The organism is Phaeobacter sp. CAU 1743 (assembly GCF_039839315.1).
Taxonomy (GTDB): Bacteria; Pseudomonadota; Alphaproteobacteria; order Rhodobacterales; family Rhodobacteraceae; genus Phycobacter; species Phycobacter gallaeciensis_A.
The window spans coordinates 1-57,671 of sequence record NZ_JBDOQR010000019.1; the positions used below are offsets into that span (position 1 = coordinate 1).

Sequence of the window (57,671 nt, forward strand, 5' to 3'; positions counted from 1 at the left end):
TACATGGCGCCATCGGCTATCGGCCGCCGCAAGAAGTGGAGGAAACTTTCTACGCAAGCATAAACGCTCTTGATCACGTCGCCTAAGTTTTGAACAAAAAACTCTCCGGCAAACCCGGGGCGGTTCAAGCTGAGGCTGAACAGCAGACCCGATGTCGATCCGACATGCTGCCACCAGTGAATAGTCTCGTGGATGTAGGTCGAGTAAGCCTGCACTACATCAGCTGGGGCGGCGCTTGTTTCAAATTCGTTCGACTCGATTCTCTCCATAAGTTCATGATTTCGCGGACTTAGGCGCAGCACGAACCGCATGGTTTCATACATACCATGCGCATTCAGACATGCTTTAAAGGTCGGTTCTGCTGCGTAGTCGTCGCTCGCCGATGCAAGGCGATCGTGATTGAGAACGAAACTGGTCGCAGACTTTTCGGTCATTCTTTCCTGCCAAAAGCTTGGGTCATTCGGACATCCATTTAGTAGCAGCCACATTGCAGACTTTGCCGCCGTAGACGAAGGCCACGCTGTATCGAGCTCGTGTGGCGGCCACATACATTTTCGCCGCGGATTTCGCGACATGACTGATGTCGCCCGACGCAAGCCATTTACGAGCCGGCCCGTGCGGGTAGATCAGGACCCGCTCAAAGGTCAGGCCCTTTGACTCGCCAAAATTCATAGCTTCGTGGGGATCACACTTGGTCGCCGCGGAGTACCGGAGCACCTGTGGCGCGAAACAGTTCACGTATTCACCAACATCTGCGCTACCTACGAGAAACACTCCATCGTGTCCCGTCACCGTATCATTGCGCGAAACCGTCTTCGGCTCGTTCGGGAAAAAGCCGTCGCCCAGGTCCGCTATGGTTTGGTTGCAGCGGTATGTGTGGGTTTCGTACTCGAGCTCAACGAGCCCCTGTTTCTTCCATAGCTCGAACTTATTGATGATGGCCGGACCCGCAAACGCTTTATTTTTCGAAGCGTTGTTCGTGGAAAAGGTTGCCTGCCTATGGTCACCAACAAAGGTGACCGAGACGCCCGCGTTTAGCAGCAACTCCAAAAGGTCGAGGTCGTACCCCGCCATGTCTTGTATTTCATCGATGATGATATGGCTGAAGCGTTGCTTAAGTCGTCGCATGATCGCGCCACCCGTTTGCCGGTCACATTGACAAACGAACTTTGCGATTTTGTCCGAATAAATCTGGGAGCCATCGAGGAAGTAATGACTGCGGGTCCGCGCTTCGGGAATGTAAGGAACAGACCTCCCTTCAACCCAATGAATGCCGTCAATCCTACTCGAATGCATGGCTGAACGATAGGGGCGGGCAAGCTCCCGAAGCAGAAATGTGTACCAAGAGATGACCTCTACATGGGACGGAATGGTGCGTACGCGTGAGTATGCCTTGAGGTGCATTTCTCGGACATTGTTGCGAGTATAGGTGATCAGGGCCGTTGCACCCCGCCCTTGCTCCCACGCCAACGCCTGATCGACGACTCGCGTGGTCTTTCCGCCTCCGGCGGCGGATATTACGATGCGATTAGCGGAGGGCACGGGCGATATAGTCCGGAGGCGACCACTCTACTTTCGTTTCGAAGAATTTCAGGCCGGTCTCAGCCTTGTTTTTGACCATGTGCTCGATAGCAGATGCTTCATCTACGAAGGCCTTGCCGAGGACGTCATTGATCTTTGCCAGGCCGTTCTTCTTCAAGAGCTGTGGCTCAAGCGTATGGGCCTGCTCGTCTTTATCGTATTGGATCTTGACGATATCGGAGTCTAGGTAGTCGGCATATTTTTTTTCGAGTGCCGCGACATCAGCATCGTTATCGGTCACGACATCGACAGTCTTTTTCAGGAGGACCGCAATTTCGAGGAAGCGCTTGAAGGCAAGCGAATTTACGGCAATCACATCAACCCCATCCTCTAATGGCATCTTGCCGTGCTTGATCTGGTAGGCTCGTTGGACAATCAACTCGTCTGACGGCCCCTCCACGAGAATTGACCGCTTTGCGAGGATGAGCCGTAGCGTGTCGTGCCCCGGCAGCTTCATAAAATAGTCCTGCGTAGTCTTATCCTGCAGGTCGGTCAGGCGCGCACCCTCGCCACGGAGGAACAGGAGGACGGACTCCACACCAAGCTTGTTAAGAACGAAGCTGCTATGCGTCGTGATGAATATCTGCCGCGAGCCGGCATTTGTCGCGATGTGGCCAATTAGCTCATTGAGACTGGCGTAGGAGAGGTGATTTTCAGCTTCTTCAATCAAGATGATGTGGGATTTTGCCGACGTCTCCATCGCAAGCTTGATCTTGACCGAATTCTGCTCGCCTTTCCCGACGAGTGGCAAGGGTTTGTCGTCCAGGTGAGGCATGATTCCTGCCTCCCAGTTCGCCCGAGCGGACGTGTCAAGCGAAACAGAGATAACCTTGTCGCTGATACTTCCCTTCTTCGACGCGAGCGTGTCGTTAATCGTTTTGACCTTAGGCTCTTCAAGAAAACGGTCCTTCATGAGCCGATAAGTCAGAGCAAGGTCCACCTTCTCCTTCGAGGTAAGGCTCTCCTTCACGATGTTGATGACGTAGCGGCTGGCTCCCGCATTGTTCTTAATCGTGCTGGCATCGATCAAGCTCGCGTGAAGAGGAATGGCGCGCGAGTTTAGAATGTCGTTCTCGGCGAAATCCCTCCACTTTATCCAGTAATACTCCATTGGGATCGTTCGAATTTCGGAAGGATCGGAGACGTACAGAGCAAAGTCCTCTGCATGCGCAGGATTGAGTTCAATTAGGAGTGATACGCCAGGAAGATCGATTCCAAGAGTGTTGTTATTGCCTTTGAGCTTTGTAAGAGCTGGATCGTCGGCGAGGTACACCTCGATGAGGATCGATGGCGGTTCTGGAGCTTGACCGTTATTTAGCGCTTCGATGTACTCAAGAACGTGATCGAGATTGAACAGATAGGGATGAAGCTCGATCTGTAGGGGTCGGCCATTGAGTTGACCAGTAAGCGCTAGGTGAATCGCTTCAAGGAGGGTGGATTTTCCACTCTCGTTGTTTCCAACAATGACGTTCAGTTCGTTATTGAAGGTGACATTTGCCTGCTTAAGGCAGCGGTAGTTTCTGATAACCGCACGTTGGATGAACAAGCTCGCACCTCCCATTATCGAGTACATTGCCATCAGGCACAACTTTTGCGAGGTCTACAAGGGAAGGTGCCGTTCAACAAAGTCTAGCCGGTCACAAATGAGCCCAGAGGGACGTTTGAATCGCTCCGAGTTTGTCGGAGACCATCAACTTAAGTAAGGATGATGGTTATGACGAAAAGCAAGATGTCAAATCGCTACTCGCCTGAGGTCCGCGCGCGTGCGGTCCGAATGGTGTTCGAGCATCAGGGCTCATACGAAACGCAGGCGGGCGCGATTGCGGCCATTGCACCCAAGATTGGCTGTATTCCTCAAACCCTGCGCGAATGGGTCAAGCAGGCTGAGAAAGACAGCGGCATGCGCGATGGCGTGACTACTGAGGAACGGAACCGGATCAAGGCCCTGGAACGTGAGGTTCGCGAGCTGCGCCAGGCGAACGAGATCCTGCGCAAGGCATCAGCTTATTTTGCGCAGGCGGAACTCGACCGCCCACTGAAGCGATGATCGCCTTCATAGAAGATCAACGCGTTGTTTACGGTGTCGAGTCGATCTGCAGAGTTCTGCCGATCGCGCCGTCAACATTTTACCACCGCCTCGCATGTCGGGCTGATCCTTCCAAGGCATCTGCCCGACAGCAGCGGGATGCGGAATTGCGACCAGAGATCAAAAGGGTCTGGGATGAAAACTATCAGGTCTACGGGGTCCGCAAGGCGTGGCATCAGCTCAAGCGTGAGGGCTTCGAACTGGCGCGCTGCACTGTGGAGCGCCTGATGAAACAGATCGGCATCCGTGGGGCTGTGCGCGGCAAGGTGGTCAAAACAACGGTTCCAGACACGTCGGGACCCTGTCCGCGCGATAAGGTGAACCGTCAGTTCCGGGCGCCTGCGCCGAACATGCTCTGGGTCAGTGATTTTACCTACGTGTCAACATGGCAGGGCTTTGTCTATGTAGCCTTCGTCATCGACACATTCGCTGATCGCATTGTCGGATGGCGGGTCTCGCGGTCTGCCAAGACAGACTTTGTTCTCGACGCCTTGGAACAAGCTCTGCATGAACGACGGCCGGTCCAGAAGGGCGGATTGATTCATCATTCGGATCGCGGCGGGCAATATTTATCCATTCGATACACCGAGCGTTTGGCCGAAGCTGGCATTGAGCCATCGGTCGGCAGTGTTGGTGACTCGTATGACAACGCCCTCGCTGAAACCATTAACGGCCTCTACAAAACGGAGCTGGTCCACCGCCAAGGGCCGTGGCGCAATATGCAGGATCTTGAAATGGCTACGCTCGGATGGGTCGACTGGTTTAACAACCGGCGCCTGCTTGGCCCCATCGGAAATATTCCGCCAGCCGAAGCCGAAGAGAACTTCTATGCACAGCGCGACGTGCTCGATATGGTCGCGTGAAATGAAGCTATAGGTCTCCGATGAAACCGGAGCGATTCACGTTCGGGACTATCCTGAATTTTGTGCGCTGACGTGGTAACTGCTCTCAGAGGAGACCCACGTATGAGCATCGACAAAGACCTACTGGACCGGCTGATGGAAGGCCGCTCGCCTGGCGATCTGTTTGGCAAGACCGGCATTCTGGCGGAACTGACCAAGGCGCTGGCGGAACGCGCGCTTAGCACGGAGATGGACGTCCATCTCGATGAAGAGCGCGCCGAGGAAGCGCCTGAGGGCCAGAACCAGACCCCCAATCGCCGCAATGGGCGCAGCCAGAAGACGGTGACCACCGACAGCGGCAAGGTTGTCCTGAACATTCCGCGCGACCGCAACGGCACCTTCGATCCGCTGTTGATCGCCAAATATCAGCGCCGCTTTCCCGAGTTCGACCGCAAGATCGTCAGCATGTATGCCCGGGGGATGACGACCCGCGAGATCCAGGGTCATATCGAGGAAATCTACGGCGTCGAGGCATCGCCGAGCTTGATTTCGGCGATCACTGACGCGGTCATGGAGGAGGTCACCGCATGGCAGAACCGCCCCTTGGAGCCCTGCTACCCGATCGTCTTCATGGACGCGATCCGGGTCAATATCCGCAGCGACGGGGCGGTCTCGAACAAGGCGGTCTTCGTGGCCTTGGCGGTTTTGCCGGACGGCACGCGGGACGTTCTAGGCCTGTGGTTCCAGGCCAATGAGGGCGCGAAGTTCTGGGCCAAGGTTCTCAGCGACCTGCGCAACCGGGGCGTCCAGGACATCCTCATCGCCGTCGTAGACGGGCTGAAGGGCTTCCCTCAGGCGATTGAGGCCGCCTTTCCCCAGACGCGGATTCAGACCTGTATAGTCCACCTCCTGCGCCATTCCATGAACTTCGCCAGTTACAAGGACCGCAAGGCCGTCGCCGCCGCTCTCAAGGCGATCTACACGGCGGTGGATGCTGACGCAGCCGAACTGGCCCTGGCAGAGTTCGAGGATAGCGATCTGGCCAAGCGGTATCCGGCGATCGCGCCCAGCTGGCGCCGGGCTTGGAACGAGGTCATCCCGTTCCTCGACTACCCGCCCGAGGTGCGCAGGCTGATCTACACCACGAATTCCATTGAGGCCTTGAACTCGAAAATCCGCCGCGCGGTCAGAACCCGGGGCCACTTCCCAAGCGACGACGCAGCGGCGAAATTGATCTATCTGGCGCTCAATGCTACATCCACCGAGTGGAAGCGCTCGGTGCGCGAATGGCACGCTGTCAGAAGCCAGCTCGCCATCATGTTCGAAGAACGCTTCCCAATGACGTAAGAAAACGCGTCAGGCACAAAATTCGGCACAGTCTCGGACGTTCGATCATTTGTACTCCGCGAGTATCGCCCTCGTCGTTTGAACAGCCCCCGTCAGCGCGGCCCTGTCTGGCTCCTTAAGCCCCAGCCCCACCGGATCAAATGACAACTGCACTGGCCCACCTCCACTAGCTCCCGCGCGAGCTGCTCGACCCCGCGCACGATCTGGCCGCGAAGCCGTGGAACTCTGCGTATTCGATGCGGGCATCTCCGCCGTTGCCGGTGAGGTCGCTACCCCAGAACCATTTGCGCCTGCGGCCGCCCGCACTTCCTGCAGCTCCTGCTTCAGCTTCTCGACCGTCTCGCGAGTCTCGGACATCTGTCGGTCCCACCGAAGGCCTTCCTCGTCCGGATATGGGAAGCTTCCCGATTGACCGGCGTGCAGAACCTTCAAAGCCGGGTCCTCGAAATACTTCACCCTTCTCGCGCGGATCGGCATCTGCGCATCGATCACGAGAATGACCTCGTCGAGATCCATGCGCCGGGCCTGATCTTCGGTCAGGAGCGGGGTGTCCTCGGTCCTCTCCGAGACGCTACGTCCTTCGAACGGATTACGTCCAACAGCGCGGGACCTGGTCACCACACGCTTGGTGGTCTTGCCGACAGCCTGGCTCAATTCCTCGATGGTCTTCTGCTCGGACGGGGTGAGGTAGAGCTTTACCCCGGCGCCGCCCTGCAGCGACCTGCGGGTGTTTTCACCATAGATCTCGTCCAGCGCGGGGATGGTCTGGGTTACGATGGCGAGGTTACCGCCGTAGGAACGCAGCGTCTTGATGCTCTCGGCGACGATTGGCATTTTCCCGAGCCGGTCAAACTCGTCGAGCATGATCATGACCGGCCAAGGCTCGTCATCGCCGGGTTCGTGTGCTTGCAGCGAGGCAATCAGGTCCGAAAAGAAGAGGCGGATCAGCGGGGCAAGCGGGCGGATCATCTCGGATTCGACCACAAGATAGATCGCATGTGGGCGGCGGCGGATATCCCGGAATGAGAAGTCAGAGGTCGCGGTGGCCGCGTCAATCGCGCGGTTGTCCCAAGTGTCGAGACCCGATGTCATCAGGAGGGAGAGGTAGGAAGTGAGGGTGTCGTTGTTGGTCGATGCCATACGCTCGAAGATCAGTTTGGCCGACTTGTTCTTCACCTCCTGTGAACGCTTCAGGTATTCCTTCTGCTTGTCGCCCCCCGAGGCTGTGATGCGATAGATCTCGCCGATGGTCGGCACGCCGCGCTCGAAGGCCAGAAGGCCGGCCGCAACGAAGAGGTCGATACCCCCGGCCAAAAGCCCGCTCAGCTTTTCATTGTCGGTCTGCAGGAAGAGCTTCGCGGTGAGTTTCAGCTCCATCTGCTGCCGGTCGGGGTTGGTCATGGCCGCGATGCGCGCAAGCGGGTTGTAGCGATGCGTCGGTCGGTCCCAGTCGGTCGGCGCGAAACGGAAAACCTTGTCGCCCATGCTGGCGCGGAAGCGCGAGGTCTCGCGGAAGTTCTCGCCTTTCACGTCGAGCACCACGGCCGAGCCCTTGTAGGTCAGCAGGTTCGGGATCACGAACCCCACGCCCTTGCCCCGGCCTGTAGGCGCCACGATCAGCGCGTGGGGGAAGGTTTTTGAGACTAGGAACGGGCGCTTGGATTTCGGGGAGCCGAGCTTGCCCAGAAGGAAGCCGCCGCCGGGCTTGGCAAAGAAACCGTTCCTCTTCATCTCACCGCGGGTCTGCCAATGCGTCGTCCCGAAGCGGGTCAATGCATCCCCCAGAAGCGTGACGCTCAGCATGAGCGATGCCAGGCCGAAGCCGCCAAGGATGAGGTTCACCCAGAGGAAGTCTTTCGGTGCAGACTGAGACAGACCCCGATATTCGCGGGCAAGCAGGGTGACGTCTAAACGCGTGGGAGAAAGCCCATAGCGGAACATGACAAAGCCGGTCGCCACGACATAGCCCATGGCGAGACCGACCAGCACGAGGCTCAACACTCCTAGGGCAATCTTGCCTTTATCCATGGGTGATCCCCTTCTCACCATGTGCCGCGGCGTGGCGCGCACGCTGCCCCTCGATCTGCTCTTCGGCCAGAGCATCGAGAACGCGCTCCATGGCTGGGCCATGCGCGGTGACCTCGCTGCTCTGGAGATAGGTCTTGGCGAGTTCCAGCTGGCGCAACGGATCCTCGGTGAATGTGTCCAGGACGTCCGCGTTACCGGCCCGCAGCGCGTCGATTGCGTCGGGGCTTAGTCGCTCGTTTATCTGCCGGACGATGTCCTGCTGCTCTGACTCAGAGAGCGGGCCCTCGACGTCGGCGTTTCGCACAAAGGCCATGACGGTTGGCGCTGTCTCTACCAGATACCGGCGCTCGGCGTAGTCTTGTCGCGCCTGGTCCTCGATCTCGAAACTGCGTTCGCTGATATAGGCACGCGACGCGCCGAGCGAACGAAGGTGATTGATTTCGCGCCTAACGGCCTGCCCGAACTCGTCATCCGGCATCTCCGTGCGATAGCGGGCGAGGGTGCGGAGCTCTTCGGTAATCGGACCGAGATGATCCGAAGGATCCCGCAAGGCGAGGTCCATGTCGCCAGCATGAAGCGTGCGGTCCTGCTCCGATACCGCATATTGCGACGGCATTCGACTGTCAGTCATCTGTTCCCAAGCCATCGAGGCCAATTCGGCATGCTGCGGAGATCTCTGCGCATAGGCGCCGAACGCGACGCGGGCCTCTTCAACCTCCACGGCGCCGGCCCGCCTTACAGACGGGTCGTCGGAGAACGGATGATCGAAATCCGTCCGGCGGAACTGCGCCACCAGCGCCCTGAACGCCTGCCGCTCCGATGGGGCAAAAATGTCGGACCCGTCCTTCACGAGATCACCCCCTGGTGCCGCCAACCGCTCACCGAGCACTTCCTCAGCGTCATCCACCTCGTCGACCTCGGTTGGCGCACGAAGGACGCGTACATCGGTCAGAACATCGCCCAACCGAACATGCGTGGCTTCCAGCCGGTCGAGCGCTTCTTCCCGGTCCGCAGATTTCTCCAGATCGAGGCCACCTTCTTTGGCAATCGCCTGAAGATCCTGTGCCAGCCACTGGCGTTCCAATGCGGCATTTCCCGCCCCTTCCCGGAGGCGCGCGGCCACAGCCTCGGCATCGATGCCTGTGCCTTGCAATGCCTCGGCCAGTTTTGGTGCCACCTCGCCATCGTCAAGACGCACGAGGTGATCTTCACTTAAGTTCGGCATTGCATAGATGCCGTCCCGGGACGGGGCATCGACCAGCGCGGCGGAGCGATCCCCAAGCGGGTTCAAATGCGCGACCGAGGCCAGAACGTCGGTTAGCTTGCGCTCGATCACCGGCCTCTCGGCCGCCGGCGCCCTGTCGATCGCCGCCTCGATCTGGCGAATGTTCTGAGAAAACTCGGTGATCAGCGTGTCGAACGCTGCTTCGTCTTGGGACATGTAGATGGCTCCGTCAGATTGAATCTGACCGCCACTGGCAAGGATGGTGCTGGCCCGCTCGAGCGCTTCGGCCACGTCGTCGAAATTCGAGCGTGACGCCTCCGCCGCGAGCCCGCGGTAGATCAACGCGTTGTGCCTGACGGTTTCCAGAGCGGCCGCCAGGTCAGCACCGGTTCTCTGGCGCTCGACTGGGGGACGGCCTTCGTCACGAGCCTTGTAGATTTCATCGATCTCGGCGCGGTAGGTCGTGACGCCGCGATCCAGACGGCGCGTCGCCTCGAGGCGGATCCCATGAACTTGGGCCGCCTCAACCATCGCCTCGCGAAAGGCGTCGTAGTTGAAGTGATGATCCTTCCCGAGAAAGAACATTTCGCCATCCTTGCTGCGGCGGTTCAGAACGATATGCGCATGTGGATGTGCGCGATCTTGGTGTATTGCAGCAATATAGTCGAATTGCGACCCCTCACCTTGAAAGAACCTCTCGCAAACAGCTTGGGTGATATCGCGCACTTCGTCGCCGCTCGTTCCAACCGGGAATGCCATCAGCAGATGCGACGTATGGCCAAGCTTGGGGCTGTAGCGCTCGTTCCACTGGTTCTCGAACCGCCTCGCCACGCGCTTGATCTCGGCTTCCGAGAGCTGCTTCTTCCCGTCATGGGTGCCGCGGCTGTCGAGGATATGGGTCGACTTCGTCGTGAGATATGTGAGCTGAGCCCGTAGCTGCGCCCCGGTGTGGCAGCCCCCTTTCGAAATGGCCTTGAAGATCGCTGGCGAATAGCCGCGCGCTGCCCGGACCATCTGCGCGCCCTTGGAAAGTCCCTGCCAGGATCCCGACACCTGGCTCCAGCCGCGGTCAAAGAGCGCGGGATCGATGCCCCGGACCCGGTCACTGCGCGCCATTCTCATCCCTCTCGGCGAGACCCGCCAAGGCAGAGCTGATTTCAAGGTCCAGCAGGCTGCGCCGCGCACGCGACATCTCCTGGACCTGGTCGGCCAGATCGAAGACCAGACCCGCAAGGGCGCGGACGTCGCGGTGACTTGAGGCCGGGTAGGACAGTCTCTCACCCCGCACCTTGGCCTCGTTCAGACGTCGCGCGATCTGGTTCACGTTGTTGCCGACCCGATTGAGCGCGGCGCCGAGGCTGCGCAACTCGTCGCACATCTCGTCGTCGGGCAGGAAGACACCTTCGGCCGCCAGCATCAGGCGGCGCATGGCATCCGAGCGGTGCGCGATCCCGCGCCGCGACAGCGCCGCGTCGAACCGGCGCAGGTCGTCGTCCGAGACCCGGATCCCCACAACCCGCGATCGGCTGCCGTTAGCTGTCTGACGCTCATCCCGGTGGTTCACCACGTTGTAGATCGTCTTCAGGCTGACATCGTAGCGCGCGGCCAATGACGCCGCGGAGACGCCGTTCCGGCGCTCCTGGGCGATGGTCGATCGCTCGATCTCTGACAGTCTGCGGCGGCGGGGCATTTTGAAGTTAACGTTCCTATTTCTTGCCAACTTCGTACAAGCCCGCCGACTCCCAACGCAAGTGGAGTCGGCTATAAGGGCTTGTACTCAATGTAGAAAATTGCCCTGCAGGGGCGATTTCCCGTCCTTTGTCAAATGGATCGCGCTTCGCGCTCATTGCACCACGCGATGCGGTCTCCGCACCGCGCATCGCGTCTTGCGCGCCCCGTCTCTTGCACCCCGCAAGACGGGTTTTGCCGCGTGCTGACCGTCTAGCGTCACCCGCAGAACGACATACGCGAGACTGCCTCCCGTCGTCTGGCGCACGCTATCCGTCACCTGCAGTCCGTCCGCAGCACATCGCCAAGCGCATCCCGACATTTGGAGGGTGTGTGGTGCCCCGCGACGAATGCTGAAGGCGCCACGGCAGGCGTCGCACGGTCATCGCACAACGCCACCCGCTGCATGCCAAACGCGGGTCGCATCCCGACTTCTGCTTGACCCCTCCGCCTCATGTGTTTAGCGACATTTTTGCATTATCGTTGCGATTCACTATTTTTGCGGAGGATCAGAATGCCGAACGAAAATCTTGTGGTGATCGCAGCGATGGCCCGGAAAGGGGGCAGTGGAAAAACGACGCTTTCACGCGCCTTGATCAGCGCCGCGATCGCTGCCGGACGCAGAGTGATGTTGATCGACACGGACAGCACGAGAGTACTCGGGGCCTGGCATACTCGGGCGCAAGCCGGTGGGCTGAGTTCGCCGCTTCTCTGCTCGGCCATCGTCGAAAGCGTGGCGGGTGTTGAGGATCAGATCGATCAGGTCTACATGGCAGGCACGGCAGACTTCATCTTCATCGATACCGCAGGGGTCGGTGCCGAATGGTCAGACGGCATCGCCGTGCTTGCGGACCACATTGTGACGCCCGTCATGCTGTCAACGTCTGATTTCGATGTCGGAGCGCAGACAGCTGATTGGTTTGAGAAACTGAAATCCCGTGTTGACGACCCCTCTAGCCTTCCGCGCCACCACGTCGTCCTCAACATGGTTGACCCGAAAACGACCCGTGCTGACGCCGCCCTGATTGAAGAAGCGCTCACCCGTTTTCCGGTGATTGAGACCGTCATGATGCGGCGGAACACTTACAAGGAGATGGATCAGAAGGGACTTCTCCACGCCTTGGCGCTGGAAAAGCAATCTGATCCAAACCCTCTGATGCGTCCACATGTACGTCATGTCGTCGAGGCTCTTGAGGAGGCGACGGACATCCTCAACAATATTCTTGCTGCGTGAGGACAGTCGATTGCGCAAGAAGATCCCGACCATCACCAGGCCCGACCCAGCCTACGCCGCCACCCTGCAACAGGGTGACCGCGAGATTCCCGGGAAGGAAAATGAGGCACAGGTCACAGCAACAAAGACAGGCACCCCAGCCACTGACGTTGACGCGGATCGGCACGAGTCAAAGCTTGTGCCGGGAGGTACCGTGGCGCCGCACCAAGTCACCTCGGAAAGCTCTGACCCGCATACCAGCCTGAGAGCTCCCGTATCCGCGCGCGCATTGAGCCCGACCCGGAAGATCGACATCAGGGTCAACGCACTCGAACGACAGGAAGCTGCGCTAGAAACTTGTGGTGTTGAGCCAGCACATGTGGTGCGTGCCGCCCTGCGCCGTGCAGTCAAAGGCTGGCAACTGTCGCCGGTCTTCGCGCCAGTCGCGGAGGAGCGGCGCACTCGAAACACGCAGTGGCAGGCCCGGACATCTCTGGCAGTAGATGCAGCCAGCCTGGGTGTCCTCCTCCGGGACCACGACCCCCTCGACGTCTTGAGTAAATGGGCTCTGATCCGCGGTCAGGTGGAACCACGCATATGGGGCGAGATCGACAGAATCTTGGAAGAAATTGCTGTTCGTGCCGCATCGCCGCATGAACCGTAAGATACCTATCTGAAAAGATAACTTGCATTTCGCCGGTGGATTTTCGCCCACCCGGAACGGTTTGCGTAATCCGGTTTGATCCGGCCACCCATTCCAAAAACATCCGGCCACCCCTACCGATTTTACCTGGCCACTGAATCCGGAACATCCGGCCACCTCTCTGACGTGTTGCTGTGAGGCGATCAGCAGCCCGCTACCTTGCGGTTCTTTTGGGATCGGAGGGAGCACGATGAAGAGATTGCCGATGCGGAAGATACGAGACGTAATACGACTTTCAGCCGAGGGCCTGTCGACCCGCCAGATGGCGGCGAGCCTGGCGATTGGCCGCACCACGCTGCAGGGTTATCTGGAGCGTGCCCAGGAGGCAGGCTTAAGCTGGCCGCTGCCGCCGGAGATGTCGGATGCGGACCTTGAGCGGCTCCTCTATCCGCGAACTGCCCGGGAGGCGGCGCGGCGCGCATTTCAGCCAGATTGGGCATACGTTCACCGAGAACTGCGGCGCAAAGGCGTGACGCTTCGCTTGCTGTGGGAGGAGTATCGCGCCGATAATCCTGAAGGCTATGGGTACAGTCGGTTTTGCGAGCTCTATACCCGCTGGGAAGGCAAGCTGACGCCGGTGATGCGCCAGCGCCATCCCGCAGGCGAGCGGTTGTTCGTCGACTATGCCGGTGCCACGATTGACGTGATCGACCCCGAGACCGGCGAGGTGCGCGCCGCTCAGCTGTTTGTCGCCACCCTCGGCGCTTCCAACTTCACCTACACCGAGGCGACCTGGTCCCAGGCGCTTCCGGATTGGATCTCCAGCCACGTACGGGCTTTTTCCTTCTTCGGCGGCGTGGCCGCCCAAGTGGTGCCCGACAATTTGAAGGCCGGCGTCACCAAGGCCTGCTTCTACGACCCGGAGGTCAACCGCACCTACGCGGATTTGGCCGCGCATTACGACACCGCCGTGGTTCCCGCGAGGCCGCGCAAGCCGAAGGACAAGGCGAAGGTCGAGAGCGCAGTCCTGCTGGTCGAGCGCTGGATCCTGGCGCGGCTGCGCAACCGGCAATTCTTCAGCCTCGAGGAAGTAAACGCTGCCATCCGCCCGTTGCTGGACAGGCTCAACAACAAGGTCTCCCGCCACCTTGGCGCCAGCCGTCGGCAGCTGTTCGAACAGCTGGACAGGCCAGCCCTGAAGCCGCTGCCGACCGAGCCCTACGTCTATGCCGAATGGAAGACGTGCCGCGCGGGGATCGATTACCACATTGCAATCGGCCGACATTACTATTCCGTGCCGCACCAACTGGTGAAGAAAGAGCTGTGGGTCCGCATCACCGCCCGCACCGTCGAGGCTTTCCACGGCGGACAACGCGTGGCTTCGCATGTCCGGACCTCCGGCAACGGACAGCATTCCACCCAGCGGGATCATATGCCCACCCATCACCGGTTCCGCGAAGACTGGACGCCGCAGCGCATCCATGCCCGGGCCGCCCGTGTGGGTCCCAATGTGGCGATCTTCGCCGAGGTGGTGATGCGCGGTCGCAAGCACCCCGAACAGGGCTACCGCACATGCCTGGGCGTGCTCCGGCTGGCCGACAAGTTCGGCCGGGACCGCCTTGACGCCGCCTGCAAGCGGGCGCTCGAGATCAACGCCTATTCCTATTCGTCGGTCCATTCGATCCTGAAGAATGGGCTGGAGCGCAAGCCCCGCACCCGTGCCACGGAGGAGCCTGCAATCACCCACCCCAACATCCGTGGCGCCGATTACTTCCACTGAGAAAAGGACAGATCATGCTCAACCATCCGACCCTCGACCACCTGAAAGCCCTGCGCCTCGACGGCATGGCCGAAGCCTTTGCCGAATTGCAGAGGCAGGACAGCGCCGCTGAATTGAGCCATGCCGAATGGCTGGGCCTGCTCATTGATCGAGAGGCCGCCAGTCGGGAAACCAAGCGCTTCGAGACCCGCATGCGGGTCGCCAGGTTGCGCCATGTGGGCGCCTGTCCAGAAGATGTCGATTACCGCGCCCGCCGTGGCCTCGACAAAGCCCTCTTCCAAAGCCTGCTCACAGGCAAATGGATCGCCGACAAGCGCAACCTGATCATCACCGGCCCCTGCGGGGTCGGCAAGACATGGCTGGGCTGCGCGCTGGCGCAGGCCGCCTGCCGCGATGGCACCACCGTGCTCTACAAACGCATGCCACGCCTCTTCGAGGAACTCGAAATGGCCCATGGCGATGGTCGCTTCCCCCGCCTGTTCCGCAGTCTCACGAAAACCCAGCTGCTGATCCTCGATGATTGGGGGCCGGACCGGCTGACCGCACCGCAGCGCCGCGACCTGATGGAGATCGTCGAAGACCGCTACGGTCGCGGCTCAACCATGATCACCAGCCAGCTGCCCATCAAGGCATGGCACGAGGTCATCGGAGAGCCGACCTTCGCGGACGCCATCCTCGACCGCATCGTTCACAATGCCTACCGCCTCGAACTCGAAGGACAATCCATGCGCAAGACCATCGCCAAAATGGATGACGAAATCCCCCAAACCTGATACCCGGAAACCTATGCCTCACGGCAACGCGTCAAAGGTGGCCGAATACTTCGGACCAGGTGGCCGAATGTTGTCGGAATGAGTGGCCGAGTTCCCCGGAATGCGCACTCGGCCTCGGACGGCCCGATGGACATGCCCAGCACCTCGCGGCGCCCGTCCGTGTTGACGCCGACGGCAATGGTCACGGCGACGGAGACGATACGACCGCCCTGTCGGACCTTGAGATAGGTGGCGTCGATCCAGAGGTAGGGCCATTCGCCCTCGATCGGGCGGGTGAGAAAAGTATCGACGCGTTCGTCGATTTCCTCGCACAGGCGGCTGACCTGGCTCTTCGAGATGCCGGTCCCGCCCATCGCCTGGACCAGATCGTCCATGGATCGGGTCGAGACGCCGTGGACATAGGCCTCCTGAATGACCGCCGTCAGGGCCTTCTCGGTGGCCCGGCGCGGCTCGAGAAAGGACGGGAAATAGCTGCCGCTGCGCAGCTTTGGGATGCGCAACTCCACGTTCCCGGCCCGCGTCTGCCAGTCCCGATCTCGGTAACCGTTCCGCTGCACAAGCCGTGCCGGATTCTTCTCGCCATAGTCGGCGCCTGTCTTCGCGCCAACCTCGAGTTCCATCAGCCGCTCGGCGGCAAAACCGATCATATCTCGAAGAAGATCGGCGTCTGCGCTCTTCTCCACAAGCTCTCGCAGGTCCATCATGGGTTTGGTCATCGGGGTCTTCCTTCGGTTCAGGTTGGTTCAGCAACCCGACCCTACCGAAAATTTTCCGATGACCACCGCGCCCTTGATGCCGTCCTACAGCGCCTCATGCGGAACGCGGACGCCATCAAGGGCGCGACCCAGAGTTACACCTCTCCAAGGGACGTGACCCATTCATCTGGCTATATGAACCTGCCAAGGACGACGCACTGCCACAAATGCGGTCCAAATCACCAGCGTCCGAGACCCTTTCCAAAGACCTACGAAAGCTTGGCTTCAAATTCGTGGGACCGACCACCGTATATGCATTCATGCAGGCCATGGGATTTATCAACGATCACGCAGAAGTCTGTTGGATGCGAAAGGACGTCGAAACAGCCCGAAACACCCTTCGCACACCGACATAGGCAACTGTCGGCCAATTAACGTGAAAAAAAATTCAGGGCCACTTAGCGTGGAAAGTCACAGACAGGTTTCGCGTCAGTCGACCGAGACTTCAGAGCCTTGAGAGTAGCGTGGCCAATTGAGCGGCGTCTTTGGGTTTCAGCTTTGCGCCGATCCTTTCCGACAGAACCCGTTCATAGATCGGCCACATCGCCCTCCTGACAGATTTACCCTTTTCAGAGATAGAAATGTTTTGACCTCGCCCATCTTCCAAGCAGTCCTGTCGGTCCACCAGCCCTGCTTTCACCATACGGTTCAGCAACCGCGATGTACCGTATTGGGGTAACAAAATCCGGTCTTTGAGTTCGAATGGCCGGAGTCCGTCTGGGCCTGCCTTCTCGAGTTCCAGAAGCGCGTCATACCATGCAAGTGGCGGGTATCCTGCCGATTTCAGAGACGTTTCGACAGCCTCAAGCAAAACGCGGCTTTTAGTCATGAGGGCTGTCCAGGCGGCCTCAGTAGCATGGTCAATCTCGTTCATACCCAGCACCTATCATGTACATGTAAGTGCATCAACCTTGACGCGGCATATGACGCGGCATATATAGATGCCAATGCATCGACATATGGGATCATATCATGTCACAATCGCACCTCACAGAATTTGGGATATTCCTGCTCCGTATAGCACTCGGGATCATGTTCCTGGCGCACAGCCTGTTTCTCAAGCTCTTCATTTTCACACTTCCCGGAACGGCGCAGTTCTTCATTTCGATCGGGCTGCCCGGCTGGTTTGCTTATATGGTCTTTGCAGTCGAGGCGATTGCCGGTGCCCTTTTGGTCCTCGGCGTACAGGCTCGGTGGGTCGCATCGGCGACCGTGCCCATCCTGGCCGGTGCGACCTGGGCTCACTCCGGAAACGGCTGGATGTTCGGATACGAGAACGGCGGGTGGGAATACCCGGCCTATCTGACGCTGCTTGCCATCGTGCAAGGGCTTCTGGGCGACGGCCGTTTCGCCCTCAGCCCTTCCTTCGCGCCCGGTAACGTGCAGATGGCGGGAGAGACAACATGAGCCTCCACCTCATTAGCCATGCGCTCTGCCCATATGTGCAGCGCGCGGCGATCTCGCTCACTGAGAAAGGTGTCACGTTCGAGAGAACTGACATCGATCTTTCGAACAAGCCCGACTGGTTTCTTGCCATATCTCCGCTGGGCAAGACGCCTGTCCTGGTTGTGGACGGGACGCCGATTTTCGAATCTGCGGTTATCCTCGAATATCTTGAGGATACACAACCCCACGCGCTCCATCCGCACGACGCTCTCGATCGCGCCCGCCACCGTGCCTGGATTGAATTTGGATCTGCTGTCTTGAACGACATTGCGGGGTTCTACTCGGCGCCGAACGAGAAAGCGTTGGAAGAAAAAGTGGCGGCGCTCCGCTCAAAGTTCCTTCGGCTGGACGCGGAGCTTGGGGAGGGACCATGGTTCGATGGCCACCGGTTCAGCCTCGTCGATGTCGTATTCGGCCCGGTCTTCCGCTATTTCGACGTTTTTGACACCATCGGAGAGTTTGGCGTCTTCACAGGGCTTGCCCGTGTAAGGGCCTGGCGACATGAACTGGAGCGTCGGGTTTCTGTGAAGAATGCCGTCAGTGAAGATTACCCGACCCTTCTGCGTGACTTCATCAGACGGCGCAATTCTTACCTGTCCCAGATCATGCAGACAGGAGGGCCGAAGAAGACAGTTACACAGGTGCGATCGGCTGACCGCTGATCACTTGATATCGTTTTGTCGGGCCGCAGTACAGAACCGGACGTTTGAGGTCGCTTGGCGAATGTCCGCTTTGTCCCGCACATCGGATAGTCGCCGACTTTCCCTTGAAGGCCCGCAGCAGCGTCAACCGGCACTTGCCGGCATTCCATGCCCGTCCGTGCGAAGCGCCGGGTTACCTGCTGCTCCCACAGCGCAACCTGGAACAAACCACCGATCGCGCTGATTAATGGCTTAGGGATCGAAGAATCCTCCTGAGCTCAATCCCCCGGAATACCCGCAGCCCTGTGGTCCGACAGAGGGCAGCACATCAATCGCGGGTCAATCTATCCCAGTTGGTGGACCTCTTTCAGGGGGCTACTCCAAAGGGCGGGGATGAGAAGCTCATCGCAACGATGAAAGGAACGCTTATATCGCTAGTGGGGCGAACGGGCGTGGCGGGGTGACGATCGGGTCAGAGCGAAAATTAATCTGCGAGCCGGGCTTCGAGGATATGCCGCTGGACCTTTCCGCTGGTCGATCTGGGAAAGTCCTCGAACGCGATGAAGCGAATTTCGCGCGGTCGCTTATAGCCAGCCAGGCTTTCGCGGCACAAGTTCAGCAGCGCCTCGGCATCCGGCCCGTCATCGTCACAGGCGACAAAGGCCACCGGGCTTTCCCCCCATTTCGCGTCGAAGGCCCTGACCACGGCAGCATCGATCACATCGGGATGGGAAAGAAGCACACGTTCGATTTCCGCCGGATAGACGTTTTCACCTCCGGTCTTGATCAGGTATTTCGCCCGATCCACAAAGTCGACGGTGCCGTCCGCATTGCGCCGGAACAGATCGCCCATGTGGAAAAAGCCGTTGCGAAAGTCACGGGCATTGGTGTCGTCGGCGTTCCAGTACCCGGAAAACAGCGTCGAACCCCGAAGCGCCATTTCGCCCGGCGTTCCATCGGGGACTTCGCGGTCGTCGGGATCGACCAGCCGCACCTCGCAAAAGGCGCTGATGCGCTTGGACAGCCGGTCCGGGGTCACACCCGGCGCGATCAGATCGGCGGTTCCCGGCGGCAGGCCGGTTTCGGTCGCCCCGAAGGAATTCAGATAGGGCGTGTCCAGAAGACCGGTCAGTTCCGCGATCTGATGCGGCGGCACCAGATCAGCCATTGCGCCGCAAACCTTGATCCCCTTCAGCGGCAAAGGGTTGGCGTGCCGTTCGTTAATAAAAGCCTCCAGTGCCCCGGGCATCATCACGAACCAGCCGATCCTGTGGCGTGACAGCGCCTCGTTGATGACGGCGGGCTGCAGCCCGTCCACCATCACCACGGTCCCGCCCCGCAGGATCGTTGCCAGCGCATGATCGGTGGAGGCCATGTGGAACATCGGCGCCCAGGCGATGAACCCGTCGCCGGGATCCAGCGCCAGCTGGGCCGCAAAAACCATGGATCGGGCGATATGCGCGCGGTGGCTGATATGCGCCCCCTTGGGCAGGCCCGTGGTCCCCGAGGTATAGAGGATCGTCAGACCGGCCTCGGGGTCGTCAACCATGGTTCCGGTGCGCGGGTCCGGCTCGACCCCGGCAATGGCCGTTTCCAGGTCTGGCCCGACGGTTAGACAGGGTGTCGACGCGACGGCGCGGTAAGCTTCTGAAAGTTCCGGTTCGACAACCGCGAGAACCGGCTCGACCAGATCGATGCAGTGCCGCAGTTCATCGGGGGCAAGCCGCCAGTTCAGACAGGCGACGATCGCGCCGATTCCCGCTGCTGCAAGTTCGACCTCCAGGTATTCTGAGCGGTTATGCGACAGGATCGCGATCCTGTCTCCGGGCGCCACGCCTCGTGCCAGAAAGACAGCCGCCAGACGATCGACCCGCTCCAGCAGTTCTGCATAGGTCAGTTTCCTGCTGCCGTCCTCGATGGCGAGGGCGCGGGCGCAGTCATGTGCGCGGGTTCGAAAGATCGAATACAGATCAGCGCGCCCCGCGCGGATGACGTCGGTCAGCATAGTTTCCCCCTTGCCCGAGCCTCGGTTCAGAGATCCTGCGCCAGGCGCACGCCCTCATCAATGGCGCGCAGCGCATCCAGTTCGGCGGCCTCCTTTGCCCCGCCGATCATCGTAACCGGGACGCCGCGCGCTACAACCTCTTTGGCCAGGGCTCGTTCCGGTTCCTGACCGGTGCACAGCACAATTGTATCGGCTGCGATGACCGTCGGGTTTCCGTCCGCGACGATGTGCAGCCCCGCATCGTCGATATGTTCATAGGTCACCCCGCCCATTGCCTCGACCCCATGTTTGCGCAGCGCGTTGCGCAGGATCCACCCTGTCGAAACACCAAGCCCCGCGCCCGGTTTAGCGGTCTTGCGCTGCAGCATGACGACCTTGCGGCGCGACGGCTTCGGTGCCAGAGGGTCGCCCGCCAGGGCACCCGAGGAGACAAATTCGGGGTCCACACCCCAGGTTTCGCAAAAGACGTCGGAATTCGCGGTCTCGGCGGGTTTGGTCACTAGGAACTCGGCCACATCATGACCGATGCCCCCCGCCCCCATCACCACGACACGGTCGCCCGCCTCGCGGTCACCGGACAGAATTTCGGCGTAGGTCGCGACGCTGGGATGGTCGATACCCGGCAGGTCGGGAATGCGCGGCGTGACCCCGGTGGCGATGACCACATGGTCAAATCCCTCAAGATCGCTCGCCTCTGCCCGCTGTCCCAGACGCTGCGTGACCCCGTGTTTCTGCATCTGACCGGCATAATACCGCAGGGTTTCGTCGAATTCGTCCTTGCCTGGTGCGGCGCGGGCCAGATTCAGCTGACCGCCCAATTTGTCCTGCGCTTCGAACAGGGTGACATCGTGGCCCAGCCGCGCCGCCTCGGCGGCTGTGGCCATGCCCGCGGCACCACCGCCAACGACGGCCACTTTCTTTGGCGTGTCGGTTGGCGTATCCCGGAATTCCGTTTCACGCCCGGCCCTTGGATTGACCAGACATCCGACCGGCCGGTCCGAAAAAATGAAATCCAGGCAGGCCTGGTTGCAGGCAATGCAGGTGTTGATCTCGTCTGCGCGGCCCTCGCGCGTCTTTTTCACGAAATGCGGATCGGCCAGAAACGGGCGCGCCATCGAGATCATGTCCGCATCGCCAGAGGCAAGTATGTCTTCTGCAAGCTGGGGTGTGTTGATCCGGTTCGAGGCGACTACCGGGATCGACACCGCCGCTTTGACGTTGGCTGCCGCCTTGCGCCAGGCACCGCGCGGCACCGGGTAGGCGATCGTCGGCACGCGGGCCTCATGCCAGCCGATGCCGGTGTTCAGGATATCCGCACCCGCAGCCTCGATCTTGCGGGCCAGTGCGGCAATTTCATCGGCGGGCGCGCCGCCCTCGACCAGATCGGCCGCCGAAATCCGGTAGATGACCAGAAAGTCGGGGCCGCAACGTTCGCGCACCGCGCGCACGATCTCGACCGGGAATCGGTGGCGGTTCGCGGCGCTGCCGCCCCAGTCGTCTTGGCGCTTGTTGGTGTGGGTGACGGTGAATTCGTTGATCAGGTATCCTTCGGACCCCATGATCTCGACGCCATCAAAGCCTGCGGCCTGCGCATTGGCGGCCGCCACGGCAAAATCCTCGATGGTACGGAGAATGTCGGCTTCGGTCATTTCACGCGGGATGAAACGGTTGATCGGAGCGCGGATCGGCGACGGGGCCACACACCCTTCGATCTTGGCATAGCGCCCGGCGTGGAGGAGTTGTGCGCAGATCAGGCTGCCTTCGGCCTGCACCGCCTCGCAGATCGGGCGCAGGTCAAGCGCTTCTTCCGGGTCATCGATTCTCGGACCTTCTGGATCGAATATGCCCTCGGCATTGGGCGAAAACCCGCCGGTGACCAGAATCGCCGCCTCCCCCCGCGCACGCTCGGCGTAAAATGCGATCTGTTTGGCTATGCCGTCGGGCTCGGTTTCCAACCGCGTGTGCATCGACCCCATGATGACACGATTTCGCAACGTATGCTGGCCTGCGCGGATGGGCGAGAGCATGGTTTCAAAGCTTCCATCTGGTCTATTTTTCACTTTGGTTCTCCTCCTCAAAACTGCACTTGATCTACATTCTAACATTTGTTAGATTTTTTTGGAAAGAAGATTTTCGCTCATGGGGAGGAGCACCGATGCAATTCCAGCCTACAGACGATCAGAAGGCGTTTCGCGAGACCGCAAAGCGCTTCGCAACTGAAAGGCTTGCGCCCACATATCAAGAACGCGCCAGCGGCCATACATTCGACCGTGCGCTGATCAAGGAGATGGGCGCACTGGGGCTGATCGGGGCCGATCTGCCCGAGGAATTCGGGGGACTCGGCGAAAGCTCTGTCACGTCAGGGCTGATCGTCGAAGAGATCGCCTATGCCGATTTCAACGCAAGTTACGTGCAGCTTCTGGGCTCTCTCATGGGCGGAATGGTTGCCAAACATGCCTCCAAGAACATCGCGTCGGAATGGGTGCCCAAGGTTGTTTCGGGTGATGCCGTCATTGGTCTGGGCCTGACAGAGCCGCGTGGCGGTTCGGATGCGGCGAACCTGATTCTGAGGGCCGAGAAATCCGGCAACGGCTGGCGGCTGAACGGTGAAAAGACATCCATGAGTTTTGCCAGTCAGGCGGATGCGGCGGTCGTCTTTGCCCGTACCGGCGATCCTGACGGCGGCTCACGCGGGGTCAGCGCCTTTTTCGTCGATCTGAACCAGGAAGGCATCAAGCGCACCCATTTTGACGACATCGGCACCAAGCCTGTCGGGCGCGGCTCGGTTTTCTTTGACGATGTTTTCGTGCCGGCTGAAAACATGATGGCGGAACAGGACCGTGCTTTTGGCACGATCATGGCGGGCTTCGACTATTCCCGCGCACTGATCGGGCTGGAGTGCCTGGGGGCCGCGCAAGCGTCGGTGGATGAAACCTGGGCCTACGTTCAGGAGCGCGAGGCATTCGGAGCCCCGATCGTGCAGTATCAGGGTGTCAGCTTTCCCTTGGCCGAGGCCGAGACCCAACTGACCATGATGCGCCAGCTTTGCTATTACACGCTGGACCTGCGCGACTGTGGCCTGCCCCACACCTCTCAGGCTGCCATGTGCAAATGGTACCTGCCCAAAACCGCCTGCGAGATCCTGCACCAGTGCCTGATCCTGCACGGACATTACGGCTACACCACCGACCTGCCCCACCACCAGCGTTACAACGACGTTCTCGGCCTTCAGATCGGCGACGGCACCGCGCAGATTCAGAAGCTGGTGATCGCCCGCGAGAAGGTCGGTCGCATGGCGCTGCAGTATGACAAGAAGGCGAAGGGAGCCTCGAAATGAGCGACCCCATCCTCGTCACTTCCGAGGGCAACACCGGCATCATCGAACTGGCCCGCCCCGAGAAATTCAATTGCCTATCACTTGAGGTGCATGAGCGTATTTCTGTCGCGCGTGCGGAATTCGAGGCGAACCCCGCTATTCGGGCGATCCTCATCCGGGCGCAGGGCAAGCACTTTTGCACCGGTGCCGATCTGGTGGAAGTGAAAGGTAAATTGAACGATCCCGCCGCGCTGGACCATTTCATCGCCTTTGGCATGAACAACCTGCGTGCGCTTGAAACCTCCTCCCTCCCTGTCGTGGTGGCAGTGCAGGGGTTGTGTCTGGCCGGCGGGATCGAACTGATGCTGGCATGCGATGTGTGTTTCGCGGCCGAAAGCGCCCAGTTTGGCGATCAGCACGCGCAATTCGGGCTGATTCCCGGTTGGGGTGGCTCGCAGCGGTTGACACGGTTGATGGGGCAGCGCAGGGCGCTCGACCTGATGTTCTCGGCCCGCTGGCTCAAGTCGGACGAGGCCAAAGAGGCCGGATTGGTCAACTACATCGTGCCGGATGCGGACCTGCACAAGTCTGCGCTGGAATACTGCGAGAAAATCGCCACCCGTTCACGTCCCGGCATCGCCGAGATGAAGCGGTTGGCGCGCGAAGGCGCGGACCTTGGTATCGACCAGCAGATGCGGCTTGAGCGCGATGCCGCCGTGCGCGCACTGCCCAGCGATGACGTGGCGGAGGGCCTCGATGCATTCGAGAACCGGCGCGCCCCCGAATTCAAGGCTTGAGGACGAAACATGGATTTCATTTTGAACGACGAACAACGCCAGATTTACGACTATGGCGGCCAGCTGGCGCAGAAGTTCGACAACGATTACTGGCTGAGACACGCACGCAAGCACGAGTTTCCGCACGAAATGTTCCGCCAGATCGCCGATGACGGCTTCCTCGGCATCATGGTGCCCGAGGAATATGGCGGCGCGGGCCTTGGTATGACCGAAATGGCCCTGTTCATGGAGGGCACCGCCAATCACGGCATTCCGCTTTTGATGATGGTGGTCGGGCCGACCATGTCGCTGGCCCATATCGCCAGCCACGGAAGCGAGTTCCACAAGAAAGAACTGCTGCCGGCTGCCTGCCGCGGTGATATCCAGTTCTGTTTCGCGATCACTGAACCGGGGGCCGGGTCGAACACGATGAAGGCCACTACGCTGGCCAAGCGTCGAGGCAACCGGTTCAGCCTGTCGGGCGAAAAGACCTTCATCACCGGGGCCGAAGTGGCCGACTACTGCCTCGTGGTGGCGCGGACCAAACCGCATACCGAGGTCAGCCGCAAGACCGACGGCTTTACCCTGTTCGCCGTGGATCTGAAGAAAAAAGGCGTCGACAAGCAGCGGGTGAAGATCTCGATCCCCCTGCCCGAGGAGCAGTGGACACTGTTCTTCGACGATGTGGATCTCGGCCCCGAGGATGTGGTCGGCGAGGTGGACGAAGGGTTCTCGATCCTGTTCGACAGCCTCAACCCCGAGCGTATCATCCTGGCCGCCTTGTGCTGCGGCATCGGCCGGTTCGCCCTGAACAAGGGCGTGGCCTATGCCTCCGAGCGCAATGTGTTCGGCCAACCCATCGGTGCGCACCAGGGCGTGCAGCACCCGATGGCCAAGGCGCACACAGCGGTCGAGATGGCCAGCCTGATGACCCGGCGCGCGGCATGGGAGTTCGACAACAAGCTGCCTGCCGGTGCGTCGTCGAACATGGCGAAATATGCCGCCGCCGAAGCCGGGATCGAAGCGGTCGACGCGGCGCTTCAGGCGCATGGTGGATCGGGCTTTACCGAAGATACGGGGCTTTATGAGATGTACCCGCTGGTCCGCCTGCTGCGCACAGCGCCGGTGAACCGCGAACTGTGCCTGAGCTTTATCGGCGAAAAGGTCATGGGGCTGCCACGATCCTATTGATCGCCACGGCTTGGAACGGAGAACGACATGCAATTTGGAATGCGCTTCCGGCGGGAAGATGCCGCCGACAAGGTAAATGATCGCTTCTGGCACGCGATCGAGGGCACGCCGCTCGACGAGGTGCGCCGTATTCAGGAAGAGCGGCTGCGCGATCAGATGGCCTATCTCAAGGCAAACTCGACTTTCTATCAGGAGAAGTTCGCGAAAGCCGGTGTGGAATTCGACGATATCCGCACCATCGAAGACCTCCAGAAACTGCCCTATACCTACAAGACCGAGATCCGCGAAAGCCTGGCCGCCGAACCGCCGTTCGGCAAACACCGGGCCGCGCCGATGGCCGATATCATCCAGATGCAGGCCTCGTCCGGCACCACCGGAAGCCCGTCTTACGTGGCGCTGACCGAAGCCGATACCGAGATGTGGCACGAGATGACGGCGCGCTGTTTCTTTGCCAATGGCGTGCGGTCCGGCGATATGGTGCTGCATGCGTTTTCGCTGGCCAAGGGTTTTGTCGGCGGCATTCCGGTGATGCAGGGGTTGCAGTACATGGGCGCAATCGACGTGCCTGTGGGGGCGGATGGTGGCGTGGAACGGCTGCTGCGCGCCTGCGCCGACACGCGCCCGCGTTGCATCGTCGGCGCGCCGAATTTCGTGCTGCACCTGGCTGACAAAGCGCCCGAAGTGCTCGGCTGCAAAGCCAGTGAACTGGGCGTCGAACAGATCATCGTCGGTGGCGAACCCGGCGGCGGCATTCCCGCCATCCGGGCCAAGATCGAAGCGGCCTGGGGCGCGAAATGCTGTGAGATGCTGGGCGGCACCGATCTGGGTGTGACCTATTGGGCTGAATGCGATGCCCAGTCGGGGATGCATATGGTCAACATGGACTACATCATTACCGAATTGCTCGACCCCGAAAGCGGAGAAATCATCCCTTGGGAAAAGGGTGCCGAGGGCGAGATGATCTATACCGCGCTCGGCCGTCGGGCGAGCCCGCTCGTGCGATTCCGGTCGGGCGATTACATCGAGGTTCTCGACACCGACTGCACCTGCGGGCGCACCGGGCCCAAGATCCGCTGCACCGGCCGGACCGACGACATGCTGATCGTGCGCGGGGCCAATGTCTTTCCCTCGGCCATCAACAGCGTGATCACCGAGATGGTGCCGGAGACCAACGGCGTCATGCGCATCGTGGCCGATTTCGAGGGTCACACCACGCAGGGCGCGCTGACGGTGATCGTCGAACGCGGTCCCGACCGCGACGCCGCGGATGACCAGGCGCTCAAGAAGAAAATCGAGCAGCGCCTGCGCGATGCCCTTGTCTTCAAGGCCGACGTTCACCTTGTCGCGCCCGACACCTTTGAGAAACCCGGTGCCGCCAAGGTCGCCTTCGTTCTGAGAGAATATCCGGACCTGCCATGACAAGAATGAAATCCCTTCTCGACACCGGGTCCGACGACTTCCGCGCCAACGACGTGTCTTACCGCGAAAAGGTCGATGAACTACATGCCCTCCGGCTCAAACAGCGCGTCGGCGGCCCCGAAAAGGCGCGCAAACGTCATGTGGACAAAGGCAAAATCCTGCCGCGCGAAAGAATTGAAAGGCTGATCGACCCGGGTACACCATTCCTGGAACTCGGCGAGCTGGCCGGGTTGAACAAATATGAAGGCGTGCCACCGGGCGCGGGCATCATCACGGGCATCGGTGTGATCGAAGGCCGTCAGTGCATGATCATCGCCAATGATGCCACCGTAAAGGGCGGCACCTATTTCGGCATGACTTCCCGCAAGCATGTGCGCGCCCAGAAGATCGCATGGAAGAACCGTCTGCCCGTCATCACCCTCGTGGATTCCGGCGGTGCCTTCCTGCCGGATCAGGAAAACATCTTTCCTGACGAAGGCCAGTTCGGGTCCATCTTTCACCAACAGATCGGCATGTCGGGCGATGGTGTGCCGCAAATCGCCGTGGTCATGGGGCCCTGCACCGCGGGTGGCGCATATATTCCCGCGCTCTGTGACGAAGTGGTGATCGTGCGCGGTCAGGGCTTTATGTATCTGGGCGGACCGGAATTGACCTTTGCCGCAACCGGCGAAAAGGTCGAAGCCGAAGAACTGGGTGGCGGCAAGATGCATTCGTCGGTGTCGGGCGTGACCGACCATCTGGCCGAGGATGACGCCCACGCCCTGGCCATCACCCGCGAGATCGTCAGCCATCTGGGCGAAAAGCCCCGGCCCCGCAAGACGCCCGCCGCGCCGCGCCCGCCGGCCTATCCGGTCGAGGAAATCTACGGCATTGTCAGCCGCGATCCCAGGGTGCCGACAGACAACCGCGAGATCGTCGCGCGGCTGGTGGACGGCAGCGATTTTCACGAATTCAAGCCGCTTTATGGCGACACGATCATGACCGGCTGGGGGCGCATCCACGGCCACGAGGTCGGGATCATCGCCAATACAGGCGTGCTTTTCGTCGAAGCCGCGCTGAAGGCGACGCATTTCATCAATCTCTGCGTCCAGCGTGATATTCCGCTGCTGTTCCTGGCCGATGTGAACGGCTTCATGGTGGGCCGCGAGGTCGAGCAGATGGGCATTGCCAAGGCCGGTGCTAAAATGATCACGGCCATGTCTTCGGCCCGGGTGCCGAAATTCACAATCATCACCGGTGGCTCTTACGGCGCGGGATACCTGGCGATGCTGGGCCGCCCGTTCCAGCCGGACGCAATGTTCGCCTGGCCGACGGGACGGTCGGCAATCATGGGGCCGGAACAGGCCGCCAGCGTGCTGGCTCAGGTCCGCGCGCAGATCAACGAACGCGAAGGCAAAAGCTGGACCCCCGAGGAGGAGGAAGCCTTCAAGGCACCGATCCGCAAGGAATACGAAGATTTTCAGGGGGCCTATAATTTTGCTTCCAACCTTTGGATCGACAGCGTGATCGAGCCCTGTGAGACCCGTGACGTCATGGCGCTGATGCTGGATGTAACATCGCGCAGACCCAAGGTCGAAACCAACTTCGGCGTGTTCAGGATGTGAGGAGCGAACCGTGAAAATCAAGACGCTTCTGATCGCCAACCGCGGCGAAATTGCCTGCCGGATCGCGCGCACTGCGCGGGCAAGCGGTATCATTCCCGTCGGCGTGCATTCGCAGGCCGACGTCAATGCCCTGCATGTCCGCGAGATTGGCAAATCTGTCTGTATCGGCGCCGGACCTGCATCCCAGAGCTATCTGAAAATCGACGCGGTGATTGCCGCTGCGCAATCAGTGGGCGCGGATGCGATCCATCCCGGTTATGGCTTTCTGGCCGAAAACCCCGATTTTGCTCGTTCGGTCGAAGCCGCCGGCATGATCTTCATGGGGCCGACGCCGGAAACGCTTGAACGTTTCGGCGACAAGGCCAGCGCCAAAGAGGCCGCCGTGGCGGCCAGCGTCCCGGTGATTTCGGGCGCCGAAGGTGCGCGGTCCGATCCCGAGCAGATTGCCGAGGAGGTGCGCCAAATGGGCCTGCCGGTGCTGCTCAAGGCGGTCGGCGGCGGTGGTGGGCGCGGACAACGGCTCGTCACTGACGAGACCACGCTGGTCGAGGACATCGAAGGCGCGCTGCGCGAAGCAAAATCCACCTTCGGCTCCGAAGGGCTGCTGTTGGAGCGTTTCCTGCCCGAGGCGCGCCATGTTGAAGTGCAGATCGCAGGTGACGGCAAGGGCCATGTGGTGCATCTGTTCGAACGCGATTGCACGCTTCAGCGCCGCCACCAGAAGGTCATCGAGGAAGCCCCGGCCTGGGGTCTGCCCCGAACGCTTCTGGACGACATCGCACGCGACGCGGTGCGCTTGGGCGAAACGCTGGACTATCGCGGGCTGGGCACGGTCGAATTTCTGGTCGCGGGTGGCGAGTATTTCTTCCTTGAGGTGAACCCGCGCATTCAGGTGGAACATCCCGTCACCGAAGCGATCACCGGGCTGGACCTTGTCGCGCTTCACCTGCGGATTGCCGAAGGCGCGGGCCTTGGACTGGTGCAGGACGATCTGACGATCAACGGCCACGCGGTCGAGGCGCGGCTTTACGCCGAAGATCCGGCGATGCAATTCGCCCCGTCGACGGGCACGCTCTCCACGCTCAGCCTGCCATCGGGCCTGCGCATCGACAGCGGCGTCGAAGAAGGCGATGCCGTCACGCCCTACTACGACCCGATGATCGCCAAGCTGATCGTGCACGCGCCCGACCGGGAAACCGCATTGGCACGTCTAGCCACGGCGCTTGATCATGTCGCGGTCGAAGGTGTCGAAACCAATCGCGCCTTTCTGACGGCGCTGGCGCGAAACCATGAATTCGAACGGATGCAGGTGCATACCCGCTGGATCGACGGCAGGCTGGATGAGCTGACACAGGCACCCGGCCTGACCCGCCCAGATCTGTGGAAGGCGACCGCTGCCATTCTCTTCGTGACCCAGTCGCGCAGCGACACAGACGCCAATCCCTGGACCAACCGTGATGCCTTTACCGGCTGGCGGCTTGGACTGGGCGGCGATGCGATTGAAGCGGGGCAGCGCGTGACGCTTACCGATTCTGACGAGGTATCCGAAGAACTGCGCGTCAGTCCTGTCAAACCGGGTGCCAAGTACACCATCCGTTCGGAGAAAGGCGAGGCGCTGATACTGTCGGCACGTGAACTGACCCCGGGCCGTTGGCGTGTCGGCGAAGGCGACACCGTCCATCTGATCGACGCGCGCCTGCACGCGGGCGTGATCGAACTGGATACGCCCGAAGGCCGCCTGGTCTTTCGGCCCGCCGCGCCCCTTGCCTTTGCCGGCGGCGATGCCGCGGCGGATCGCGCCGTGACCTCTCCGCTGACCGGCATGATTGTCGAAATCAAGGTCTCCGACGGTCAGAGCGTGGCCGAAGGCGACGTGGTCGCGGTCATGGAATCCATGAAACTCGAAATCTCGATCCGGGCGGCCGCGGCCGGGATCGCCAGCAATATATCCGTCTCGAATGGGGACATGGTCGATCGCGGCCAGGTCATCGCCGAGATCCTGCCATCCGAGGAGTGATGAAATGAGCGACTTTCCCAAATTCGTAGAATTTCGTGAAGAAGGCCCGCGTGAGGGTTTTCAGATCGAAAAGAAGATTTACCCGATCGAAGAGCGGATCGAACTGATCGACATGCTCAGCGAAACCGGCTTGAAACGCATTCAGGTCGGCAGCTTTGTCAGCCCGAAATACGTTCCTCAGATGGCGGACACCGGCGAGTTGTTCCAGCGTATCAAGCGCAAACCGGGCGTGAACTACACATCGCTGTGGCTGAACGACAAAGGGTTTCGCAAGGCCCTGACCGCGCATGAGGTCGATATCGACCCGCGTCTGCTGTTCTATCCTTCCGAAGCATTCGCCCAATCGAACAACAATTGTTCCTCGGTCGAGATGCGGGAAAAACAACGTGACTGGGTCCGTCTTTACAAGGAAGAGGGATATACCGTCGACGCGGCCTATGTGATGACCGCTTTCGGCTGCAACCTCGAGGGCCCCATCCCCCAAGAACGCATCTTGGACGATTTCCGCTTTATCCTTCAGCTATGCGAAGAAGAGAACATCCCCGTGCCGATCCTCGTGGTCGCCGACACCATGGGTTGGGGAAACCCCGAGGCGGTCAAACGGATGATCGGCGCCCTGCGCGAATTGGCGCCCGAGGCGCGCATCGGTATGCACATCCATGACACACGTGGGCTGGGGATCGCCAACGTTTATGCGGCCCTGTCGATGGGCGTGGACATGTTCGAAAGCTCCGTCGCCGGTCTTGGCGGCTGTCCTTTCGCGGGCCACGGCCACGCGCGCGCCGCAGGAAATGTCTGCACCGAGGATGCAGTGTTCCTGTGTCACGAGCTCGGCATCGAAACCGGCATTGATCTGGACAAGCTGATCGCAGCGGCGGTCAAAGCAGAAGAGATCATCGGTGTGCCGCTCATGGGCCGGGTCATGCACACCGGCGGGTTGGACAAATACCGCAAGTCACGCTGAGGGAGCAAGAAGATGACAAAAGCACTTGACGGAAAGGTCGTTCTGGTCACCGGGGCCGGCGGTGGGATCGGGCGTGATATCGCCTTGATGGCAGCTACCGAAGGCGCCGCCGTGGTGGTCAATGATCTGGGCGCATCCCTGAAAGGCACCGGTCAGACAGAAACTGCGGCGCAGAAAGTCGTCGAAGAGATCAGGGCCGCTGGGGGCGATGCCATTGCCGATGGCGGCTCTGTCACCGATCCCGATGCCGCGCGCGCGATGATCGAAGCCGGGGTCAAGGAATTCGGTCGCATCGACGCGGTGGTAAACAACGCCGGCATTCTGCGCGACGGTTACTTCCACAAGATGACCTATGAGGATTTCGACGCGGTGGTGAAGGTCCATCTTTATGGTGCCTTCAATACCAGCCGCGCGGCCGCCGACTATTTCCGCGAACAGGAAAGCGGCGCGCTCGTGCACATGACCTCGACCTCGGGGCTGATCGGCAATCTGGCGCAGGCGAATTATTCGGCGGCAAAGCTGGGCATCGCGGCCTTCTCGAAATCGGTAGCGCTCGACCTGAAACGCTGGAACGTGCGGTCAAACTGCATCGCGCCCTTCGCCTGGAGCCGGATGATATCGTCGATCAAGACCGACACGGAGGAACAGAAGGCGCGGGTCGAGAAGGTCAAGAAGATGACCCCCGCCAAGGTCGCGCCGATGGCCTGTTACCTGATGAGCGACCGCGCGGCGGATGTGTCGGGGCAAATCTTTGCAGTGCGGATGAACGAGATATTCCTGTTCAACCAGCCCCGCCCGCTCCGGTCCGTCCACTCCGGTGACGGCTGGACCGCCGATGAAATCGCCGAGCGCGCCATTCCCGCGCTCAAATCGCAATTCACACCGCTCGAAGTTTCGGCGGATGTCTTTTCGTGGGATCCGGTCTAATGGGAAAACGCAAAGAAAAAATCAGCTCCGACATTGCCTGGAGCACCCCCGACAAGATCTGCGTGCGCGGGCTCGACTTGCCGAACGAAATCCTCGGCCACATGAACCTGGGCGATCTGGCCTTTCTGCAATTGACGGGCCGCAAGGCCACGCTCGAGGAAAGCCGCGTCTTCAACGCCATCATCATCACCCTTGTCGAACATGGCATCACGCCATCGGCCCTGGCGGCGCGGATGACCTATATGGGGGCGCCGGAATCGCTTCAGGCGGCTGTGGCGGCTGGCTTGTGTGGGCTGGGCACCGTCTTTGTCGGTTCTATGGAAGGTGCCTCGAAAATGCTTTACGAGGCACTGCCACAGGACAAGTTGGGCACCGGTGTCGATCTGGATGCGCTGGCCGTCGAGACGGTGGAAAAATTCCGCGCCCGCAAGATGATCGTGCCGGGGCTCGGACATCCGGTGCACAAGCCGGTCGATCCGCGCACACCTCGCCTGTTCCAGATCGCTGCCGAGAACGGCAAGTCCGGTGAATACATCGAGTTGATCCAGAAAATTCAGGCCGTTGCCGAAGAAAAATCGGGTAAGATGCTGCCGATTAACGCCACCGGGGCGATCGGAGCAATCTGCTGTGAATTTGGCTTCCCCTGGAAGATCGTGCGGGGCTTTGGCGTCATGGCACGCGCCATCGGTCTGGTCGGTCATATCCTCGAAGAGAGCGAAAACCCGATTTCCTATGAGCTTTGGCAGCGTGCCGAGCAGGAAATTCTTGAAACGTCGGGTTCAGGAGCGAAGTAACCGATGCAGACGTCAGCCCCAGACACTCACACCGATCTGCGCGACGCCTTGCGCGCACTTTGCGCGCAGTTTCCGCCAGAATATCATCGCAAGTTCGGCGAGGATGAAACCTACCCCGAGGAATTCGTCGATGCGCTGACCCGCGAGGGCTGGCTCGCCGCGATGATCCCAGAAGAATACGGCGGCTCGGGTCTGGGCCTGACGGAAGCCTCGATCATCATGGAGGAGGTGAACCGCTGCGGCGGCAACGCGGGCCATTGCCACGGGCAGATGTACAATATGGGCACGCTGCTGCGGCATGGTTCGGAGGAGCAGAAACAGAAATATCTGCCCGGCATCGCCAGCGGCGAATTGCGCCTGCAATCCATGGCCGTGACCGAACCGACCACCGGCACCGACACCACCAAACTGAAGACCACGGCGGTGAAAAAGGGCGACCGGTATGAGATCAATGGCCAGAAGGTCTGGATCAGCCGTATCCAGCATTCCGACCTGATGATCCTGCTGGCACGCACCACGCCGCTGGCCGAGGTCAAGAAGAAATCGCAGGGCCTGTCGATCTTCATGGTCGATCTGAAAGAGGCGATCGGCAACGGCATGGAGGTCCGCCCCATCGCCAATATGCCCGGCCACGAAACCAATGAAGTGTTTTTCGACAACCTGGAAATCCCCGCCGAGAACCTGATCGGGACCGAGGGGCGCGGATTTTACCATATTCTTGACGGGCTGAACGCCGAACGTACCCTGATTGCGGCGGAATGTATCGGTGATGGATACTGGTTCGTCGACAAGGCCCGCACCTATGCCGGCGACCGCATGGTCTTTGACCGCCCCATCGGCCAGAACCAGGGCGTGCAATTCCCTATCGCCAGGTCCTATGTGAACATCGAGGCCGCCAATCTGATGCGCTTTGAAGCCTGCAGGCGGTTCGATGCTGGGCTGGATTGCGGAGCACAGGCGAATATGGCCAAGCTGCTGGCTTCGGAGGCCAGCTGGGAAGCGGCCAATGCCTGCATCCAGACCCATGGCGGCTTCGGTTTCGCACGGGAATACGATGTCGAGCGCAAGTTCCGCGAGGCGCGCCTCTATCAGGTCGCCCCGATCTCGACCAACCTGATCCTGTCATATGTCGGAGAACATATCCTCGGCATGCCAAGATCGTTCTGAAGGCCAGGATTATGGGTGAGATCGACCTTGACGCGCTGGCGCCCTGGCTGGGACGCACCGAGACTAAAGAAGACGTTCTGACGGAGGGGCTGATCGACAAATTCCGCGCCACGCTCGGTCCGCATCTTTGGGACGGATCAGGCGATGTCCCGCTGGGAATTCATTGGTGCATTTCCCTTGATACCGTGCCAGCGACCGCCCTGTCAGAAGACGGCCATGCCGCAAGGGGTGGATTCCTACCCCCTGTCCCGCTGCCCGCCCGGATGTGGGCCGGCGGCGATGTTAAACATATCGCGCCGCTGAAAATCGGCGAAACCATCACCCGGCGCTCTTCGATCAGGGATATTGTGGCCAAGCAGGGCCGTAGTGGACCATTGGTGTTTGTGACCGTCGAACATGAGTATCTGAGTGGCAACCGGCTTTGTATCCGGGAGCAGCAAACGATCGTTTATCGTGAGATTTCCACCCCCCGCACGGGCGAGAGCGCAGCTGACGCGGGTGACCCCACCACGCTTAGATCGACGCTGACACCGGATCCTGTTCTTCTGTTTCGCTATTCGGCGCTGACGTTCAATGCCCATCGCATTCACTATGATTACGTCTACGCCACCGAAACCGAAGCCTATTCCGGGCTTGTTGTGCATGGCCCATTGCAGGCCACGCTGCTTCTGAATCTGGCGGCGGATGCGTTGAAAACATCGCCCCACCGGTTTTCGTTCCGCGGCCTCGCGCCACTCACCCTGCCCTGCGAATTGCAACTGCACAATGAAGAGACCGGCACCTCCGGGACAGTCTGGTGTCAGGATCAAAACGGTCTTCGAAGCTTTTCCGCAGAGTACGCGGCTGTCTGATCGGTTTCCTTTGGTAGCGGATTCAGTTGTTGACCAATTTTTCTAACATCTGTTAGGCTGCGCGGAGAGACTTGGTAAAATAGACCAGGCAAACCTCTGAATTAAGAGGTGGGAGGAGGAACGATGCGAGGAAAACTCGTAACCAACGGAAAACCGTGCGGTCAGGCTATGCGTGCCTCCATGAGGTGTTGGGGAAAAGCACGGGTTGTAACATGACCACGAATAACGGGCACGTATCGTCACCGCTTGCGGTGCGTGGCGCAACTTTGAAATTTGGCGGTGTGACCGCGCTCGACGATGTGAGCATCTCCGTGGCCGACGATGAATTGCTTGCAATTATCGGTCCGAATGGTGCCGGAAAAACATCACTTCTGAACGTGACTGCGGGCTTCTACCGTCCGCAGAAGGGCCGTGTCGAATTGTCCGGGCAGGACGTGACCGGCCTGCGTGTTGACCAGATCGCCCGGCGCGGTCTGGCGCGGACGTTTCAGGGCACCCATCTTTTTGCCGGGCAGACGGTGGTGGAAAACATTATGATCGGCCGCCACATGCTGATGAAATCGAATGTAGTCCAGGCCTTTTTCCAGTTCGGTCCCGTGATGCGCGAGGAATCGGAACATCGTGAAGCCGCAGAGGAGATCATCGATTTTCTCGAGATCGAGGCAATCCGCAACCGGCCCGTGGGCACGTTGGGGTATGGGTTGCGCAAGCGTGTCGATCTGGGCCGTGCATTGGCGCAGGAACCGTCGATCCTGCTGATGGATGAACCGATGGCCGGCATGAACTCGGAGGAAAAAGAAGACCTGGCGCGCTTCATTCTCGATGTGCGCGAGGCGCGCAAGATTCCGGTAGTTCTGGTGGAGCACGACATGGGCGTCGTGATGGACCTTGCCGACCGGATCGTGGTGCTGGATTTCGGGCGGGTCATCGCCGAAGGCACCCCGGAAGAAATCCAGAAGGACCCGGCTGTCATAAAGGCATATCTGGGGTAGCGGCATGGTCAAACAACGGACAGCAATGGTCTTTTCGGACCCAGCAGTGACACATAGCGAAACCCTGCCGCAGGTTTTGCTCGCGCGAGCGACATCCACACCGACCAACCTCGCCGAACGGCACAAGCGCCTGGGCATCTGGCGTGAATTCACCTGGGCCGATGTTCTTGACAGGGTTCGCGCCCTGGCTCTCGGGTTGGAGAACCTGGGCTTGTCGGCTGGCGAATCCGTCATGATGATTGGCGAAAACGAACCCGAACATTTCTGGGCTGAATACGCCGTCCAGTCGTTAGGCGGCAAAGTCCTGTCTGTCTATCCGGATCAAAACGCTGAAGAGATTCTGTATCTGGCCGAAGACTCGCAAACGCGGGTTTTTCTGGCGCAGGATCAGGAGCAGGTCGATAAATGCATCGAGATTGCGGGCAAGTACTCGGGCGCCCTGGCGGTCGTTTACTGGGACGATTCCGGTCTGTGGGGCTATGATCATCCCCTGTTGCATTCGTTTGAAAGTGTGAGCGCGGCAGGGCGTCAGATCCACGCCAAGGAACCCGCCAGATTTGAAGAACACGTAAAACGTGGACGGGCGGACGATACCGCCTTGCTGTCCTATACTTCGGGGACCACGGGAAAACCCAAGGGCGTTGTCATCAGCCATCGCTACCTGTTCGACAATTGCTCGCGGGTGATGGGGGCAATCGAAATCGCGCCGGGCACCGAATACCTGACCTACATTTCGCCTGCCTGGGTCACGGAACAGATTTTCGGCCTGTCGATCGGTTTGATCGCGCCCATGGTCGTCAATTTTCCCGAAGGCCCTGAAGACGTACTGACCAACATTCGCGAACTGGCGGTTGATGCACTGGTGTTCAGTCCGCGCCAGTGGGAAAACCTCGCCTCCATCGTTCAGGCCCGGATGCTGGGCGCGGGCAAGTTCCGCAATGCGATGTACAATTGGGGCATGAAGGTTGGCCGCAACGTTTACGTCGAGCGGCTGGAAGGGCGTAGCCCCAGCCTTGCCGCACGCCTGCAGCTTCCCTTTGCCGAAGCTCTGGTGCTGCATCACCTGCGCGACAATCTTGGCCTTGGTAAGGCCAAAAACGCAATGAGCGGCGGCGCCCTGATGGCACCTGACGTCTTTCGTATGTTCCACGCGATGGGGGTTAAGCTGCGCAACGTGTATGGCGCGACCGAAATCGGCCTTCTGACCGCGCATGTCGGCGAAAGCTATCAGCTGGAAACCAGCGGCAGCTGGATGCAAAGCAACACGAACTACGGCGAACCGCTGGAATACAGGGTCTCGGACGAAGGGGAGCTTCAGGTGCGTGGCGGATCGGGCTTCGGCGGCTATCACGGCAAGCCCGAAAAGACCGCAGAGGTGCTGACCGAAGACGGTTGGTACAAGACCGGTGATGCGGTCTCGATGACCGACGACGGCGAGCTATTGTTCTTTGACCGTGTCAAGGACATGCGCCGCCTGGCAAACGGTCACAGCTATCCGCCGCAGTTCATCGAAACGCGGTTGCGGTATAGCCCCTTCATCAAGGACCTCATGACATTGGGCGACGAACGCCGGAATTTCGTCAGCGCGCTTATCAATATCGATATGGAAGTTCTCGGGCGTTGGGCGGAAGAGAACAAGATCAGCTTTTCGACCTACACCGATCTGTCGCAGAAACCCGAAGTTCTGGACCTTATCAAAGGCGAAGTGGCGCGCATCAATGCGCTCCTGCCCGAAGGCTCGCGCGTGGCACGTTTTGCGAATTTTCCCAAGGAACTCGACCCGGATGAAGGCGAGTTGACCCGCAGCCGAAAGCTTCGCCGGGCCTTTCTGGAGGAACGGTATGCCAAGCTCGTCGAGGCGATCTATGCTGGCGATGACGAGACAGATCTCGAAATCGCTGTGACCTATCAGGACGGTCGTCAAGGCGTTCTCAAGACCACGGTTCGCGTGTCGGATGTTGAAAACGCATCGAAGGCTGCCAAGCGGCAGTCCAAATCTTAAAGGAGGTCGGCGACAATGGTCTATTTCATCAATGACATCATTACCGGGGCTTTGATCGGCCTTCTGTATTCGCTGGTGGCCATGGGCTTTGTTGTGATTTATCGCGCCAGCAAGGTGTTCAACTTCGCGCAGGGCGAGCTTGTGATCATCGGCGGGTTCATCGTCTGGTTCACAACGATGCAAGCGGGGCTTAGCCTTTGGTTGTCGATACCCCTTTCGCTGGTTCTGGCCGGGCTGGTCGGGTACGCAATCGAACGGATTTTCCTGACAAAGCTGATCGGTGAATCGGTTTTCTCGATGGTCATGGTCACCGTCGGTCTTCTGATCCTGCTGCGCGGTCTGGTGCTGCTTGTGTTCGGTCCCGCCGTGCGGCCCTTCCCGATCATTTTCCCGCTGAAACCCTTGTTCCTCGGCGACATGTTGATCCCGATGAACCTCCTGATAGGCGGGATCATCACCATTGTCGCCGCCGTCGGCCTGTCGTGGTTCTTCAACCGGACCCGGTCCGGCCTGCGGATGACCGCCGTGGCGGAAGACCACGTCGTGGCCTCCTCGATGGGCATTTCGGTGAAAGGCTCGATTGCCTTTGCCTGGGTTCTCGGGGCAATCCTGTCCACAATTGGTGCGATGATCTTTCTCAGCGGCAAATCGCTGACCTTCCTGGCCTCGGATATCGGGTTCGCGGCCCTGCCGGTGGCGCTGTTTGCCGGGCTGGAATCCATCGGCGGGCTGATCCTTGCGGGCGTGATTATCGGCATCGTCCAGAGCCTGACAACCAACTATCTTGACCCGCTGATCGGAGGGTCACTGGGCAGCGTTGTCCCCTATATCATCATGCTTGCCATTCTGCTGATCCGACCGACCGGCCTGTTCGGCTGGCGCACAATTGAACGGGTGTAATCCATGGACCCTTCCGGCGTATTCCCGACAAGCTATCGCAGTGACAGACGTTTGATCCGAACGCGCTGGCAGTTTCTGGCCCTCGTCGTATTCATGGCTCTACTGCTGTTGGCGCCTTACCTGGTGAGCAGCCGTATCATCGCTATCCTGAATATGATGATGATCAGCGCCGTCATCGCCGTCGGGCTTCAGATCTGCACCGGCTATGCGGGCCAGATCAACCTGGGTCAGGCGGCTTTCATGGGGGTCGGGGCCTATACGGCCTCGATACTGGCCTCGAAGACCGGCCTTACGTTTCTGCTGACCATTCCTCTGGCCGGGCTCTCGGCTGCGCTGTTCGGCTTTCTCTTTGGCTTGACCGCGGCGCGGATCAAGGGGTTCTATCTGGCACTGACCACGATTGCAGCTCAGTTCCTGTTCCACTTTGCCGTATTGAACCTGCCGTCTACCTGGCTGGGTGGATCGAACGGTATCACCGTGCCCCCGGCCGAGCTTTTCGGGCTGCGATTTGTCAGCGAATCTTCGCAGTTCTATCTGAATTTCGCGGTCACCGCGATCATGGTGGCGGGCGCGTTCGGGATCGTTCGGTCACGCTTCGGCCGTGCCTTCGTGGCGGTCAGGGATGATGACGTGGCCGCGGGTATAATGGGGATCAATGTCGCGGCCACAAAGGCAAATGCCTTCCTGATCGGCGCTTTCTATGCGGGCGTCGGCGGGGCGCTTTGGGCCTATCTGATCCGCTTCGTGGGGGTAGACCAGTTCACCCTGTTTCACTCGATCTTCTTCGTCGCGATGATCATCGTCGGCGGGATGGGTTCAATCGTGGGGGCCCTGATCGGCGTCTTCATTATCCGCATCATCCAGGAAATTATCGCGACGGTCGGCCCCAATATCGCCGACTCGGTATCATTCCTTGGCGGTGACATCGTGTTCGCTGGCATGAATGTCGTTCTTGGCGGCGTGATCGCATTGTTTATGATCCTCGAACCCAAGGGGCTGATGCACCGCTGGAACATCCTGAAGTCGTCATACCGTATCTGGCCGTTTCCTTACTGAGAAATAGAGCGGCTCTAAACCTGGGAGGAAGAATATGACTTACCAATCGAATCGAGGTCTTCGCGGCTTTCTGGCTGCGGCTGCCTTGGCGGCCGCGGCGACCATGCCTTTGAAGGCGCAGGCCGAAGAGACCTATAATCTGGCCCTGCTGTCGGACTTTTCCGGCCCTTATGCTGACATCATGCCCATTCTGGCCGGCGGACGTGAGGCTGTGTTCACCTGGTGGAATGAAACCCGCGGCAAGGAACTTGGCGTCACGCTGAACTACAAAAACTACGAAACCCGCTATGACGCGGCACAGGTGGCAAGTCTCTGGCCCGGGATCAAATCGGAACTGGACCCGATTGCGGTTGTCGGCCTCGGCGGGCCCGACGTCGCGGCCCTTTCCGAACGCCTGCCGGAAGACAAAATCCCGATGTTCATGGCCACAGCGGCCTACGGTTTTGCCTGGCAACCGGATGCCTGGATTTTCAACCCACGCCCGACCTATTCGCACGAAAGTGTCGGCTTTCTGAACTGGATGCGTGAACAGCGCGGCGGAGACGAACCGCTCAAGGTTGCGATCCTCGCCTCAGAAGCATCGCCTGCCTATGTCGACATGGCAAAGGGCATTGAACTCTATGCCGAAGAGCACCCCGAGGAGATCGACCTCGTCGAGGTCATCTATACCGAAGTTCAACCCACCGATCTGACGGGGCAAATGCGCCGCGTTGTACGAGCCGGGGCCGAGGTGCTGGTAATCCAAACGAACACCTCTATCGTGGTTGCCGCGAAACGTGGGCTGCAGGCCAACGGGGCGAACATCCCGATCATGATGAGTTCGCATAACGGGCTTCCAGCCTCGGGTAGCGCGCTTGGCGGGCTTGAGCAAATGGAGGGGGACTTTGAAGCCTACGGCATGGTGATTGCGGCCGATGAGGACACTCCCGCGCGACAATTCTACGAGACATTGGTTGCCGATTACGGACTCGAAGCACCTTGGAACGTCGTGACCGCAATGGGCGTATCTCAGGGTCTCTATACCGTGACCGTGATCGATCACGCGATCGAGGCGAACGGCGCCGAGGGCCTGACCGGAGAGATGGTACGTGAGGCGCTTTTTGCCAAACCGATCACCACCGAAGAAACCCATGGGTTCCTGCCGACCTTGTCCTTTACGCCAGAAGCACCGTTCCCATTGGAAGGCCTCAAAGTGAATGTGGGCACCGTCAAAGATGGGAAAATCACCATCGCGGCAACGGGTGTCGACGTTCCGCAAGTTGAGAAATGGTGAATTAATCCGGGCGCCGCAGTCGCGGCGCCCGTTCTGATCCTTAGCCCCGGGCAATATGACCATGCTGGAACTCAACAACGTAGAGGTGACATATTCCGACGTCATCCTGGCGCTCAAAGGCGTGTCCATGACAGTCCGTGCGGGACAATGTGTTGCTCTGCTCGGTGGCAATGGCGCAGGAAAAAGCACGACGCTTAAAGCCATCTCGGGAACGCTCAAATCCGAGGATGGAACCGTTTCGGCGGGGTCCATCGTTCTGGACGGAACTCCCATTCAGAACATGGAAGCCTCGGAAGTCGTGAAGAACGGTCTCATCCATGTGATGGAAGGGCGGCGCGTTTTGCGGCATCTGACGTCAGAGCAAAACCTGATCGTCGGCGGGCACATGGTGCCCAACTCCGCCGAGCTGAAAAAGCGCCTGGACCATGTTTACACCTTGATGCCCCGGCTTGCGGACCTGCGCAACCGCACCTCTGGCTTCATGTCTGGTGGCGAACAACAACTGCTGCTGATCGGCCGGGCCATGATGGCCAGCCCCAAGATCATCGCGATCGACGAACCGTCGTTGGGATTGGCCCCGATGATGGTCCGGGATGTTTATGAAGTGCTCAAGCAGCTCAAGTCAGAAGGCACGACCTTCTTCCTGGTCGAACAAAACAGCGCCGCGGCGCTATCGATCGCCGACTATGCCTATGTGATGGAGAACGGCCGGATCGTGATGGACGGCCCTGCCGACAAGCTCGCTGACAACGAGGACATCAAGGAATTCTATCTCGGCGTAACCGCATCGGGCGAGCGCAAAAGCTATCGAGATATCAAACACTATCGCCGCCGGAAGAGATGGCTGGGATAGAAAGGAGCGAAGATGAGTAACCTGCTTTCCATCAAAGGTCGTACCGCATTTGTAACCGGAGCGGGGCAAGGCGTTGGTCGGCAAGTCGCGCTTTATCTGGCGGAACACGGAGCCGGTGCCATCGTTGTCAACGATTTTCACGCCGAACGGGCCGAAAGCGTTGCCGCGGAAGTGGAGGCAGCGGGTGCAAAGGCTCTGCCGCTCGCCTTCGACGTCTCGGATTTCGACGCGGTTGGCGCGGCGTTTGCCGAAACGCAGACCACATTTGGCGGCGTGGATATTCTGGTCAACAATGCGGGCAACGCCGGGCCGACATCGCGGCTCGACGATCTGGTCCCTTTTTGGGAATCCGATCCCGATGAATGGCGCCGCTGGATGGCCACCAATTTCGATGGGGTGCTGAACTGCACCCGTCACGCCATGCCGTTGATGGTTAACAGTGGCTATGGGCGCATTGTGACCGTCATTTCCGACGCCGGCCGTGTCGGTGAACCGCATCTGGCGGTTTATTCCGGGGCCAAGGCCGGTGCGGCCGGCTTCATGCGGGCAATTGCAAAGGCCGGCGGCCGGTTCGGGATCACCGCGAATTGCGTCGCCTTGGGGGGCACAAGAACTCCGGCTGTCGCCGACCTGATCCCGGATGCAGAGACCGAGAAGCGGGCATTGTCGCAATACGTGATCCGCCGTCTGGGCGAGCCGGAAGACCCCGCCGGAATGATCCTGTTCCTCTGCTCGGATGCTGCCAGCTGGATCACCGGACAGACCTATCCAGTGAATGGTGGGTATTCGTTTGCCTGCTAGAGTAGACATCGACCAACCGCCGCCTCTAGGTGGCGTCGTCCGAAAAAACGCTGTCATTATCTGCCCCGAGTTCAGGGGGCAGATTCGGTGTTGCGGTTTCGAAGCCATCAAATTTCAACGGCTGGACAATAAAAGTCTCGGCCTTGCCGCCGTCATGCGTAATCTTGCGCAGCAGCTGGCGCGCACGCACATGGGGGTCGTCCAACGTTTCGACCAGGGAATTGACCGGACCCCATGGCACCCCCGCCTTATCCAGAAGGTCGCCCCATTCGGCGCGCGTCTTGCCAACCAGAATCGCCGCGATTTCTTCGCGCAGCGCGGCCTTGCGGGCGACACGGTCGCGGCCTGTCAACGGCGCAAGATCCGCCCTGTCGATCACATCGCAGAACGGTTTCCAGAACCAGTCCTCATGCGCGATGGACAAGGTCAAGAGCTTGCCGTCTTTGCAGGTGAACACGCCATAGCCCGGCTCGGCGATAAATTCGCCCAGCGGTGTTCCATTGGCGGCGGGAACGAGGAATGCGGTCAACATCGAAACCACCGCATCCGACATGGACACGTCCACGTAACGCCCCTGCCCTGTGCGCTGGCTCGACACCACCGCCGACAGGATTGCGATCGCCGCGAACAACGCCGCGCCAACATCCGCAAGGGGGATCGGCGGCACAGGGCCGGGCTGCTTTGCATCGGCCTGATCGGCCAGCAAACCGCCAACCCCTTCATAGCTCAGGTCATGGCCAGCCCTGTCACGATAGGGGCCGTCCTGCCCGTAACCCGAAATCGATACATAAACCAGCCGCGAGTTGACACTACGCATGTCCTCGAAACCGGCACCCAAGGCCGCAAGCTTGCCAGGGCGGAACCCTTCGACGATGACATCCGATTCCTTGGCCAGTTCGCGAAACCGTGCCAGCCCCTCGGCCGATTTCAGATCCAACGCAACGCTGCGCTTGCCTCGGTTCAGTGCCCGGAACAAGGGCGGAAATTGCCGGGCCGGATCACCGATGCCCGGGCGTTCAATCATGATCACCTCGGCTCCCATGTCGGACAACAGCATTGTGGCATAGGGACCGGGAAACTGTTCGGCAAGGCTGAGGATTTTCAGGCCGGCCAGGGGTGCAGTGCTCATATCAATCTCCAGTTCTTTTGTTTTCCACGTGCGGGTCCGCCCGAGTGCAGCGTAAATCGCCGCAAAAGACAAGGCGAAAAACCAATAATATGTATAATTATCAGGAGCTTAGCATGAGTGAGGCAAAGCAGACGCTATTCGTTGAGCGGGTCGCAAAAACTGAATGGATTACCTTCCAGCGCACCGAACAGCTCAACGCAATGTCAACGCAGATGCTGCGCGAGATGGCGGCAGCACTGGAATCGGCGCTGGCCGACGATGGGGTGCGTACAATTGTCCTGACCGGCTCTGGCCGGGCATTCTGCGCCGGTGCCGATCTGAAAGAAGTTGCTGGCGCCAAACATGCACCAGGCGAGCCGGATCTTCTGGATCTTGTCGATCACACGTTTGGGCTTATGCGACATGGCCCGAAACCGGTGATCGCCGCAGTGAACGGGCTGGCGATGGCGGGCGGTTTGGAAATGGTGATGGCCTGCGATCTGGTCTTTGCCGCCGAAAGCGCGCAACTGGGCGACGCACATTCCAACTTTGGCGTCTTTCCCGGGGCCGGCGGTGCGGCGATCCTGCCGCGTAGGATTGGCCTGAACCGCGCGAAATACCTGCTGTTCTCGGGCGAGAACGTTTCGGCACGGGACATGATGGACTGGGGACTGGTGAACAAGGTCGTCGCGGACGAAGACCTGCGACAAGCGGTGCAGGCCTTTACCGACAGGCTGGCAGAAAAAAGCCCGGCGGTCTTACGCCGCATGAAGACGGTTTCCAATCGGTCGCTGGACGTGGACGAAACCGCCGCGCTTTCCGAAGAGATGCTGAACCTGCGCGCGCACATGCGATCCTGGGACATGCACGAGGGTCTGTCGGCGTTCAATGAAAAACGAAAACCGCAGTTTCGCGGATACTAGGTCAGGAGGACAAACGATGCAGGACATTTACATCGTTGGCATCGGGATGACGCCGTTCGGAAAGTTCCGGGACAAAACCATCAAGGACATGACCGGCGAGGCCGTCGCCGCCGCGCTTTCCGATGCCCGAGTGACGGCAGATCGTATCGACGGCGCATTCTTCTCGAACGCGGTGCAGGGCCACATGGAGGGCCAGCACATGATCCGCGGCGAAATCGCGCTGCGTGAAATGGGCATTCAGGGCATTCCGGTGGTGAATGTCGAAAACGCCTGCGCCAGCGCCTCGACCGGGTTCAAACTGGCAGTCGATTTCCTCAAGGCCGGCAATGGCGACTGCTGTCTCGCCGTGGGCGCCGAAAAGATGTATTCTGACGACCGTGCGTTGATGTTTTCGGCCTTCGACAGCGGCTGGGACGTCAGCAACAGCGAAGAGGTCGCGCAACGGCTGGCCGATCTGGGTGCAGGGGTCGAGGAACCCGAAGGATCGAAATCGCCCAAGCCCTACAGCGTGTTCATGGATGTCTACGCAGGCTTCGCCCGGCTGCACATGAAGACCTTTGGCACAACTCAGGAACAGTTCGCCGCCGTCGCCGCCAAGAACCATGCGCATTCCGTGCATAATCCACTGGCGCAATACCGAGAAGCCATGAGCGTCGATCGGGTATTGGCCGCGCCGCCGATCACCTATCCGCTGACCCTGCCGATGTGCGCCCCGATCTCGGACGGGGCCGCTGCGGCCGTTTTATGCACCGGCGAGGGGATAAAACGTCTGGGCCTAGATCCCGCGCGCGCGATCAAGGTCAAGGCCGCGATCCTGCGCTCGGGCACCGATCGTCCGCCGGAAGATTACAAGAACCACCTGACCCGGCTTGCCGCGCTTGAGGCCTATGAACAGGCCGGGATCGGCCCCGAGGATATATCGGTGGCCGAAGTGCATGACGCCACGGCCGTGGGCGAAGTGATCCAGATCGAGAACCTCGGATTTGTCGAATTCGGCGAGGGCGGTCCCGCCAGTCTGCGCGGCGAGACAAAGATCGGTGGACGCATTCCGGTGAACCCCTCGGGCGGGTTGGAATCCAAGGGCCACCCGGTCGGTGCCACAGGGATAGGGCAGGTTTTCGAACTGGTCACGCAACTACGCGGCGAAGCTGGCGCGCGTCAGGTCGAAGGGGCAAAGAACGCCATCGCCGAAAACGGCGGGGGGTTGCACGGGGTAGAAGAAGCGGCCGCCTGCGTCACCATTCTGGGCCGTTGAAACAAGGAGACGAACCATGGAAAACGTGATCGCCGCCGCTCAGGCAATCTATACAGATGAGCAACGCATGTTGCTGGAAAACTTCCGCAAGATGGCCGAGGCAGAGTTCGCGCCGCTGGCCGAGAAATACGAGAACCTCGGCCACCCCCCCGATGCGAAAACCCTGAAGTCCCTGTTCGCCAAGGTCGAGGAATTCGGGCTGATCAGCGGCCTGATCCCCGAAGAGGACGGCGGTGCCGGAATCGACCGCATGACCTATGGCATCCTATACGAGGAACTGGCCCGGATATGGGCCGATCTGGCAATCGCGGTGCTGATTCAGGGTCATGCCGTGTTCGCGGTCAACCTCTTGGGAAATGTGGCGCAGAAAGAGGCCTATCTGAAGCCGCTCCTGCGCAGCGAACGGATCTGTGCCACCTGTATTTCCGAACCAGAGGTCGGTTCGAACGTACGCGAGGTCAAGACACGTGCGGACCGCGAGGGCGATAAGATTTTCGTCACTGGCCAGAAGCTCTGGATTTCCAATGGGGCCCAGTCGGATTTCGCCATCGTTGTCTGCAATCTGGACGACGGTATTTCCATGGTCATCGTCGACCGCGATACCGGCAACTACGAGAGCCGCGAATTGCGCAAGCTGGGGCTTGTCGGTGCATCGACCTGCGAATTGTTTTTCGACCGTGCCGAAACCAGCGCTGACCATGTTCTGGGTAATGCAGGCGGCGGCCTGTTCCAGACATTGAAACTGTTTGAGAGCGCTCGCGTGTTTGTCGGCCTGACGAGCATTGGCATAGCGCAGGCGGCGTTGGAATGTGCCGTCAAATATGCGCAGGATCGCCAACAACATGGTAAGCCGATCGGCGGGCACCAGTTGATTCAAGGCTACCTGGCCGACATGGCCACGCACCTGGATGCCGCGCGCCTGTTGTGCCAGCGCGGGCTGCAACTTCTGGACCTGGGCGTGCGCTGTGACACCCAGACCTCGATGGCGAAATGGTATGCAACCGAAATGGCCGTCGAAATCGCCGGCAAAGCGGTGCAGATCCACGGCGGCAACGGCATCACCAAAGAGTTCCCCGTTGAACGGCACTTCCGCAATGCAAAGGTCATGCCGATTCCCGATGGCACCACCGAAATCCAAAAACTGGTCATCGGGCGCAACCTGACCGGGCTTAACGCGTTCTGAAAAGGGCCTTGGCCGCCCCACCGTCGGCGCTCGTCAGCGTCGAGGGTGGGCACGACCCGGAGTGATCGCGATACGGGCGAAGAGTCAGTAGGACTTGGGCATCCCCAATGCCTTCTCGGCCACGTAGGAGAGGATCAACTCCTCGCTGACCGGCGCGATGAAGTTCAGTACGCTTTCGCGAAAGTAACGCTCGACGTGGTATTCCTGCGCGAAGCCAAAGCCGCCGTGGGTGCGCACCGCGCGGAATGCCGCTTCGTAGGCCGCCGAGCCGGCGAGGTTGCGCGCGGTATTGGCCTCCAGCCCGCAGGGCTTGCCCTGATCGTAAAGCGTGGCGGCTTTGTAGGTCATCAGTTCCGCCGCCTGAAGGCGCATCCACACCGAGGCCAGCGGATGCTGGATCGCCTGGTTCTGGCCGATTGGACGGTCGAAGACGACGCGTTCGCGCGCATAGGCGGCCGCCTTTTCCAGTACGTACATCCCAAACCCGACCGCAGCCGCGGCGACAATGATCCGCTCGGCATTCAGCCCGTGGAGCAGGACCTTGAAACCCTCACCTTCCGCGCCGATGCGGTCCTCTTCGGGCACCTCCAGCCCATCAATGAAGATAGCGTTGGAGTCGACCGCCTTGCGGCCCATCTTGGCAATTTCATGCACGTCGATCTTGCTGCGGTCGAAATCGGTGTAGAACACTGACATGCCGTCGGTCGGTCGCTCGCAGTCCTCGATGGGCGTGGTCCGGGTCACCAGCAGGATGTGATCTGCGCGCTGTGCGGTCGAGGTCCAGACCTTGCGCCCGTTGACCACATACCCACCGTCTTCGCGTCGGCGCGCAAAGGTCGAGATATGCGTGGTATCAAGGCCGGCGTCCGGTTCGGTTACGCCGAAGCAGGAGCGGTGCTCTCCGCGGATCAGAGGCGGCAGCATTCGAGCCTTCTGTTCGTCGGTGCCGAAGCCGACCACCGGTTGCAGCCCAAAGATATTGATATGCACCGCGGAACTGGCCGCCGCGCCGTAACGCCCGATCTCCTGCATGACCAGCGATGCCTCTGTGATACCCAGGCCCGATCCGCCATACTGCTCTTCCATCGTGACGCCATAGAAACCGCCCTTTGCGATCTCGGCCGCAAAATCTTCGGGGAAGGTCCCGGTTCGTTCGCGTTCCAGCCAGTAGGCATCGTCGAAACGCGAGCAGATCCTGGCCACCGCGTCGCGGATGGCCCGTTGCTCTTCGGTGAGATCGAAATCCATGCGATCACTCCTTCTTCTGACGTGGGTGTGGTTCGCCCGAATGCTCGGGCGGGGCGGGTTCCGCCATATGCGGGCGCCAGGAGCCGGGATCTCCTGTGGCGAGATTGCCGAACTGGCGCTCGGCGGAAAAGACGTCGCTGCGGATCTGCACGAGGTGAGCCATGACCGGGCGGCCTTCGGGATCGAACAAGCGCGAGACCACATGGGCCACCGGCTCGCTGAGGGTGATGCCCAACAGGTGCGCGGTGGCGATGTCGGCCCGAACGATGGTGATGATCTGGTCGCCCGACAGATCCGTCATGCCGGTGTGGTCGCGCAGCAGTTGCGAATATAGCTGCGTTTCGTCAGCGCCCTCGGGCAGCATCTCGAAATAGCGTTGCGGCAGCCACAGATCGACCAGCGAATACGGCTGCTGCCCGGCGTGATGGCGCTTGCGCACATGAACCAGCGGCGTTTCCATCCCCGTCAGGTCGCGGCCAAGATCGGGAAGCTCCTTACAGGGCGCACGCGACAATATATCTATACGCACCTGTGCCCCGAGCGTCAGCGGATCGTAGGCGGGCGCACGTGGCTCGCTCTCCTCGGCCGCCGCAGTCACGAAGGTGCCCAGTCCGCGCGTGCTGTCGATCATGCCCTCATTGCGCAGAACCCCAAGAGCCTGGCGGACGGTTTCGCGCGCCAGGCCGTATTCGTCGCGCAGGGCCGGAAGGGTTGGCAACTGGCTGTGTATGGGCCAATCGCCGCAGCGAATCTTTTCGCGAAATAGGCTTGCGAGCTTGAGATACAAGGGGATGCCGTCACGCTGCCGAAGCAGTTCCCTGGCCGAGCCTTCCTCCGGGCGGGGACAGTGGCCGACGCCGGTGGTCCGGGTGCCGCTCAAGGCTGGTCGCCGGACCGAGGCACCGCTCCTGTCAGACCGTCGTTTACCGACGAGTCCTGCTCGGGTTGCACAACGACACCGGCCTTTATCAGTTGAGCAACCCTTTCCGGTGAGAAGCCGAACTCTTCCAGGATCGCCGTGCCCTGTGCGCCAAGGGCAGGTGCCGGAAGATCGGGGCCCATCTCGACGCCGCGCATCGTATAAGGGCTTCGGACCCGGCGCATCGGCCCCTGCTGGGGATGGTCATAATCTTCTATCAGGCCAACGGCGCGGACATGCGGATCGTCGGGCAGGTCCTCCATCGCCATCACTGGGGCATTGGGAATATCGAGGGCATCGAACAGCGCCTGCCACTCTGCGGTGGTCCGCTGCGGCAGGATATGCGTTACAACAAGTTCATAGAGTTCGGGAAAATGCCGCTGTGCGGTCGCCGCGTCGGTCATCATGGGGCCGTCGGCCACGTCGTCGCGACCCACAGCACGCAGAAACCGCTGCCATTGATCGAATTTGTAGATCCCGTGCGCGATGAAACCGTCGCTGGTTTGCGCTGGTTTGCGGAATGGACTCATGACCCGCGCATAGCCGAACCCGCCTTCCGGAGGCCGGAAGGCCGCCCCGTTGAAATGCTGGCTCAACATCACCGATATCATCGTTTCGAACATCGGCGTTTCGATGTAGCACCCTTCGCCGGTGGTGCGCTGCCGGAACAGGCCGGCCAGCATCGCCTGACCCAGCGCCAGCCCGGTGATCTTGTCGGCGGCCACCATCGGCACAAAGGCGGGGGCACCTGCGTTGCGCCCGTTGGCCTCGGCCAGACCCGACCGGGCCTGAATCAGGTCATCGAAGGCGGGCAAGTCGGCATAGGGCCCGTCCTGCCCGAACCCGATCGCGGCGCAGTAGACGATGCGCGGATTGACCTCCCGCACGGCGTCATATCCAAGACCCAGCCGCTCGATCGCAGGCACTCGCATATTGTGAACCACGATGTCCGCCTGACTCAGCATCTCCAGCAGCGCCGCACGCCCTTCGGGGGATTTGAGATCAAGCGCAATGCTGCGTTTGTTCCGGTTCACCGCCATCCACTGAGCGGTCATACCCGGCACGCGCGAGGCGCCGAGGCGCCGATAATAGTCGCCTTCCGGCGCTTCGACCTTGATCACATCAGCGCCGAAATCGCCCAGGAACTGGGTGGCGTAGGGGGCCAGGAGAATATGGCCCAGCTCTACCACGCGCACCCCGTCGAGCATTTGAAACATGATTCCCCCCCCCGGCACCGGATCGGCTGCACCGACCGCACGCTACAAAAGACTAAAAGACTGTATTGCTAGTTTTTTTGCACGGGGAGCGTTGACATGCAAGGGGGCCTTGCTAAGTTTGGCGCCACAATGAGGCTAAGGCGGCTCGTTTCCGGCGTGGAAATCGCCGATGGAAATGGCCCGAAATAGCGCCAAAAAAAAGGGGGGGGGTGGCCGCAATGGAACCGCCGAAGAAAAGGGGGGGCGCGCGCGGCCTGTTGGCCGTTTCGCGGGGGCTGGCCGTGCTAGAGACCGGGTTTGCGGCGCTGGCCTGTGTCGCACTGGCGGTGATCATGCTGATCGTGGTCGTGGATGTTGCGATGCGCTACGCGCTTTCGATGCCACTGGGCTGGTCCTACGACCTGATCGGTCTCTACCTTGTGGTCACGGTATTCTTCCTGATGCTGCCCGACACACTCCATCATCACGGGCACGTGGCAATCGATCTGTTCCAAAACATACTTCCGCGACGGGTTCGCCATCTGGGGCAGGCGGTGGGCTATGCTGCAGGGGCAGTTGTCATGGCGCTGATCGCGTTCGAGGCCTGGGGCCGCTTCCAGAGCGCCTATGCCGGGCAGGACCGGATCGCCGCGCTGGTCCCATGGCTGACCTGGCCGGCCTATCTGGTCGTCCTGATTGGCACCGCGCTGCTGACGCTGCGCCTGATCTACCGGGTGGTCGGGCACGCGTTTTCCATCTTCTCGCGCCACGATCTGGTTGAAATGCCGCCCCCGCCCGAGACCACCGCGCTCCAAGGGGAGGACGTCCTGTGACGGTGGCTCTGGTAATTGCGCTTCTGGCCGGGCTGCTTGTGATCGGGCTGCCGGTGGCCTTGGCAATGGCGATTTCGGGGTCTGTAGGGCTCTATCTGTTCGGCGGCATGGCGGTACTGGGCGGCATCCTGAAGACTGCACCCCTAAGTACCGCGAATTCCTACGAAATCATCACCATCCCGATGTTCATCCTGATGGCCGAATTCGTGATCATCTCGGGCGTGGCGCAAGATCTCTTTCGCGCTGCAACCATTTGGGTCGGCCGTCTCCGCGGCGGCCTGGCCATGGCTACCGCGGTAGCCGGGGCGGGCTTTGGCGCGATCTCGGGGTCGAGCACGGCAGCGGCGGCAACGCTGGCATCCACTTCGATCCCGGCGATGATCGACGAAGGCTACGACCCCAAGCTGGCCAGCGGCGTCGTGGCGATTTCGGGCACACTGGCGATGTTGATTCCGCCATCTGTGGCGCTGATTCTCTATGGGATCATTGCCGATGTCTCGGTCGGACAGCTGCTGGTGGCGGGGGTGATACCGGGGATTCTGGTCGCTCTGACCATCATGGCCACGGTCGCGGTTCTGGTGCGGATTGATCCCTCGGTCGCGCCTGCCGGCCAGCCTTACAGCTTTCGCGATAAATTTGCGTCGCTGTCGCGTGTCGGGCCAATGCTGCTGCTGTTCCTGGCCGTCACCGGCACGATCTACTCGGGCATTGCCACGCCGACCGAGGCATCGGGGATCGGCGCCTTCGGCGCGATGCTGCTGGCGCTGCACGAGCGCAAACTGGGATTCAGCCAAGCCTGGGGTTGCCTGAGACGGGCGGCGCAGACCACCTGCATGATCCTTTTCGTGATCCTCGGCGCGCATATCTTTGGCTATTTCTTCACCCTCACGCGGGTGACCAACGATTTGACCCAATGGATCGGCGGCCTTGGTATTTCGCCGATGGGGGTGATGGTGGTGATCCTGATCATCTACGTCTTTCTGGGTGCCTTCATGGACCAGATCGCCATCCTCATCCTGACGGTGCCGGTGCTTTTGCCGCTGGTCCTGTCGCTGGGCTTCGACCCGATCTGGTTCGGGGTGATCGTCGTGGTGACGGCCGAGGTCGGCATGGTCACTCCGCCGCTGGGCATGAATGTCTTTGTGGTGGCCCGATATACCCGGCGACCCTTGGGCGAAATCTTTCGCGGGACGTTTCCGCATGTTCTGGCGCATTTGCTGGTGATCGCGTTGCTCACTGCATTTCCCGTGCTGGTGCTGTGGCTGCCCTCGACAATGAACTGACGACGTCGGCCTGCGCAATAGCGCCAGTCCATAACCCTAAAAGACAGGAGGAGAATGAAATCATGACCAGAATATCCAAATTCCCATCGCCCTTACGGACAGCGGGCTGGGCCCTGAGCGTTGCCTTGCTACCGCTCGCCGTGCAGCCGGTTGCAGCGCAGGAGATCGAACTGCGCGCGGCCGACAGCCTGCCCACCGGCCATTACATTGCCCAGAGCCTGATCGAACCTTTCATGGAACGGGTGAGCGAGCGGACCGGGAAAACCGAGTTCGCGTACTTCCCGGCTCAGCAACTCGGCAAGGCCAAGGACCTGCTCTCGCTGACCCAGACCGGCGTGACCGATATCGGCTATGTCGGCCCCTCCTATGTCAGCGACAAGATGCCCCTTTCGGCGGTCGGGCAGTTGCCCGAGGCGTTTTCGACGTCGTGTGAGGGCACGATGGCCTATTGGGAGATCGCCAAGCCCGGCGGCGCGCTAGACCAGGCCGAATTCGCGCCGAACGGCGTGCGCCTGCTGATGGCGATGGTGCTGCCGCCCTACAACCTGCTGACGTCGAGCCGTGAGATCACCGGTTTGGACAGCATGGACGGCCTGAAGATCCGCAGCACTGGCGGCGCGCTTGACCTGACCGTCCAGAAAATCGGCGGCGTGCCGGTGCAGATGCCGGCGCCCGAAGTGCGCGAGGCGCTGTCGCGCGGGACGATCGACGCCGGGCTCTTCCCCTATCCCAGTGTCACCCCTTACGGAATGGAAACATTCCTTGACTGGGGTACGCAGGGGATGAACTTTGGTTCCTTTGTCGCGACCTACGTGATCAGGCAGGAAAAGTGGGACAGTCTGCCCGAAGACGTCCAGCAGGCGATCACCGAGATCGGCGAAGATTTGACTAGGGAAGGATGCGAAACTGCCGACCGCCAGAACCTTGAAGTCAAGCAGCAGATCGCCGAGGCGGGCGTGACCTTCGTTGACCTGCCCGCCGGAGATGTCGAAAAGCTGAACCAGATCCTGTCGACGGTTGGGTCCGAATGGGCCGAGCAACTCGATGCCCAAGGCAAGCCCGGAACCGAGATCCTGGAAGCCTTCCGGTCCGCGCTGAAAAGGAACTGATACCAGATCGTGGTCGGCCCGGCTCCTGTGTCGGGCCAGGCCACCAAAAACGCGCAGAAGTCAGCCGGTGGGTGCATCTGAATCCTGCCCTTCGACACTCAGCCTGGTCGTCCGTTATGCAGCTGAAGTCCGGGCGAGCCGTGCATACGTTCGGCCACATTGATCTGGCGTAGATGCGCCTCGCCGGTCCCGATCTCGGCGACGAGTTGATGCGCGAACGGCGCGGGCGAATTGGGTTTCGGCGATATGGCGCAGATGGGCGGCAGCGAGAGTGTCCGACCTTTTGTGTATGACTGATCCGGTCCATGCTTCATCGAAAGGACGCATGAATGACCATCTCGAAAGAAATCCTGGATGGATAACGTACAGGATCTTCCGCACATTTGATTCCGGCGATGGTTCCTTTCAGACTGGCTGACCCGGACGGTCAGAAGGATATACTTGGGACAACGATCATGCAGCGCCCGGCCCAACCGGAAGAAGTAGCCGGGGCGGTGCCGTTTCTGGCGTCCGACGAGGCATCCTATATGACCGGATCCGAAATGGTGGTCGATGGCGGCTATACCGCGCAGTAAAATGGGCGGAGCCGGAAGCTTGGGACAGGCGGGTCCGGTTGGCCGCGAACCGATCCTGGCCAGCCGGGCACCGGCTGCCCGCCTGGCCTGGTTCCGTCAGGCGTCGGCGCGCGGAAGGCGGATTTCGGACAGAACCTCCTCCGTGTGCTCGCCCAGCCGCGGTGGCAGCCGGCGCACCCGGCCGGGGCTGTCCGAGAACTGGACCGGTATCCGGAGCGTCACGACGGCGCCCTCTGTCGGGTGCTCGTGGCGCTCGAAATACCCGGTTTGAACCAGATAGGGATCAACCAGCAGATCCTCCAGGCTGTTGGCCGGTCCATTCGGCACGTCGGCCGCGTCGAACCGGCGGCGCCACTCGGCGGTTGTATTCCCCGCGATTGCCTCGGCGAGGAACCAATATAACTAGTCAATGTGATCGGTGCGCAACTCTGCTGTGGCAAATCGTGGATCGTCGCGCAGCTCGGGCCGGCCTATGGCGTCGAAGAGACGCAGCCACTGGTTGTCCATCGCCGCCATCACACAGATGTGCCCGTCCTGCGTTGGATAAGGTCGATGATGGGGCGAGAATACCCGGCTGTAACCCATGCCCAGATCGGGCCGGTCGAGCGTTGCGCCCCAGAGATGCTCGATCAGATTGAAGTTGACCATCGCATCCATCATCGGCACGTTTACCTGCTGCCCGTGGCCGGTGCGCTCGCGCCAGACGAAGGCCATCGCGATGGACGATGCCTGGATGTAACCGCATAGTTGTCGGCGATTACCGTGGGTAATAGCGCGGCTCATCGGTGGCCCGGGCCATCATCCCGGCTACGCCGCTGGCGCCCTGGATCACATCGTCGAAAGCAAGCCAGTCGCGGCGCTCACCATCCAGCCGGAAGCCAGAAGACGAGGCATGAATGATGCGGGAATTGACCGCGCGGATCGCCTCGTAGTCGACGCCCAGCCGTTCGGCGGCGCCGGGGCGTATCGAATGCACCAGCACGTCCGCGGAACGCACCAGATCAAGGAGCGCGGCCCGCGCGTCGGGTTTCTTCAGGTCGAGCACGACCGAGCGTTTGTTGCGGTTTGTATTGAGGAACAGTGCCCCCATCTTCGGGTTGCGCGACGGTCCCACCTGGCGTGTGTAGTTGCCGTCGGGTGACTCGATCTTGATGACGTCGGCCCCCATGTCGCCGAGGATCTGGATCGCCACCGGTCCAAGCACGTTGACCGAAAGATCAAGCACCCTGTAACCCGCAAGCGGTCCGTCCCCCTCGGCTGGCTGCTGCGGCTGACTGTCCATTTTCTTTTCCCTTTGCGGTATCGCACCCTTCGAGTCAGCAATGCGCGCCGTAGTCTGGCGGTCAGTCGACCCGCGACCCAAGGGCGCAGCGCCGCGAGCGAAGCTTGCGATCGCTGTATTGCTGTTCTGACGGCGTGCGTGGTCGTGGCGCTTCCGTGACGAACTTGTCCCATAGGGCCTCCTTCCATTCCTGCGAAAGGATCACACCATTAAACCGTGGGATCAAACACCTAAGCCGAAGAAATCGTGATGCCGGCGATCGTCGCCATGTCGGGAGCGATCGCCGTGACCGGACAGGATGCGCAAAAGGGGATCGCAGTTGCCCTTGAGCACATCAACGCCGATGGCGGCGTCGCCGGTCGGCCGCTGAAGATCCAACTTTACGACACACAGGGCAATCCCGGGGTGGTGCGCCAGGTGATGGAGCGGTTGACCCGCCTCGAGCGGGCTCCGGTCATCCTTGGCTGCGAGATCAGCGCAGGCACATCGGCTGCGGCGCAGTTCGCCGAGCAGGCGCGGGTTCCTCACCTGAACTCGCCGGCGGTGTCGGCCGAGCTCCTCGAGCGCGGTTACAAATGGTATTTCTCCGATCAGATCACAGCCGATACCGAGGCGGCCACGGTCGTGGAATTCTTCGAACACCTGATGACGCAAGGCGACGTCGTCCCGGCGTTGCTTTATGAAGACAGCCCGCGCGGCGCCGGAACCATCGAGCGGATCGAAGTTCTGCTGGAGGAGCGGGGCATCGAGATCGCCGCCAGCGCGCCGTATTCGCGCAGCGATCGCAACCTTCTGCCGCCGGTCAAGCGGGTGCAGACATCGAGTGCCAACATGGTGATCTGGGCCGGCTACACCGAAGATGTGGTGACCAAGCTCCAGGCAATGCAGCAGCATGACTTCAAGCCCTACATTGTCGGAATCAGTGGCGGTCCGGTTGATGTGCGCACCCCGCAACTGGTGGACAGGGGCTTCGTCGAGGACGTCAATCTCAGCACGGTGGACTACTTAAATCCCGACATGGACCGCGCCCAGCGTTTTGTGAAGGCTTACGAGTAACGGCACGGCATCGTGCCGTCAAGCTATGCGTCGATGTGCAACCGCGGTGTCTACACGCTGAAGGCCGTGCTGGAGAAGACGCTTGAGTCCGGCCAGAAACTGACGACCGAGAACCTTCGCGCCGCCATCCTTAAGATCGACATCCCCGGCGATCAGCTGATCTCGCCGTTCTCGCGGATCAAATTCGACGAACACGGCAGGAACGTCGGATCGCAGAACCTGATCGCGCAATGGAAGAACGGCGGCACGAAAAAGGTCACGATCTGGCCGCCAGAGGTGGCTGTGGAAGAGCCCAATCCTCTGAACTGATGCGAAAACTATAACCGGGGCCCAAGATGAAGCTGTCGATCGAGTCTCTCGTCTCCGGTTACGGTCTGCTCGACGCGCTCCACGGCGTCAGCATCGAGATCGGCCGAGGGCGAGGTCGTGGCTGTGATCGGACCGAACGGCGCGGGCAAATCCACCCTTCTGCGCACGATTTCGGGCCTTGTGGCCGCCCGTTCCAGAGCGATCCGCCACGATGGCAAGGAAATCGGCGGTTTTGCCGCCAGCGAGATTCCGCGCCTCGGCCTCGTCCATGTTCCTGAGGCGCGGCACGTCTTCGGGTCACTCACGGTCGAGCAAAATCTGATCGTGGGTGCGAGCGCCGCACTCGACGCGAAAGACCGAAAGGACGCCCTTTCCGATGCTGAGCCAGAAGGCCCG

50 protein-coding genes, 3 pseudogenes and 1 other annotated feature (1 of these 54 running past the window's edge) are annotated in these 57,671 nt (G+C 60.5%); of the genes and pseudogenes, 37 read left to right on the forward strand and 16 right to left on the reverse strand.

What is annotated here, in order from left to right:
- The 3 genes and pseudogenes from AAFO90_RS09450 to AAFO90_RS09460 all read right to left on the reverse strand — a co-directional run.
- Positions 1-434 (reverse strand): annotated as a pseudogene (locus AAFO90_RS09450) (hypothetical protein); the annotation flags it as partial.
- 22 nt (positions 435-456) lie between these two features.
- A complete protein-coding gene (locus tag AAFO90_RS09455; protein ID WP_347509258.1) occupies positions 457-1,542 on the reverse strand; it encodes a UvrD-helicase domain-containing protein in 1,086 nt (361 codons plus the stop codon).
- Positions 1,529-3,127: an AAA family ATPase gene (locus AAFO90_RS09460; RefSeq protein WP_347509259.1), complete on the reverse strand. Its 1,599-nt coding sequence runs from the start codon at positions 3,125-3,127 to the stop codon at positions 1,529-1,531. The genes AAFO90_RS09455 and AAFO90_RS09460 overlap by 14 nt, the downstream gene beginning before the upstream one ends.
- A gap of 168 nt (positions 3,128-3,295) precedes the next feature.
- Between AAFO90_RS09460 and AAFO90_RS09465 the strand changes: the two genes are divergently transcribed.
- Together AAFO90_RS09465 and AAFO90_RS09470 are read left to right on the forward strand one after the other, a co-directional pair.
- Positions 3,296-4,530, forward strand: a protein-coding gene (locus AAFO90_RS09465; RefSeq protein WP_347509260.1) for an IS3 family transposase whose coding sequence is annotated in 2 segments (ribosomal slippage) — positions 3,296-3,590 and positions 3,590-4,530 — 1,236 coding nt in all. Because the reading frame shifts where the segments join, the coding sequence is not laid out codon by codon here.
- Positions 3,583-3,699: a sequence feature (AL1L pseudoknot), on the forward strand. Its footprint overlaps the gene before it by 117 nt.
- Positions 4,531-4,632: 102 nt before the next feature.
- Positions 4,633-5,856 carry an IS256 family transposase gene (locus AAFO90_RS09470; protein WP_347509261.1) on the forward strand — a complete coding sequence of 408 codons (1,224 nt, stop codon included), beginning with the start codon at positions 4,633-4,635 and terminating at the stop codon, positions 5,854-5,856.
- 45 nt (positions 5,857-5,901) lie between these two features.
- On the opposite strand, the gene AAFO90_RS09475 is transcribed toward AAFO90_RS09470, so the two are convergent.
- Genes AAFO90_RS09475 through mobC form a run of 3 tightly spaced genes read right to left on the reverse strand, consistent with a single transcriptional unit; the run spans position 5,902 to position 10,799 of the window.
- Positions 5,902-7,884, reverse strand: a complete 1,983-nt coding sequence (locus AAFO90_RS09475; protein WP_347509262.1) for a type IV secretory system conjugative DNA transfer family protein — start codon at positions 7,882-7,884, stop codon at positions 5,902-5,904.
- A complete protein-coding gene (locus AAFO90_RS09480) occupies positions 7,877-10,225 on the reverse strand; it encodes a relaxase/mobilization nuclease domain-containing protein (protein WP_347509263.1) in 2,349 nt (782 codons plus the stop codon). Before AAFO90_RS09480 ends, AAFO90_RS09475 begins: the two co-directional genes overlap by 8 nt.
- Positions 10,212-10,799, reverse strand: a complete 588-nt coding sequence (mobC, locus tag AAFO90_RS09485) for a plasmid mobilization relaxosome protein MobC (RefSeq protein ID WP_347509264.1) — start codon at positions 10,797-10,799, stop codon at positions 10,212-10,214. The genes AAFO90_RS09480 and mobC overlap by 14 nt, the downstream gene beginning before the upstream one ends.
- Positions 10,800-11,351: 552 nt before the next feature.
- On the opposite strand from mobC, the gene AAFO90_RS09490 reads away from it, so the two are divergent.
- From AAFO90_RS09490 to istB, 4 genes are all read left to right on the forward strand, one after another.
- Positions 11,352-12,071 carry a division plane positioning ATPase MipZ gene (locus tag AAFO90_RS09490; protein WP_347509265.1) on the forward strand — a complete coding sequence of 240 codons (720 nt, stop codon included), beginning with the start codon at positions 11,352-11,354 and terminating at the stop codon, positions 12,069-12,071.
- A 10-nt stretch (positions 12,072-12,081) separates the two neighbouring features.
- A complete protein-coding gene (locus AAFO90_RS09495; RefSeq protein WP_347509266.1) occupies positions 12,082-12,714 on the forward strand; it encodes a hypothetical protein in 633 nt (210 codons plus the stop codon).
- A 229-nt stretch (positions 12,715-12,943) separates the two neighbouring features.
- Entirely contained in the window at positions 12,944-14,473 is a 1,530-nt protein-coding gene (istA, locus tag AAFO90_RS09500; protein ID WP_347509267.1) for an IS21 family transposase, read from the forward strand.
- Positions 14,474-14,487: 14 nt separating this feature from the next.
- On the forward strand, positions 14,488-15,246 hold the full coding sequence (gene istB, locus AAFO90_RS09505) for an IS21-like element helper ATPase IstB (RefSeq protein ID WP_347509268.1): 759 nt from the start codon (positions 14,488-14,490) through the stop codon (positions 15,244-15,246).
- A gap of 107 nt (positions 15,247-15,353) precedes the next feature.
- Here the strand turns inward: istB and AAFO90_RS09510 are convergent.
- Positions 15,354-15,962: pseudogene (locus tag AAFO90_RS09510) on the reverse strand (transposase); the annotation flags it as partial.
- A 197-nt stretch (positions 15,963-16,159) separates the two neighbouring features.
- Here AAFO90_RS09510 and AAFO90_RS09515 point away from each other — a divergent pair.
- Positions 16,160-16,357 carry a DNA-3-methyladenine glycosylase I gene (locus AAFO90_RS09515; protein ID WP_258095275.1) on the forward strand — a complete coding sequence of 66 codons (198 nt, stop codon included), beginning with the start codon at positions 16,160-16,162 and terminating at the stop codon, positions 16,355-16,357.
- A gap of 89 nt (positions 16,358-16,446) precedes the next feature.
- Here AAFO90_RS09515 and AAFO90_RS09520 read toward each other — a convergent pair whose 3' ends face one another.
- The gene (locus tag AAFO90_RS09520) at positions 16,447-16,875 is read right to left on the reverse strand and encodes a helix-turn-helix domain-containing protein (protein ID WP_036051603.1); all 429 of its coding nucleotides are present in this window, start codon (positions 16,873-16,875) and stop codon (positions 16,447-16,449) included.
- Positions 16,876-16,973: 98 nt separating this feature from the next.
- Between AAFO90_RS09520 and AAFO90_RS09525 the strand changes: the two genes are divergently transcribed.
- Together AAFO90_RS09525 and AAFO90_RS09530 are read left to right on the forward strand one after the other, a co-directional pair.
- Entirely contained in the window at positions 16,974-17,408 is a 435-nt protein-coding gene (locus tag AAFO90_RS09525; RefSeq protein WP_036051600.1) for a DoxX family protein, read from the forward strand.
- Positions 17,405-18,109, forward strand: a complete 705-nt coding sequence (locus tag AAFO90_RS09530; protein WP_027264407.1) for a glutathione S-transferase family protein — start codon at positions 17,405-17,407, stop codon at positions 18,107-18,109. The genes AAFO90_RS09525 and AAFO90_RS09530 overlap by 4 nt, the downstream gene beginning before the upstream one ends.
- 463 nt (positions 18,110-18,572) lie before the next feature.
- Here the strand turns inward: AAFO90_RS09530 and AAFO90_RS09535 are convergent, their stop codons facing one another.
- The gene (locus tag AAFO90_RS09535; RefSeq protein ID WP_027264406.1) at positions 18,573-20,093 is read right to left on the reverse strand and encodes an AMP-binding protein; all 1,521 of its coding nucleotides are present in this window, start codon (positions 20,091-20,093) and stop codon (positions 18,573-18,575) included.
- Between the two features lie 26 nt (positions 20,094-20,119).
- The gene (locus AAFO90_RS09540; protein ID WP_036051597.1) at positions 20,120-22,120 is read right to left on the reverse strand and encodes an NADPH-dependent 2,4-dienoyl-CoA reductase; all 2,001 of its coding nucleotides are present in this window, start codon (positions 22,118-22,120) and stop codon (positions 20,120-20,122) included.
- A 128-nt stretch (positions 22,121-22,248) separates the two neighbouring features.
- Here AAFO90_RS09540 and AAFO90_RS09545 point away from each other — a divergent pair, with 128 nt between their 5' ends.
- The 18 genes from AAFO90_RS09545 (at position 22,249) to AAFO90_RS09630 (ending at position 42,996) form a co-directional block, all read left to right on the forward strand.
- The gene (locus AAFO90_RS09545) at positions 22,249-23,430 is read left to right on the forward strand and encodes an acyl-CoA dehydrogenase family protein (protein WP_027264404.1); all 1,182 of its coding nucleotides are present in this window, start codon (positions 22,249-22,251) and stop codon (positions 23,428-23,430) included.
- A complete protein-coding gene (locus AAFO90_RS09550) occupies positions 23,427-24,206 on the forward strand; it encodes an enoyl-CoA hydratase/isomerase family protein (protein ID WP_027264403.1) in 780 nt (259 codons plus the stop codon). Before AAFO90_RS09545 ends, AAFO90_RS09550 begins: the two co-directional genes overlap by 4 nt.
- Positions 24,207-24,215: 9 nt before the next feature.
- A complete protein-coding gene (locus AAFO90_RS09555; protein ID WP_027264402.1) occupies positions 24,216-25,376 on the forward strand; it encodes an acyl-CoA dehydrogenase family protein in 1,161 nt (386 codons plus the stop codon).
- A gap of 27 nt (positions 25,377-25,403) precedes the next feature.
- Entirely contained in the window at positions 25,404-26,795 is a 1,392-nt protein-coding gene (locus AAFO90_RS09560) for an AMP-binding protein (RefSeq protein ID WP_027264401.1), read from the forward strand.
- A complete protein-coding gene (locus AAFO90_RS09565; protein WP_027264400.1) occupies positions 26,792-28,399 on the forward strand; it encodes a carboxyl transferase domain-containing protein in 1,608 nt (535 codons plus the stop codon). The genes AAFO90_RS09560 and AAFO90_RS09565 overlap by 4 nt, the downstream gene beginning before the upstream one ends.
- Positions 28,400-28,409: 10 nt before the next feature.
- Positions 28,410-30,416 carry a biotin carboxylase N-terminal domain-containing protein gene (locus tag AAFO90_RS09570; RefSeq protein WP_027264399.1) on the forward strand — a complete coding sequence of 669 codons (2,007 nt, stop codon included), beginning with the start codon at positions 28,410-28,412 and terminating at the stop codon, positions 30,414-30,416.
- Positions 30,417-30,420: 4 nt separating this feature from the next.
- The gene (locus AAFO90_RS09575; protein WP_347509270.1) at positions 30,421-31,380 is read left to right on the forward strand and encodes a hydroxymethylglutaryl-CoA lyase; all 960 of its coding nucleotides are present in this window, start codon (positions 30,421-30,423) and stop codon (positions 31,378-31,380) included.
- Positions 31,381-31,392: 12 nt separating this feature from the next.
- Positions 31,393-32,307, forward strand: coding sequence for an SDR family NAD(P)-dependent oxidoreductase (locus tag AAFO90_RS09580; RefSeq protein WP_027264397.1), 915 nt, complete (start codon positions 31,393-31,395; stop codon positions 32,305-32,307).
- Entirely contained in the window at positions 32,307-33,101 is a 795-nt protein-coding gene (locus tag AAFO90_RS09585) for a citryl-CoA lyase (RefSeq protein WP_027264396.1), read from the forward strand. Before AAFO90_RS09580 ends, AAFO90_RS09585 begins: the two co-directional genes overlap by 1 nt.
- 3 nt (positions 33,102-33,104) lie before the next feature.
- On the forward strand, positions 33,105-34,268 hold the full coding sequence (locus tag AAFO90_RS09590) for an acyl-CoA dehydrogenase family protein (RefSeq protein WP_027264395.1): 1,164 nt from the start codon (positions 33,105-33,107) through the stop codon (positions 34,266-34,268).
- A gap of 11 nt (positions 34,269-34,279) precedes the next feature.
- Positions 34,280-35,119, forward strand: coding sequence for a MaoC family dehydratase N-terminal domain-containing protein (locus tag AAFO90_RS09595; RefSeq protein ID WP_027264394.1), 840 nt, complete (start codon positions 34,280-34,282; stop codon positions 35,117-35,119).
- Between the two features lie 212 nt (positions 35,120-35,331).
- Complete coding sequence (locus tag AAFO90_RS09600) at positions 35,332-36,111, forward strand: ABC transporter ATP-binding protein (protein ID WP_028288584.1); 780 nt, start codon at positions 35,332-35,334, stop codon at positions 36,109-36,111.
- A 46-nt stretch (positions 36,112-36,157) separates the two neighbouring features.
- Entirely contained in the window at positions 36,158-38,113 is a 1,956-nt protein-coding gene (locus tag AAFO90_RS09605) for an AMP-binding protein (protein WP_245601550.1), read from the forward strand.
- A 15-nt stretch (positions 38,114-38,128) separates the two neighbouring features.
- Positions 38,129-39,013, forward strand: coding sequence for a branched-chain amino acid ABC transporter permease (locus tag AAFO90_RS09610; RefSeq protein WP_027264391.1), 885 nt, complete (start codon positions 38,129-38,131; stop codon positions 39,011-39,013).
- A gap of 51 nt (positions 39,014-39,064) precedes the next feature.
- Complete coding sequence (locus tag AAFO90_RS09615; RefSeq protein ID WP_245601549.1) at positions 39,065-40,069, forward strand: branched-chain amino acid ABC transporter permease; 1,005 nt, start codon at positions 39,065-39,067, stop codon at positions 40,067-40,069.
- Positions 40,070-40,103: 34 nt separating this feature from the next.
- Complete coding sequence (locus AAFO90_RS09620) at positions 40,104-41,342, forward strand: ABC transporter substrate-binding protein (protein ID WP_027264389.1); 1,239 nt, start codon at positions 40,104-40,106, stop codon at positions 41,340-41,342.
- 61 nt (positions 41,343-41,403) lie between these two features.
- Positions 41,404-42,195 carry an ABC transporter ATP-binding protein gene (locus AAFO90_RS09625; protein WP_027264388.1) on the forward strand — a complete coding sequence of 264 codons (792 nt, stop codon included), beginning with the start codon at positions 41,404-41,406 and terminating at the stop codon, positions 42,193-42,195.
- Positions 42,196-42,207: 12 nt separating this feature from the next.
- A complete protein-coding gene (locus AAFO90_RS09630) occupies positions 42,208-42,996 on the forward strand; it encodes an SDR family NAD(P)-dependent oxidoreductase (protein ID WP_027264387.1) in 789 nt (262 codons plus the stop codon).
- Positions 42,997-43,021: 25 nt separating this feature from the next.
- On the opposite strand, the gene AAFO90_RS09635 is transcribed toward AAFO90_RS09630, so the two are convergent.
- Positions 43,022-44,125 carry a CoA transferase gene (locus AAFO90_RS09635; RefSeq protein ID WP_036051655.1) on the reverse strand — a complete coding sequence of 368 codons (1,104 nt, stop codon included), beginning with the start codon at positions 44,123-44,125 and terminating at the stop codon, positions 43,022-43,024.
- Positions 44,126-44,238: 113 nt separating this feature from the next.
- On the opposite strand from AAFO90_RS09635, the gene AAFO90_RS09640 reads away from it, so the two are divergent.
- The 3 genes from AAFO90_RS09640 to AAFO90_RS09650 are packed head-to-tail and all read left to right on the forward strand — an operon-like array spanning position 44,239 to position 47,465.
- The gene (locus AAFO90_RS09640; protein ID WP_027264385.1) at positions 44,239-45,027 is read left to right on the forward strand and encodes an enoyl-CoA hydratase/isomerase family protein; all 789 of its coding nucleotides are present in this window, start codon (positions 44,239-44,241) and stop codon (positions 45,025-45,027) included.
- 16 nt (positions 45,028-45,043) lie between these two features.
- Positions 45,044-46,282 (forward strand): thiolase family protein, encoded by a 1,239-nt coding sequence (locus AAFO90_RS09645; protein WP_027264384.1) that lies wholly within the window; start codon positions 45,044-45,046, stop codon positions 46,280-46,282.
- Positions 46,283-46,298: 16 nt separating this feature from the next.
- On the forward strand, positions 46,299-47,465 hold the full coding sequence (locus tag AAFO90_RS09650) for an acyl-CoA dehydrogenase family protein (protein ID WP_036051588.1): 1,167 nt from the start codon (positions 46,299-46,301) through the stop codon (positions 47,463-47,465).
- Positions 47,466-47,549: 84 nt separating this feature from the next.
- Here the strand turns inward: AAFO90_RS09650 and AAFO90_RS09655 are convergent, their stop codons facing one another.
- Genes AAFO90_RS09655 through AAFO90_RS09665 form a run of 3 tightly spaced genes read right to left on the reverse strand, consistent with a single transcriptional unit; the run spans position 47,550 to position 50,849 of the window.
- Entirely contained in the window at positions 47,550-48,713 is a 1,164-nt protein-coding gene (locus AAFO90_RS09655) for an acyl-CoA dehydrogenase family protein (protein ID WP_027264382.1), read from the reverse strand.
- 4 nt (positions 48,714-48,717) lie between these two features.
- Positions 48,718-49,593 carry a GntR family transcriptional regulator gene (locus AAFO90_RS09660; protein ID WP_027264381.1) on the reverse strand — a complete coding sequence of 292 codons (876 nt, stop codon included), beginning with the start codon at positions 49,591-49,593 and terminating at the stop codon, positions 48,718-48,720.
- Positions 49,590-50,849, reverse strand: coding sequence for a CoA transferase (locus tag AAFO90_RS09665; RefSeq protein ID WP_071974357.1), 1,260 nt, complete (start codon positions 50,847-50,849; stop codon positions 49,590-49,592). Before AAFO90_RS09665 ends, AAFO90_RS09660 begins: the two co-directional genes overlap by 4 nt.
- A 218-nt stretch (positions 50,850-51,067) precedes the next feature.
- Between AAFO90_RS09665 and AAFO90_RS09670 the strand changes: the two genes are divergently transcribed.
- From AAFO90_RS09670 to AAFO90_RS09685, 4 genes are all read left to right on the forward strand, one after another.
- Positions 51,068-51,661 (forward strand): TRAP transporter small permease, encoded by a 594-nt coding sequence (locus tag AAFO90_RS09670; RefSeq protein WP_083545805.1) that lies wholly within the window; start codon positions 51,068-51,070, stop codon positions 51,659-51,661.
- A 2-nt stretch (positions 51,662-51,663) separates the two neighbouring features.
- Positions 51,664-52,944, forward strand: a complete 1,281-nt coding sequence (locus AAFO90_RS09675; protein WP_223228101.1) for a TRAP transporter large permease subunit — start codon at positions 51,664-51,666, stop codon at positions 52,942-52,944.
- Between the two features lie 125 nt (positions 52,945-53,069).
- The gene (gene dctP / locus AAFO90_RS09680; protein ID WP_347509271.1) at positions 53,070-54,053 is read left to right on the forward strand and encodes a TRAP transporter substrate-binding protein DctP; all 984 of its coding nucleotides are present in this window, start codon (positions 53,070-53,072) and stop codon (positions 54,051-54,053) included.
- Between the two features lie 395 nt (positions 54,054-54,448).
- Positions 54,449-54,628, forward strand: coding sequence for an SDR family oxidoreductase (locus tag AAFO90_RS09685; protein ID WP_027264377.1), 180 nt, complete (start codon positions 54,449-54,451; stop codon positions 54,626-54,628).
- A gap of 96 nt (positions 54,629-54,724) precedes the next feature.
- Here AAFO90_RS09685 and AAFO90_RS09690 read toward each other — a convergent pair.
- Together AAFO90_RS09690 and AAFO90_RS09695 are read right to left on the reverse strand one after the other, a co-directional pair.
- A pseudogene (locus AAFO90_RS09690) lies at positions 54,725-55,411 on the reverse strand (CoA transferase).
- Entirely contained in the window at positions 55,386-55,910 is a 525-nt protein-coding gene (locus AAFO90_RS09695) for a CoA transferase (RefSeq protein ID WP_250637868.1), read from the reverse strand. Before AAFO90_RS09695 ends, AAFO90_RS09690 begins: the two are co-directional and overlap by 26 nt.
- A 249-nt stretch (positions 55,911-56,159) precedes the next feature.
- Between AAFO90_RS09695 and AAFO90_RS09700 the strand changes: the two genes are divergently transcribed.
- The 3 genes from AAFO90_RS09700 to AAFO90_RS09710 form a co-directional block, all read left to right on the forward strand.
- Positions 56,160-56,966 carry an ABC transporter substrate-binding protein gene (locus AAFO90_RS09700; protein ID WP_071974356.1) on the forward strand — a complete coding sequence of 269 codons (807 nt, stop codon included), beginning with the start codon at positions 56,160-56,162 and terminating at the stop codon, positions 56,964-56,966.
- 12 nt (positions 56,967-56,978) lie between these two features.
- The gene (locus AAFO90_RS09705) at positions 56,979-57,275 is read left to right on the forward strand and encodes a hypothetical protein (protein WP_133119767.1); all 297 of its coding nucleotides are present in this window, start codon (positions 56,979-56,981) and stop codon (positions 57,273-57,275) included.
- A 117-nt stretch (positions 57,276-57,392) separates the two neighbouring features.
- Positions 57,393-57,671 carry the 5' portion of an ATP-binding cassette domain-containing protein gene (locus tag AAFO90_RS09710; protein WP_198952313.1) on the forward strand. Its footprint extends 78 nt past the window's final position, so 279 of the gene's 357 nt are visible here — the first part of the coding sequence; it begins with the start codon at positions 57,393-57,395; the stop codon falls past the right edge of the window.

Excerpts from the sequence above, each read along its gene's own strand:
- AAFO90_RS09700 (WP_071974356.1), top strand. The coding sequence starts at position 56,160 with ATGCCGGCGATCGTCGCCATGTCGGGAGCGATCGCCGTGACCGGACAG.
- AAFO90_RS09610 (WP_027264391.1), top strand. The coding sequence starts at position 38,129 with ATGGTCTATTTCATCAATGACATCATTACCGGGGCTTTGATCGGCCTT.
- AAFO90_RS09490 (WP_347509265.1), top strand. The coding sequence starts at position 11,352 with ATGCCGAACGAAAATCTTGTGGTGATCGCAGCGATGGCCCGGAAAGGG.
- AAFO90_RS09470 (WP_347509261.1), top strand. The coding sequence starts at position 4,633 with ATGAGCATCGACAAAGACCTACTGGACCGGCTGATGGAAGGCCGCTCG.
- AAFO90_RS09590 (WP_027264395.1), top strand. The coding sequence starts at position 33,105 with ATGCAGACGTCAGCCCCAGACACTCACACCGATCTGCGCGACGCCTTG.
- istB (WP_347509268.1), top strand. The coding sequence starts at position 14,488 with ATGCTCAACCATCCGACCCTCGACCACCTGAAAGCCCTGCGCCTCGAC.
- AAFO90_RS09625 (WP_027264388.1), top strand. The coding sequence starts at position 41,404 with ATGCTGGAACTCAACAACGTAGAGGTGACATATTCCGACGTCATCCTG.
- AAFO90_RS09635 (WP_036051655.1), bottom strand. The coding sequence starts at position 44,125 with ATGAGCACTGCACCCCTGGCCGGCCTGAAAATCCTCAGCCTTGCCGAA.
- AAFO90_RS09530 (WP_027264407.1), top strand. The coding sequence starts at position 17,405 with ATGAGCCTCCACCTCATTAGCCATGCGCTCTGCCCATATGTGCAGCGC.
- AAFO90_RS09665 (WP_071974357.1), bottom strand. The coding sequence starts at position 50,849 with ATGTTTCAAATGCTCGACGGGGTGCGCGTGGTAGAGCTGGGCCATATT.
- AAFO90_RS09620 (WP_027264389.1), top strand. The coding sequence starts at position 40,104 with ATGACTTACCAATCGAATCGAGGTCTTCGCGGCTTTCTGGCTGCGGCT.
- AAFO90_RS09555 (WP_027264402.1), top strand. The coding sequence starts at position 24,216 with ATGGATTTCATTTTGAACGACGAACAACGCCAGATTTACGACTATGGC.
- AAFO90_RS09520 (WP_036051603.1), bottom strand. The coding sequence starts at position 16,875 with ATGAACGAGATTGACCATGCTACTGAGGCCGCCTGGACAGCCCTCATG.
- AAFO90_RS09695 (WP_250637868.1), bottom strand. The coding sequence starts at position 55,910 with ATGGACAGTCAGCCGCAGCAGCCAGCCGAGGGGGACGGACCGCTTGCG.
- AAFO90_RS09655 (WP_027264382.1), bottom strand. The coding sequence starts at position 48,713 with ATGGATTTCGATCTCACCGAAGAGCAACGGGCCATCCGCGACGCGGTG.
- AAFO90_RS09545 (WP_027264404.1), top strand. The coding sequence starts at position 22,249 with ATGCAATTCCAGCCTACAGACGATCAGAAGGCGTTTCGCGAGACCGCA.
- AAFO90_RS09600 (WP_028288584.1), top strand. The coding sequence starts at position 35,332 with ATGACCACGAATAACGGGCACGTATCGTCACCGCTTGCGGTGCGTGGC.
- mobC (WP_347509264.1), bottom strand. The coding sequence starts at position 10,799 with ATGCCCCGCCGCCGCAGACTGTCAGAGATCGAGCGATCGACCATCGCC.
- AAFO90_RS09670 (WP_083545805.1), top strand. The coding sequence starts at position 51,068 with ATGGAACCGCCGAAGAAAAGGGGGGGCGCGCGCGGCCTGTTGGCCGTT.
- AAFO90_RS09580 (WP_027264397.1), top strand. The coding sequence starts at position 31,393 with ATGACAAAAGCACTTGACGGAAAGGTCGTTCTGGTCACCGGGGCCGGC.
- istA (WP_347509267.1), top strand. The coding sequence starts at position 12,944 with ATGAAGAGATTGCCGATGCGGAAGATACGAGACGTAATACGACTTTCA.
- AAFO90_RS09650 (WP_036051588.1), top strand. The coding sequence starts at position 46,299 with ATGGAAAACGTGATCGCCGCCGCTCAGGCAATCTATACAGATGAGCAA.
- AAFO90_RS09640 (WP_027264385.1), top strand. The coding sequence starts at position 44,239 with ATGAGTGAGGCAAAGCAGACGCTATTCGTTGAGCGGGTCGCAAAAACT.
- AAFO90_RS09535 (WP_027264406.1), bottom strand. The coding sequence starts at position 20,093 with ATGCTGACCGACGTCATCCGCGCGGGGCGCGCTGATCTGTATTCGATC.
- AAFO90_RS09685 (WP_027264377.1), top strand. The coding sequence starts at position 54,449 with ATGGTTCCTTTCAGACTGGCTGACCCGGACGGTCAGAAGGATATACTT.
- AAFO90_RS09565 (WP_027264400.1), top strand. The coding sequence starts at position 26,792 with ATGACAAGAATGAAATCCCTTCTCGACACCGGGTCCGACGACTTCCGC.
- AAFO90_RS09595 (WP_027264394.1), top strand. The coding sequence starts at position 34,280 with ATGGGTGAGATCGACCTTGACGCGCTGGCGCCCTGGCTGGGACGCACC.
- AAFO90_RS09475 (WP_347509262.1), bottom strand. The coding sequence starts at position 7,884 with ATGGATAAAGGCAAGATTGCCCTAGGAGTGTTGAGCCTCGTGCTGGTC.
- AAFO90_RS09540 (WP_036051597.1), bottom strand. The coding sequence starts at position 22,120 with ATGCTCTCGCCCATCCGCGCAGGCCAGCATACGTTGCGAAATCGTGTC.
- AAFO90_RS09550 (WP_027264403.1), top strand. The coding sequence starts at position 23,427 with ATGAGCGACCCCATCCTCGTCACTTCCGAGGGCAACACCGGCATCATC.
- AAFO90_RS09575 (WP_347509270.1), top strand. The coding sequence starts at position 30,421 with ATGAGCGACTTTCCCAAATTCGTAGAATTTCGTGAAGAAGGCCCGCGT.
- AAFO90_RS09525 (WP_036051600.1), top strand. The coding sequence starts at position 16,974 with ATGTCACAATCGCACCTCACAGAATTTGGGATATTCCTGCTCCGTATA.
- AAFO90_RS09585 (WP_027264396.1), top strand. The coding sequence starts at position 32,307 with ATGGGAAAACGCAAAGAAAAAATCAGCTCCGACATTGCCTGGAGCACC.
- AAFO90_RS09560 (WP_027264401.1), top strand. The coding sequence starts at position 25,404 with ATGCAATTTGGAATGCGCTTCCGGCGGGAAGATGCCGCCGACAAGGTA.
- AAFO90_RS09645 (WP_027264384.1), top strand. The coding sequence starts at position 45,044 with ATGCAGGACATTTACATCGTTGGCATCGGGATGACGCCGTTCGGAAAG.
- AAFO90_RS09630 (WP_027264387.1), top strand. The coding sequence starts at position 42,208 with ATGAGTAACCTGCTTTCCATCAAAGGTCGTACCGCATTTGTAACCGGA.
- AAFO90_RS09480 (WP_347509263.1), bottom strand. The coding sequence starts at position 10,225 with ATGGCGCGCAGTGACCGGGTCCGGGGCATCGATCCCGCGCTCTTTGAC.